Origin of the sequence: Hydrogenophaga sp. 2FB (genome assembly GCF_005503365.1) — a bacterium.
Classification (GTDB): domain Bacteria; phylum Pseudomonadota; class Gammaproteobacteria; order Burkholderiales; family Burkholderiaceae_C; genus Hydrogenophaga.
The window spans coordinates 1-40,412 of the sequence record NZ_SCML01000056.1 but is presented as its reverse complement, the minus strand read 5'-3'; the positions used below and the strand labels follow the sequence as shown (position 1 = coordinate 40,412).

General features: G+C 64.3%; 42 protein-coding genes and 1 pseudogene. 13 read left to right on the top strand and 30 right to left on the bottom strand.

The genetic code is table 11. The features are described 5' to 3' along the window. Positions 1-113, top strand: a 113-nt coding sequence (locus FFS09_RS31445) for an acyl-CoA dehydrogenase family protein (RefSeq protein ID WP_137921650.1), incomplete at its 5' end; no start/stop codon positions are given. Here FFS09_RS31445 and FFS09_RS25010 read toward each other — a convergent pair. The 22 genes from FFS09_RS25010 to FFS09_RS24905 all read right to left on the bottom strand — a co-directional run bounded on the left by FFS09_RS25010 (position 114) and on the right by FFS09_RS24905 (position 22,853). Continuing rightward, positions 114-689 (bottom strand): TetR/AcrR family transcriptional regulator, encoded by a 576-nt coding sequence (locus FFS09_RS25010; RefSeq protein WP_137921649.1) that lies wholly within the window; start codon positions 687-689, stop codon positions 114-116. It lies immediately after the preceding gene. Positions 690-797: 108 nt separating this feature from the next. Further along, complete coding sequence (locus FFS09_RS25005; protein ID WP_137921648.1) at positions 798-1,988, bottom strand: thiolase family protein; 1,191 nt, start codon at positions 1,986-1,988, stop codon at positions 798-800. 26 nt (positions 1,989-2,014) lie between these two features. Beyond that, positions 2,015-3,658: an AMP-binding protein gene (locus tag FFS09_RS25000; RefSeq protein ID WP_137921647.1), complete on the bottom strand. Its 1,644-nt coding sequence runs from the start codon at positions 3,656-3,658 to the stop codon at positions 2,015-2,017. Between the two features lie 22 nt (positions 3,659-3,680). Beyond that, positions 3,681-4,865 (bottom strand): ABC transporter substrate-binding protein, encoded by a 1,185-nt coding sequence (locus FFS09_RS24995; protein WP_137921657.1) that lies wholly within the window; start codon positions 4,863-4,865, stop codon positions 3,681-3,683. Positions 4,866-4,961: 96 nt separating this feature from the next. Continuing rightward, positions 4,962-5,945 (bottom strand): branched-chain amino acid ABC transporter permease, encoded by a 984-nt coding sequence (locus tag FFS09_RS24990; RefSeq protein ID WP_171020173.1) that lies wholly within the window; start codon positions 5,943-5,945, stop codon positions 4,962-4,964. A 10-nt stretch (positions 5,946-5,955) separates the two neighbouring features. Beyond that, positions 5,956-6,819 carry a branched-chain amino acid ABC transporter permease gene (locus FFS09_RS24985; protein WP_137921656.1) on the bottom strand — a complete coding sequence of 288 codons (864 nt, stop codon included), beginning with the start codon at positions 6,817-6,819 and terminating at the stop codon, positions 5,956-5,958. A gap of 27 nt (positions 6,820-6,846) precedes the next feature. Then, positions 6,847-7,554 carry an ABC transporter ATP-binding protein gene (locus FFS09_RS24980; RefSeq protein ID WP_137921645.1) on the bottom strand — a complete coding sequence of 236 codons (708 nt, stop codon included), beginning with the start codon at positions 7,552-7,554 and terminating at the stop codon, positions 6,847-6,849. Further along, the gene (locus tag FFS09_RS24975; RefSeq protein ID WP_137921644.1) at positions 7,551-8,324 is read right to left on the bottom strand and encodes an ABC transporter ATP-binding protein; all 774 of its coding nucleotides are present in this window, start codon (positions 8,322-8,324) and stop codon (positions 7,551-7,553) included. Before FFS09_RS24975 ends, FFS09_RS24980 begins: the two co-directional genes overlap by 4 nt. A gap of 25 nt (positions 8,325-8,349) precedes the next feature. After that, positions 8,350-8,718, bottom strand: coding sequence for a hypothetical protein (locus FFS09_RS24970; protein ID WP_137921643.1), 369 nt, complete (start codon positions 8,716-8,718; stop codon positions 8,350-8,352). Further along, the gene (meaB, locus tag FFS09_RS30720) at positions 8,718-9,902 is read right to left on the bottom strand and encodes a methylmalonyl Co-A mutase-associated GTPase MeaB (RefSeq protein ID WP_171020172.1); all 1,185 of its coding nucleotides are present in this window, start codon (positions 9,900-9,902) and stop codon (positions 8,718-8,720) included. Before meaB ends, FFS09_RS24970 begins: the two co-directional genes overlap by 1 nt. 14 nt (positions 9,903-9,916) lie before the next feature. Then, positions 9,917-11,578 carry an acyl-CoA mutase large subunit family protein gene (locus tag FFS09_RS24960; RefSeq protein WP_137921642.1) on the bottom strand — a complete coding sequence of 554 codons (1,662 nt, stop codon included), beginning with the start codon at positions 11,576-11,578 and terminating at the stop codon, positions 9,917-9,919. Further along, positions 11,575-11,997, bottom strand: coding sequence for a cobalamin B12-binding domain-containing protein (locus FFS09_RS24955; RefSeq protein ID WP_137921641.1), 423 nt, complete (start codon positions 11,995-11,997; stop codon positions 11,575-11,577). Before FFS09_RS24955 ends, FFS09_RS24960 begins: the two co-directional genes overlap by 4 nt. 230 nt (positions 11,998-12,227) lie before the next feature. Next, complete coding sequence (locus tag FFS09_RS24950) at positions 12,228-13,391, bottom strand: acyl-CoA dehydrogenase family protein (RefSeq protein WP_137921640.1); 1,164 nt, start codon at positions 13,389-13,391, stop codon at positions 12,228-12,230. Continuing rightward, entirely contained in the window at positions 13,378-14,337 is a 960-nt protein-coding gene (locus FFS09_RS24945) for a MaoC/PaaZ C-terminal domain-containing protein (protein WP_252374510.1), read from the bottom strand. Before FFS09_RS24945 ends, FFS09_RS24950 begins: the two co-directional genes overlap by 14 nt. Beyond that, entirely contained in the window at positions 14,334-15,239 is a 906-nt protein-coding gene (locus tag FFS09_RS24940) for an SDR family NAD(P)-dependent oxidoreductase (RefSeq protein ID WP_137921639.1), read from the bottom strand. The genes FFS09_RS24945 and FFS09_RS24940 overlap by 4 nt, the downstream gene beginning before the upstream one ends. Next, positions 15,236-17,074, bottom strand: a complete 1,839-nt coding sequence (locus tag FFS09_RS24935) for an AMP-dependent synthetase/ligase (protein ID WP_252374509.1) — start codon at positions 17,072-17,074, stop codon at positions 15,236-15,238. The genes FFS09_RS24940 and FFS09_RS24935 overlap by 4 nt, the downstream gene beginning before the upstream one ends. Further along, on the bottom strand, positions 17,071-17,946 hold the full coding sequence (locus tag FFS09_RS24930; RefSeq protein WP_137921638.1) for an ABC transporter ATP-binding protein: 876 nt from the start codon (positions 17,944-17,946) through the stop codon (positions 17,071-17,073). Before FFS09_RS24930 ends, FFS09_RS24935 begins: the two co-directional genes overlap by 4 nt. Further along, positions 17,943-19,163 (bottom strand): ABC transporter substrate-binding protein, encoded by a 1,221-nt coding sequence (locus FFS09_RS24925; protein ID WP_137921637.1) that lies wholly within the window; start codon positions 19,161-19,163, stop codon positions 17,943-17,945. The genes FFS09_RS24930 and FFS09_RS24925 overlap by 4 nt, the downstream gene beginning before the upstream one ends. Before the next feature lie 22 nt (positions 19,164-19,185). Beyond that, complete coding sequence (locus FFS09_RS24920; protein WP_137921636.1) at positions 19,186-20,226, bottom strand: branched-chain amino acid ABC transporter permease; 1,041 nt, start codon at positions 20,224-20,226, stop codon at positions 19,186-19,188. A 3-nt stretch (positions 20,227-20,229) separates the two neighbouring features. Next, the gene (locus FFS09_RS24915) at positions 20,230-21,120 is read right to left on the bottom strand and encodes a branched-chain amino acid ABC transporter permease (protein ID WP_137921635.1); all 891 of its coding nucleotides are present in this window, start codon (positions 21,118-21,120) and stop codon (positions 20,230-20,232) included. Next, on the bottom strand, positions 21,117-21,932 hold the full coding sequence (locus FFS09_RS24910; RefSeq protein WP_137921634.1) for an ABC transporter ATP-binding protein: 816 nt from the start codon (positions 21,930-21,932) through the stop codon (positions 21,117-21,119). Before FFS09_RS24910 ends, FFS09_RS24915 begins: the two co-directional genes overlap by 4 nt. Before the next feature lie 168 nt (positions 21,933-22,100). Beyond that, positions 22,101-22,853, bottom strand: coding sequence for an IclR family transcriptional regulator (locus FFS09_RS24905; protein ID WP_137921633.1), 753 nt, complete (start codon positions 22,851-22,853; stop codon positions 22,101-22,103). A 179-nt stretch (positions 22,854-23,032) separates the two neighbouring features. Between FFS09_RS24905 and FFS09_RS24900 the strand changes: the two genes are divergently transcribed. The 9 genes from FFS09_RS24900 to FFS09_RS24860 all read left to right on the top strand — a co-directional run bounded on the left by FFS09_RS24900 (position 23,033) and on the right by FFS09_RS24860 (position 32,736). After that, a complete protein-coding gene (locus tag FFS09_RS24900) occupies positions 23,033-23,812 on the top strand; it encodes an enoyl-CoA hydratase/isomerase family protein (protein ID WP_137921632.1) in 780 nt (259 codons plus the stop codon). Further along, on the top strand, positions 23,809-25,428 hold the full coding sequence (locus FFS09_RS24895; protein ID WP_212745152.1) for an acyl-CoA mutase large subunit family protein: 1,620 nt from the start codon (positions 23,809-23,811) through the stop codon (positions 25,426-25,428). The genes FFS09_RS24900 and FFS09_RS24895 overlap by 4 nt, the downstream gene beginning before the upstream one ends. After that, positions 25,425-25,841: a cobalamin-dependent protein gene (locus FFS09_RS24890; RefSeq protein ID WP_171020171.1), complete on the top strand. Its 417-nt coding sequence runs from the start codon at positions 25,425-25,427 to the stop codon at positions 25,839-25,841. Before FFS09_RS24895 ends, FFS09_RS24890 begins: the two co-directional genes overlap by 4 nt. Then, positions 25,838-26,965: a CaiB/BaiF CoA transferase family protein gene (locus FFS09_RS24885; RefSeq protein ID WP_137921630.1), complete on the top strand. Its 1,128-nt coding sequence runs from the start codon at positions 25,838-25,840 to the stop codon at positions 26,963-26,965. The genes FFS09_RS24890 and FFS09_RS24885 overlap by 4 nt, the downstream gene beginning before the upstream one ends. Further along, a complete protein-coding gene (locus FFS09_RS24880) occupies positions 26,962-27,870 on the top strand; it encodes an ArgK/MeaB family GTPase (protein WP_252374508.1) in 909 nt (302 codons plus the stop codon). Before FFS09_RS24885 ends, FFS09_RS24880 begins: the two co-directional genes overlap by 4 nt. 169 nt (positions 27,871-28,039) lie before the next feature. Then, entirely contained in the window at positions 28,040-29,287 is a 1,248-nt protein-coding gene (locus FFS09_RS24875; protein WP_137921629.1) for an ABC transporter substrate-binding protein, read from the top strand. Positions 29,288-29,355: 68 nt separating this feature from the next. Then, positions 29,356-30,447, top strand: a complete 1,092-nt coding sequence (locus tag FFS09_RS24870; RefSeq protein ID WP_252374507.1) for an isopenicillin N synthase family dioxygenase — start codon at positions 29,356-29,358, stop codon at positions 30,445-30,447. 88 nt (positions 30,448-30,535) lie between these two features. Then, positions 30,536-31,969, top strand: coding sequence for an aldehyde dehydrogenase family protein (locus tag FFS09_RS24865; RefSeq protein WP_137921628.1), 1,434 nt, complete (start codon positions 30,536-30,538; stop codon positions 31,967-31,969). 11 nt (positions 31,970-31,980) lie between these two features. Continuing rightward, positions 31,981-32,736, top strand: a complete 756-nt coding sequence (locus FFS09_RS24860) for an SDR family oxidoreductase (protein ID WP_137921627.1) — start codon at positions 31,981-31,983, stop codon at positions 32,734-32,736. Between the two features lie 48 nt (positions 32,737-32,784). Here FFS09_RS24860 and FFS09_RS24855 read toward each other — a convergent pair whose 3' ends face one another. Then, on the bottom strand, positions 32,785-33,342 hold the full coding sequence (locus FFS09_RS24855) for a TetR/AcrR family transcriptional regulator (protein ID WP_171020170.1): 558 nt from the start codon (positions 33,340-33,342) through the stop codon (positions 32,785-32,787). A gap of 393 nt (positions 33,343-33,735) precedes the next feature. Between FFS09_RS24855 and FFS09_RS24850 the strand changes: the two genes are divergently transcribed. Beyond that, complete coding sequence (locus tag FFS09_RS24850) at positions 33,736-34,311, top strand: DUF4148 domain-containing protein (protein ID WP_137921625.1); 576 nt, start codon at positions 33,736-33,738, stop codon at positions 34,309-34,311. Between the two features lie 276 nt (positions 34,312-34,587). Here the strand turns inward: FFS09_RS24850 and FFS09_RS24845 are convergent. The 6 genes and pseudogenes from FFS09_RS24845 to FFS09_RS24820 all read right to left on the bottom strand — a co-directional run. Beyond that, a pseudogene (locus tag FFS09_RS24845) lies at positions 34,588-34,737 on the bottom strand (oxidoreductase dimerization domain-containing protein); the annotation flags it as partial. A gap of 160 nt (positions 34,738-34,897) precedes the next feature. After that, positions 34,898-35,203 carry a hypothetical protein gene (locus FFS09_RS24840; protein ID WP_137921624.1) on the bottom strand — a complete coding sequence of 102 codons (306 nt, stop codon included), beginning with the start codon at positions 35,201-35,203 and terminating at the stop codon, positions 34,898-34,900. Positions 35,204-35,257: 54 nt separating this feature from the next. Further along, complete coding sequence (locus FFS09_RS24835; RefSeq protein ID WP_137921623.1) at positions 35,258-35,512, bottom strand: hypothetical protein; 255 nt, start codon at positions 35,510-35,512, stop codon at positions 35,258-35,260. After that, positions 35,509-35,874, bottom strand: a complete 366-nt coding sequence (locus FFS09_RS24830; RefSeq protein WP_137921622.1) for a hypothetical protein — start codon at positions 35,872-35,874, stop codon at positions 35,509-35,511. Before FFS09_RS24830 ends, FFS09_RS24835 begins: the two co-directional genes overlap by 4 nt. A gap of 349 nt (positions 35,875-36,223) precedes the next feature. Then, positions 36,224-36,793 (bottom strand): cysteine hydrolase family protein, encoded by a 570-nt coding sequence (locus FFS09_RS24825; protein WP_137921621.1) that lies wholly within the window; start codon positions 36,791-36,793, stop codon positions 36,224-36,226. Continuing rightward, on the bottom strand, positions 36,786-37,283 hold the full coding sequence (locus FFS09_RS24820) for a DUF421 domain-containing protein (RefSeq protein WP_137921620.1): 498 nt from the start codon (positions 37,281-37,283) through the stop codon (positions 36,786-36,788). Before FFS09_RS24820 ends, FFS09_RS24825 begins: the two co-directional genes overlap by 8 nt. Positions 37,284-37,525: 242 nt before the next feature. Between FFS09_RS24820 and FFS09_RS24815 the strand changes: the two genes are divergently transcribed. After that, a complete protein-coding gene (locus FFS09_RS24815; RefSeq protein WP_137921619.1) occupies positions 37,526-37,756 on the top strand; it encodes a hypothetical protein in 231 nt (76 codons plus the stop codon). A gap of 4 nt (positions 37,757-37,760) precedes the next feature. Next, entirely contained in the window at positions 37,761-38,747 is a 987-nt protein-coding gene (locus tag FFS09_RS24810) for a DNA topoisomerase IB (RefSeq protein WP_137921618.1), read from the top strand. 407 nt (positions 38,748-39,154) lie between these two features. Here the strand turns inward: FFS09_RS24810 and FFS09_RS24805 are convergent, their stop codons facing one another. Continuing rightward, positions 39,155-40,405, bottom strand: coding sequence for a CaiB/BaiF CoA transferase family protein (locus FFS09_RS24805; RefSeq protein WP_502703760.1), 1,251 nt, complete (start codon positions 40,403-40,405; stop codon positions 39,155-39,157). Positions 40,406-40,412 lie beyond the last annotated feature (7 nt).

The window sequence follows — 40,412 nt, the reverse complement described above, 5'->3', positions numbered from 1 at the left end:
AGTACCCGCTGGGCCGCCTGTGGCGCGATGCCAAGCTCTATGAAATCGGCGCGGGCACGAGCGAGATCCGCCGCATGCTCATCGGCCGCGAACTCTTCGCAGAAACCTGCTGACTAACGCTGCAGGTTCCCTCTCACGATTTGCACAAACTCGGCTGCGATGGCCGCCGGCGAATCCTGCCCGGATCGGTACCAGATCCGGGACCAGTTCAGCGCACCCAGAAGCAACAACCGGAGGGACTTGCGGCTGATGTCGGATGGCAGCGTCAGGTCTTGAATCACCTTCACAAAGATCATTTCGTATGCATCGCGCAGTTCGGTGAGCCGCTCCGTGTCACTGGGAACGTCTTCCGGCATGATCTTGGAAATCACCTGGGCATAGCTGTTGTCTTCAAGAATGGCCTGGAGGTGCGCGGCACAGGCCTTTTCCAGTCGCACCCAAGGATCGGCCTCTCCCACGATGGCTCGGTCCACCACGTCGATCACGTGTTGCACACCCACTTTGTAGACCTCCGCCAACAGGTCTTCCTTGGATGAGAAGTGGTAGTACAGCGAGCCCGATGGCATGTTCAGCGCGCCCATGATCTCGCGGGTCGACGTGCCCCGATAGCCATTGGCCGCGAAAAGTTCAGCCGCCTTGTCCAGGATCTGAGGAAGCCTGCTTACTTGTCCGCCCGTTTTCTTTGACATGTCTTGCGTAAATTCCTGGATTAGGTGGTTGCGATTCCCATCGCAACCATGACCGCTGACCCGGTCATCCTACACGCAGCCAACGCTGTCGAGCGGCCCGAACCGATCTCAATCGTTGACCCGTTCGATCAAGGTCGCCATGCCCATCCCGCTGCCCAGACACATGCTGACCACAGCATAACGGCCACCGGTCATCTCCAAGTGCTGGATGGCGGTCATGGTCATCCGGATGCCGGTGGCGCCCGGCGGGTGGCCAATCGAAATGCCACCACCATACAGGTTCGTCTTGTCACGGGGGATCTGAAGCTCCTTCTCGGCGTGCAAGTTCACGACCGCAAAGGCCTCGTTGATCTCGAAATAGTCAATGTCGGCGACACCCAGCCCGTTTCGTTTCAGCAAAGTGGCCATGGCTGGCACCGGCCCCACGCCCATCAGATGAGGGGGCACGCCTTCAACGGCGTAGTCAACCAGCCTTGCCTGTGGCCGCAGCCCATGGCGTTGAGCAGCATCCTCATCGAACACCAGGATGGCAGCGCCGCCGTCGGTCACGCCACTCGAGTTCCCGGCCGTCACGGGACCGCCCTCACGGAACGCCGATTTCAGTTCGGAGAGGCGCTGGCGCAGAACGTTCGGCCGCGGGAATTCGTCTGCCGTGAAGAGCCGACTGCCTTTGCCATCCGGGACCTCAATCGGCGCGATCTGTTGCGCGAGAAACCCGGAGGCTTCGGCGGACTTCGCGCGTTGCTGGCTCATGAACGCCCAGTCGTCCATCTCTTCACGGCGATACCCGTACAGCTGGCTCACGTTCTCCGCTGTCTCGCCCATCAACTCGCGGGTGAAGGGGCATCGGTAGACATAGTCCAGTCCGTCCACCAGGGCCGCCTCCCCCCTCACGGCACCCCACCGGGTGCCCGGAGAAACATAGGGGACGCGGCTGAAGTTTTCCCCGCCCGCAGCGACTGCCACCGAACTGTGCTTCGTCAAAATCTGCAATGCGGCGCTGACGATGGCCTGCGACCCGGTGCCGCAGGCGCGCGTGACATTGAGCGCCGCACTTTCAATCGTCATTCCCGATTGCAGCGCGACCTTGCGACTGATGAAGGCGCTGTCGTGGTCCACCGCGCCCACGTTGCCGAAGACCAGATGATCGACATCACCGGCGTCGACGCCCGCCTTGGCAAAGCAGGCTTTCACGACATGCGTGCCGATCGCGTTGAGAGGGATGCCCTTGAGCGACTTCCCATAATCACCAAAGGGGGTACGCACGCCTGCGGACAGGAAAATGTTGGAAAAAGCCATGTTGGAAATTGGATCTCGTTGATGAACTAGTTTTCGATGGTCTGTCTTGCACTCGCGCGCCGCGTCTTGAGGCGTCGGAAATCAAAAACACCTTCTGCGTCCCTGGGATCGCAGTCGCTCTTGAAAATGAGGTACTTCTGCACCTTCTGCGTGCCGCTCTTTGGAATCTGGTCAGTGAACCAGAAGTAGCCAGGGGCCTTGTAGTAGCTCAGCCGATCCGCACAAAACGCAAAGAGTTGTGCGGCGACCTCTTCACCGCCCGTTTCCGACGCGAGCACAACGCAGGCGAAAACCTCTTCTTCGCGGACCTCGTCCTTGACGGCAATGACCGTCGCCTGCCGGACCAGCGGATGGCTCTGCAGCACTTCCTCGATCTCCGCCGCCGCGATGTTCTCTCCCGATCGCCGGATGATGTTCTTGTTGCGGTCCACAAAATGCATGACGCCGTCGGGGGTCTGTCGGACCAGATCGCCGGTATGAAACCAGCCACCTCGCCAGGCGGATTCCGTTGCGACGGGGTCGTCCAGATAGCCGCTGAAACAGCGTCGATGGGGGGTCGTCTCGGAGTAGCGAACCGTGAGTTCGCCGGTGGCGCCAGTGGGCACGGTCACATCGTTGGCATCGACGATCCGGGCCTCCAGCCCCTCCGGCGGCAATCTGCCGAACGCGCGCGTGCCAACGGACCGGGGCGGCTGGTTGTCAAAGAAGCCCCCGACCATTTCGGTCATGCCCCACACCTCGATCAAGGGGAAGCCAAATCGCTCCTCGAATGTCTGATGCAAGGTGGCTTCAACGCCGGCACCGACACCAAAGCGCACCTTATGGGCGCGCTCGAGTGACGAGGTGGGTTGCCCCAGCAGCATGGGGACAATGACGCCAAGGTAGTGCACCACCGTGGCTTCACACTCCACGACCTCCTGCCACCATTGACCGGGGTGAAACCGGTCCCCCTGGACCTGGCAATTCCCGGCGAGCAGGACGCAATAGAAGGAAAAGACCGACGCGTTCACGTGGTACAGCGGGAGCGGGTTGTACAGCCGATCCCCGCCTTCCACAAAGGTCGACAGACCGCCGCGCGAGAGGTACCAGGCGCCCGACTCCAGTTCATAGCCGTGGGACAGCACGCAGCCTTTCGGCCGGCCCGTCGTGCCAGAGGTGTACAGAATGCTGGCCGGCGTTTCACCGGAAATGGGTTCCTGACGGGATGCCGTTGCCGCCATCGGTACATCCTGAAGGACATCGTCTTCCGCGCAGATCGCCACGCGATCTCCAACGGCCGCCTGCACAAAGGCGATCCGACTGGATGCGGCCACGATGAGGTCCGGCTTCGAATGGTCCACGACGTACTGAAGCTCGTTGGCGCGGTGCTCGGCGTTCAGCGGCACGCAGCAGACACCCAGCGAATTCAGCGCCAGTTTGTGAAAAAAGTGCTCGGGCCGGTTTTCCATGTCAAGCCCGACCCGGTGCCCGGTTCCATAGCCCGCGCGTCCGTACGCCGAGATCAACCGATCCACTTCCTTCTTGGCATCGGCGTAGGTGATCGCATAGCCCTCGGGCGCGTAGGCGCGCTGTGCATTCCTGGGCGCCATCAGCAGCAGATTCTTGCTGTATTTCCTGACGGCCTCTTCGAATACCTGTCCAATGGTCGACTGCGCACTGACTTGAATCATCTTCTCGCTTTCCTGCACGCGTTTACTTCCAGTACTGGCATGTCGATTCGGATTTCTTGATCAGCACCTCCTCACCCGGGAGGGTTTTCACGATCTTGAAGAAGTCCCATGCGTATTTGGATTCCTCGGGTTTCTTCACCTGCAGCAAGAACATTTCCTTGTTCAGGCGCCCATCGGGGCGGATCCGCGCGCCCTTGGTGAACATGTCATTGACGGGTGTGGATTTCATCTTCCCCAACACCTTGTCGGCATTGTCGGTTCCGGTAGCCACGACGGCCTCGAGGTAGAAACGGGTCGCCGAATAATCCGCCGCGTGCAGGAACGTCGGTTGGCGTTTGGCCACCGCGGAGAAACGCTTGGACCATGCCCGCGTCTCCTCGTTGCTGTCCCAATACCAGGCCGAGCTCGTGTACATCCCTTGCGTCACCGGAAGTCCCAGGGCGTTGATGTCGGTCTCGAACATGAGCGGCGCTGCCAGCATCATGTTCTTGGTCAAACCGAATTCCCTAGCGCCTTTGATCGAGGCAATGAGATCCGAGCCCGCATTGGCGAACGCAAGCACCTGTGCCTTCGAGGCTTGCGCCTGCAGAAGGAACGACGAAAAATCCGGGGCCGACAACGGGTGCTTGACGGATCCGACCACCGTGCCGCCGCGGGCGACCACCACATCGCTGGCCTCCTTCTGAAGGGACGCGCCGTAGGCGTAATCGGCGGCCATGAAATACCAGGTCTTTCCACCCAGTGCCACGACGGCGCCCGCCGTGGTCCGGGCGGTCGCCGCCGTGTCGTACGCGTACTGGATGGTGTACGGCGAGCACTCCTCGTTGGTCAACCGTGTGGTCCCGCCGCCCACCGCGATGAAGGGTTTCTTTTTCTCCGCCGCCACCTGGGCCATCGCCAGACTTGTGGCCGAATTCGTGCCCCCAATGAGGAGGTCGAGGCCCTCGCGGTCAAACCATTCCCGCGCCTTCGAGGACGCGATATCCGCCTTGTGCTGATGGTCCGCCGTCAGCAGCTCGACCTTCACCCCTTTCAAACTCGCAGCGGCATCCGCGATGGCCAGCTTGATCGCCTCCACGCCGCCTTTGCCGTCAACGTCGGCGTAGGCACTGGACATGTCGGTGATGAAGCCGATCCTGATGACCTGATCGGACATCTGGGCATGTGCAGCGCTCGCCACAACGGTTGCCAGTGCACAGCCGGCCATGGCTTTTGAGAAGCATTTTTTCACGTGGGGTCTCCAGTCTTTATTGAGAAAGCGTTTGAATGCGTGGGAAACGCGGTGCATCGCAAGGTCTGCGCGTCACCGTTTGAATTTCGACAGGAAGGCGATGACCTCGCCCATGATTCCCTTGCGGACGGTGAGCACACAGACCACGAAGATCAGGCCCGTGACCATGGTCACCGATTCGCCCAGGGTGTTGAACCAGTCCACCGTGGTGAGGCGCGCGAGGAAGCCGCCGAATTCGCCCACCTTGTTTTCCAGCAGCACAACCACGGCAGCGCCCACCAAAGGACCCGACAAGGTGCCGAGGCCACCCAGCAGCGTCATCAGGATGACGTGCCCCGACGCCGACCAGTGCACGTCGCTCAGCGTCGCAAAGCCCAGCACCAAGGTCTTGAGCGAACCGGCGAGTCCGGACAGCGCCGCGGAGATCACGAAGGCCGTCAGTTTGAAACGGTTCACGTCGTACCCGAGCGAGATGGCGCGCGGCTCGTTTTCCTTGATGCCTTTGAGCACCTGGCCGAAGGGGGAGTGCACGGTTCGAACAATCAGAAGGAACGCCAGCACCACCACGACCAGTGCGACGTAGTACATCGTGAGGTCGTTGCCGAGCTCGATGAGGCCAAACAGCTTGCCACGCGGCACGCCTTGCAGCCCGTCTTCGCCGCCGGTGAATTTGGCTTGCAGGGCGATGAAGAACATCATCTGCGCGAGCGCCAGCGTGATCATGGCGAAATAGATGCCCTGGCGGCGGATGGCCAGCATGCCGAAGATCCAGCCCAGGAATGCCCCGGCGAACAAGCCCGCCAGCAGGCCCAGCTCGGGCGTCAACCCCCAGACCTTCATCGCATGGCCCGCCACGTAGGCCGAGCCGCCGAGGAAGGCCGCATGTCCGAAGGACAGCAGGCCCGCGAAGCCCAGCAGCAGGTTGAAGGCCGCGGCGAAAAGGGCGAAGCACAACAGCTTCATCACGAACACCGGATAGGCGCCGAGGAACGGTGCGGCGACGAGGCAGAGCAACAGCAGTCCGTAGGCCACCCTGGGGAGCTTCTTCATGTCCATGGGTTTTGTTCTATTTTTCTTTGCCGAACAGGCCGGCGGGACGAATCAACAGCACGATGATCATGATCATGAACACCACGGTGGAAGACGCTTCGGGATAGAAGACCTTGGTCAGCCCTTCGACCAAACCCAGTCCGAGGCCGGTGAGGATGGCTCCCATGATCGAGCCCATGCCACCGATCACCACAACCGCGAACACCACGATGATGAGGTTCTGCCCCATCAGGGGTGACACCTGGATCACCGGCGCGGCGAGCACGCCCGCGAAGGCCGCCAGCGCGGCACCGAAGGCGTAGGTCAGCGTGACCATCCGCGGCACGTTGATGCCGAACGCTTCGACCAGCCGGGGGTTCTCGGTGCCCGCGCGAAGGTAGGCACCCAGACGGGTCTTCTCGATCATGTACCACGTGGCGAAGCAGACGGTGAGCGAGGCGACGACGACCCAGGCGCGGTAGTTGGGCAAGACCATGAAGCCCAGGTCCGTGGCACCCGAGAGCAACTCGGGCGCGTCGTAGGCAAGGCCCGACACCCCATACACCGAGCGCAACAGTCCTTCGATCAACAGCGTGAGACCCAGCGTGAGCAACAGGCCATACAAGTGGTCGATCTTGTAGATCCAGCGCAGGAAAAGGCGCTCGATGAGCACGCCCAGAATGCCAACGATGACCGGTGCGCCGATCAGCATCACCCAGTAGTTCACACCGGCATAGTGCATCGCCATCCAGGTGACGATCGCCCCCAGCATGAACAGTGCGCCATGCGCGAAGTTGATGACGTTGAGGAGGCCGAAGATCACGGCAAGGCCCAGACTGAGGATCGCGTAGAACGATCCATTGACCAGGCCCAGCAGCAACTGACTCGACAGGGCGGCCATGGAGATACTCGTCATCGTGTGCAATCCTCAAACACCCAGCAGCTCTTTGAGCACCGGCATCTTGGTCTCGAGTTCCGCCGCGGAGAATTTCTCGACGATGCGGCCGTGCTCCATGACATAGAAGCGGTCGGCCAGCGGCGCGGCAAAACGGAAGTTCTGTTCCACCATCACGATGGTGTAGCCCTTGGCGCGCAAGGTGGAAATCATGCGGGCCAGCGTCTGCACGATGACCGGCGCGAGGCCTTCGGAGATCTCGTCCAGCAGGAGCAACCGGGCGCCCGTGCGCAGGATGCGCGCCACGGCCAGCATCTGCTGCTCGCCCCCTGACAGGCGCGTGCCCTGGCTGTGCCGGCGCTCCGCCAGGTTGGGGAACATGGCGTAGATCTCTTCGATCGACATGCCCTTCGCAGCCCCTTTCAGTGGCGGCGGCAGCATCAGGTTTTCTTCGCACGACAAGCTGGCGAAAATGCCACGCTCCTCCGGGCAATAGCCCACACCGAGGTGCGCGATGCGGTGCGTCGGCATGCCGATGGTTTCCTTGCCATTGACTTCTATCTTGCCGCTGCGCGTGCCCACCAGCCCCATGATCGCGCGCAACGTGGTCGTGCGACCTGCGCCGTTGCGGCCGAGCAGCGTGACCACTTCGCCGGGCTGCACCTCCAGCTCGACGCCATGCAGCACATGCGACTCGCCATACCAGGCCTGCAGCCCCTTGATTTCAAGCGCGGCTGTCATCGGTGGGCCCCTTCCAGTTGACCGTCGACGGTGCCCATGTAGGCTTCCATGACCAGGGGATTCGCGGAGACTTCTTCATACGATCCCTCGGCCAGCACGGCGCCACGTTGCAGCACGGTGATGGTGTCGGCGATGGTGGAGACCACACCCATGTTGTGCTCGACCATGAGGACCGTGCGGCCCACGGACACGCGTTTGATGAGCATGGCCACGCGTTGCACGTCCTCGTGGCCCATACCCTGGGTCGGTTCGTCGAGCAACATGAGTTCGGGGTCCATGGCGAGTGTCGTGGCGATCTCGAGCGCGCGCTTGCGGCCGTAGGGCAGGTTCACGGCTTGCTCATTCGCGAACGGCTCCAGGCCCACTTCAGCCAACAGCTCGCGAGCACGCCCGTCCAGCGACTCGAGGGACTTCTCACTCTTCCAGAAGTGATAGGACGTGCCCAGCTTTCGCTGCAGACCCAGGCGCACGTTTTCCAGCACGGTGAGGTGCGGGAAGACGGCGGATATCTGGAAGGAGCGGATGATGCCGCGTCGCGCGATCTGCGCAGGCCGCTCACCGGTGACGTCCTGACCGTTGAACAGAATCGCACCACGGGTCGGCTCGAGGAACTTGGTGAGCAGATTGAAGCAGGTGGTCTTGCCCGCACCGTTGGGACCGATGAGGGCGTGGATGGAGCCGCGCACCACCGAAAGATCCACCTTGCTGACCGCGGTGAATCCTTTGAATTCTTTGGTGAGTTGACGTGTTTCGAGGATCAGGTCACTCATCGACGGGGCGCTTTCGTTCCATGGTTCATGCGTGCTCAGGCACGGGTGCATTAACGTGAAGGCGCTGCACCGCGTCGCGCGAGCGGGTCACGGTCTTCGCAAATTCGGCGCGCAGCACGAGGTCCTGTTCGGCCGCAACGACGCCGCTGCAGTACGACCACTGCGCGGCCTCGATGAGGGCGCCCAGCGCCGCGGCCTCTTTCAAACGGAGGATGGCCAATCGGCGGTGTTTGAACTTGATGCTGCGGTCCAGCAGGGCCAGCGCGATGGCCTGGCTCTGCAACCTGAGTGCGGGCGCAGCGTCCGATCCGAGGCCCGAACGCGCGAGGCGTTTGAGCGAGCGCACGCGCTGCCGTCCCCGGCCATGGAGTGGCTCCCCCGAAAGCGCGCCCATCACAGGTCGATGCCTTTCGGCGCTTCGACCGATTTGTCCAGCACGTAGACAGTGCCGTGCAGCAGTGCAATGTGCTCGCCGTCGCGCGCTCGCGTGATCTTCACCTGGTAGCTGCCGATCTTTCGCGAACGCGATACCTCGTACGCATGCGCCACCAGCCACTCGCCTTCTTCCACTGCGGTGGAAATGCTCATCTGCCCGTCCACCAGGGTGGCGATCTTGCCGTGCGAGTTGCAGGCCAGGCCCAGCGCCATGTCGCCCAGTGCGAAAAGCGCGCCGCCGTGGCACCGGTTGTTGAAGTTCATGTGCTTGCGCAGCGCCCGCATGCGCAGCGTGGTGCTGCCCATCGACGCCGACACGAGTTCGATGCCCAGCAGCTGCGCCATGTTGTCGCCCGCGATGCATTGGGAGACCAGGTTGTAGGCTGTCTTGGCGCCACCCGCTGCGTGGCGCCGACCGCGTTCACTGCGCGCGTCGAGCCAATCCACCAGCGCGTCCGTGCCCTCCTCGTTGGGCGCGGACACACGCTTGACCTCCGGCGTCACCGCCTCTGAGCGCCTGAGCGTCAGCATGGCCAGCAACTCGGATTCGGTCTTGCGCGCGTCGGGCAGATCGGACTTGGTGACGACGAACACGTCGGCAATTTCCAACATGCCGGCCTTGATCGCCTGCACGTCGTCCCCGAGCCCGGGGGGGCACACCACGACACGGGTGTCGGCAAAGCGCGTGATCTCCACCTCCGACTGACCCGCTCCCACGGTCTCGACAATCACGACGTCGAAGCCCGCCGCATCGAACAGGTCGATGACATCACCCGCCGCCACCGACAGGCCACCGAGGTGACCGCGAGAGGCCAGCGAGCGGATGAAGACACCTTCGTCACTCTGGCGCTCGCCCATGCGGATGCGGTCCCCGAGGACGGCGCCACCGGTGAACGGGCTCGACGGATCGATGGCGACGACGGCGACCGTTCTGCCCTTCTTCCTCAACCCCTTGATCAGCACCGACACCAAGGTGGACTTCCCGCCACCGGGTGGCCCCGTGACGCCGATGACATGCGCGCGGCCTTGGGTCGCCGCGATGGCGCGGCGCACCTCGTAGGCCATCTCGCCGCCGTTTTCCAGCGCGCTGATGGCCTGCGCGATCGATCGCCGATCGCCACCCAGCGCCTTTTGAATGGACATGTTGCTCACGGCGTTCACACCACCGTCAGCGGTTGACCGAAACCCAGTTCCTTGCGCAGGGTACCGCAGATCTCGCCGTGGGTGGCACCGACCTCCGCAGCCGCCACCACGTGTTCGAAGACGTTGGACTTGGGCGTGTTGGCCGATTTCGCCAGAGCGCTGATCGCCTTGTCGACATCCGAGCTGGAACGGGATTTCTTGAAGTCGGCCAGGCGACCCAGGTACGACTGCATGCGTGCCGCGTCGGGGTATTCCAGCGACGGATACGTGGCCGGGTCCTCCTCGACCTGGTAGGCGTTGACGCCCACGATGGTCTGCTCGCCCGCATCGACCTTCTTCTGGAAGGCCAGCGCGGACTCGCCGATCATGCGCTGGACGATGCCCTTTTCCACGGCCTGGTACATGCCGCCGGCCTCGTCGATCATCGAGATGATCGCGTTGATCTTGGCTTCCATGTCGTTGGTGAGCGACTCCACATAGTAGGAGCCCCCGAGCGGGTCGATCACGTCTGTCAGGTGGGCCTCTTCCCGCAGGATGTTCTGCGTGGCCACCGCGATGCGGGCGGCTTCGGCGGTGGGCGTGGAGAACACCTCGTCGTAACCGTCCGTGTGCAGCGACTGCAGGCCACCGAAGATGCCGGCCATTGCCTGGGTCGTGACGCGCGCGACGTTGTTGAGCGGCTGCTGACGGGTCAGATCCACCCCGGAGGTTTGCCCGTGGAACTTGAAGCGCCAGGAGCGCGGGTCCTTGGCGCCGAAGCGCTCACGGCACAGCTTGGCCCAGATGCGCCGACCGGCGCGGAACTTGGCCACTTCTTCGAAGAAGCTCACCGAGACGTCGAAGAAGAAGGTGAAGCGCGGGAGGAACTGGTCGGGGTCCATGCCGGCGGCGATGCAGTCTTCCGCGTACTGGATGCCCGAGCAGAGCGTGAAGGCCATGGCTTCGGCCGGGGTCGCGCCGGCTTGCTGCATGTGCTGCCCGACGATGGACAGGGGGTTCCAGCCCGGCACGTGCTTGTTCACGAACGAGATGTGGTCCACGATGACCCGACGCGCACCCTGCAACGCGAGGCGGAAGAACATGTGGTTGGCGACGAAGTGCGAGATGCAGTCGCTCTGGTTCGAGGTGCCGGTGATCTTGGTCCATGGCACGCCGCGCCGCTTGGCCACCGCCAGCTCGAAAGCCAGCAGCGTGAAGGGCGAGGGATCGTTCATGGCGGTGGAGAGATCGCCGATGGGCACGCCGTCGAGGGCGACCCGCATGTCTTCCACGTGGTTGATCACGGTGCCGCAGGTACCCAGCAATTCCGACGGCACATCGTCGGCGTCGTAGCCTCGGAATACCGAGTTGCAGGGAATGAGCGACAGCGCGGATGCGCCAAGATCGAGCATCTCCTTGACGCGCAGGTTGTAGTCCTCGGGCACTCCCAGCCCGACGAGCTGGCGCTGGGACCAGCTGCGGCCGCGGTACATGGTCGAGTAGATGCCGCGCGTGTACGGGTACTGGCCGGGATAGCCCAGCGACTCCTCATAGGGCGCGCCGTTGTGGTCCTGCGGCGTGTACAGCGGCTTGATGCCGATGCCGGAGCGGTTGTAGGTGGTGGCGTCACCCACCACGCCCTGGGCGAACTCGGCTTCCCACTGTGCGTGGCCGTTCAAGGTGGGCTGCTTGCTCATGTCGACGCTCCCTGCATGGCGCGGCGCTTCTCGGACAGTGCGCGCACCGACACCACGACATCGTCCAGCGACGTGCCGGGATGAAACACCTGTGCAACGCCGCTGTTCAGCAGCATCGTTTCGTCCTTGGCGGGCACGATGCCGCCGACGATGACCTGCACATCGGACAGCCCTGCCTCGCGCAGCGCGGACAGGAGCTTGGGCACGATGAGGTGGTCGGTGGCGAGCGACGAGATGCCGATGACGTCGGCGTCTTCTTCCATCGTCAGCTTGACGACGGTCGGTATCTCTTGCCACGGCGGGGTGTAGATCACCTCCATGCCCGCGTCCCGGAGACAGGCTGCAATCACCCTGCTACCCCGGTCATGCCCATCAAAACCAATCTTTGTCACGATCACCCTAGGGGGACGTTCGGCCATTTCGTGTTTCCTTCGCTAGCCCCACAAACTGTCGCGCGAGAACGCGTGGGGAGTCGCGTCCGTCGGGTTGAACAAGGCGTCGCCGGTTGAGCGCGCGGAGAGACCTGCCGCAGCACCTTGCCGCCTCGTGCATCAATATAAAAAGCAATCGATCGTTTGGTATTGTGGCGTGTGCGGAGGCCCGAGGCACATAGGGAAACTACCAATATTTGATGCCGACTGCCATGCGTTTAGCGCGTCTTGAACAGCTCTCGCGCGACGATCTCTTTCATGATCTCGGTGGTGCCGCCGTAAATGCGCTGCACGCGCGCATCGGTCCAGGCGCGGGCAATGGGGTACTCGCGCATGTACCCATAGCCACCGAACAGCTGCACACAGTTGTCCAGCACGGAGAACTGCATCTCGGTGGTCCAGAACTTGGCCACCGAAGCCGTGGCCGTGTCGAGTTGACCGGCCAGATGCCGCTTGAGGCAATCGTTGAGGAAGCTGCGCGCCACCAGTGTGTTGGCGTGCGCCTCCACAAGGCGGTGCCTGACGGTTTGCTTGTCGGACAGGCTGGTGCCAAAAGCCTGTCGCTCGGCGACGTACGCCCGCGTCCACGAGACCGCTGCTTCCATTGCCGCCACGGCCGTGATGGCCACCAGCAGCCGCTCCTGGGGCAGCTCGTTCATCATGTAGCGGAAGCCCGAACCCTCTTCCCCCAGCAGGTTCTCCACGGGCACGCGGACATCGGTGAAGAACAGCTCCGACGTGTCCTGGGCGTGCATGCCGAGCTTCTCAAGCCGTCGCCCGCGGCTGAATCCCGGACGATCGCCCTCGACAATGATGAGGCTCGCGCCTTTGGAGCCCATCGCCGGGTTGGTTTTGGCGGCGAGCAGCACCAGGTCCGCGATCTGCCCGTTGGAGATGAAAATCTTCTGGCCGTTGATGCACCAGTCATCCCCATCTCGCTCTGCTCTTGTGCGGATCGCGGCCAGGTCACTGCCCGCGCCGGGTTCGGTCATCCCGATGGCGCCGATCACCTCGCCACGGGCCATGCGCGGAAGCCAGCGCTGCTTCTGGGCCTCGGTCCCGTAGTGAAGCAGGTAGGGCGCGACGATGTCGGAATGGAGATAGAACAACGGGCCGGTGGCGCCCGCTCGGGCCATCTCTTCGACGACGATGGCGCTGTAGCTGAAGTCCACCCCGGCGCCGCCGTACTGCTCGGGCACGGTCAGGCACAGCAGGCCCAGCTCGCCGGCCCGACGCCACAGCGAACGCGGGACCTGGCCATCGAGTTCCCACTGGGCATGGTGGGGCGTGATTTCTTCACTGATGAATCGCCGCACGGTGTCGCGAAACAGATCGTGGTCTGCGCTGTCCAGCGGCGCGGTCGAGGCGTCAAGCTCGGTCATGGTGGATGTCTCCTGGATTCGATTCATGGGGAAGGATGCGCGCCACGCCGCGATCCAGCACCACCACGTCGCGCTCGATGGCGGTGCCACGGAACTGCACCGTTCCAGCTTCCTGCCAGAACTCGCAACGAAGCGTTTCGCCGGGATACAGCGGCGCCGAAAAGCGGGCGCGCATCTCGGTCAACCGATGGGCCTCGAAGTCGCAGAACTCGCTCACCAGCAACATGCCCAGCAATCCGAACGTGCACATGCCGTGCATGATGGGCCGCTCGAAGCCGGCTTGCCGCGCGACGGCCGGGTCGGCGTGCAAGGGATTGAGGTCGGCGCTGAGTCGGTAGAGCAAGGGTTGGTGCGTGGCCGTTGCTCGGATGAGCGCGCGGTCGGCCGGTCGGTCGGGAAGCGGCGGCAATGGCGCGAGGGCGTCGGCCCCCAGGCGCAGCAATGGACCGCTAGCGGGACTGAACCCACCGTCGCCACGCGCGATCACCGTCATCCAGGAGCGCACCCAGCACGCACCCGTGTCGGCATCACACAGCTCACGTTCGACGACGAAGGCGGCCCCCCTGTCCGGGCCTCTGTCCTCAACCCTCAGCACCCGGTTGCGTCCGATCACCTCTCCCGCGGGCGGCAATGGCCGCAACCATTGCATGGACTGTTCGCCATGCACCAGGCGCTGCCAATCCAGACCGGTGTCGGGCTCGCGCATCCAGAAACCGGGGTCGCACAGCATGGCGCACATCGTGGGCAGCGCCTGCAGGCGGTCCTCGTACACGAACCGAAGGTGTTGTTCATCCCAGGCGTCCGCCCCCTGTGCCGCACCGACACCCAGCGCATACACGATGGTGTCGCGTGCTTCGTAGCGCTGACGCAGGGTGGGCAGCGCGCGGTGCAGCAGTGCCTCGGGATTCAGGCGCGTGGCGCCCGACGTCGACGGGCGCGCGGTCACGCCTGCAGGGGGCCGAAGACGCCCAGCAGTGCGTCCGTGGCGCTGCCATAGCCACGCTCGCCGCAGACGTCGGAAATCTTCGCCCACTGATCGGCGACGAATTCGGGCGACACCTCCTCGGCCGAGGCATGCACGCCTGGACCCTCGACGATTCTCACGGTCGAGAAGTAACCGCCGCCGGCGGAGAGTATCTGTCCCGTCAACCCACAAGCCTCGGAGGCCAGGAATGCGACACCGGCCGCCACGCGCTCGGGTGTGGCCTCGTTGAGAAGACGTCCCAGCGGAACGCCCTCGGTCATCCGGGTGAGCGCGACGGGCGCCACCGTGTTGACACGGACACCGAACTTCTCGCCTTCGAGCTTGAGCGAATTCATCAGGCCCACGAGCCCGAGCTTGGCGGCGCCGTAGTTGCTCTGGCCGAAATTGCCATACAGGCCGGCCGCGGAGGTCGTCATGACAATGCGGCCGTACTGCTGCTGCTGCATCACCGGCATGACCGCGCGCGAGCACCACGCGGATCCGAGAAGGTGGACCCGCACCACCGCCTCGAAGTCGGCCGGATCCATCTTGTGCAAGGTCTTGTCGCGCAGAATGCCCGCATTGTTGATGAGCACATCCACGCGCCCGAATGCCTGCATGGCGGCATCGATCAGGCTTTGCGCGCCGGCGGGCGTGGCGATGTCGTCGTAGCTGGCAATCGCTCGGCCTCCGGCTGCCTCGATCTCGCGCACGACCTTCTGAGCGGCCGTGGCATCCCCACTCACCCCGCCCACGCTGCCCCCCAGATCGTTGACCACAATGGTGGCGCCGCGTTCTGCCAGCAACAGGGCGTGCGCGCGACCCAAGCCGCCTCCAGCGCCGGTGATCACGGCAACACGGCCATCAAAGCGGATCGACTTCATGCAGGTTCCTTTTCCAGACGGCGGCTCCCGTACAGAGCCTCTATTTCGTTGATGAATTTTTCGCTGATGCTCTTGCGCTTAATCTTCATCGTTGCCGTGACCTCGCCATCGTCGTGGTCCAGCTCCTTGGTCAACAGATGAAACTTGCGCACGTGCTGCACCTGCGGCATCTGCGCGTTGACGCGATCCACTTCGGCTTGCACCAGCTCGCGCACGCGCGCGTGGTCGACCAGGGTGCGGAAGTGGGTGTAGGACAAGCCATGTTCCTCGGCCCACTTGCTGACCGTTTCATAATCGATCTGGATCAGCGCCGACACGAAGGCGCGGCGATCGGCGATGACGATCGCCTCCTTGATGTAGACGCTGAACTTGAGCGCGTTCTCGATCTCGCTGGGCGTGATGTTCTTGCCCCCCGCGGTGATCATGATGTCTTTCTTGCGGTCGACAATCCGGACTTCATCGCCCACGGCCACGGCCACGTCACCGGTGTGCAGCCAGCCTTCGGCATCGATGGCCTCTCGCGTCGCTTCCTCGTTGCGGTAGTAGCCCTTGAAGACCGAAGCGCCGCGCACCAGCAGCTCACCATCGTCGGCAATCCGCAGTTCAACGCCCGGCGTCGGCCCACCCACAGTGCCCAGCGGTGACGCGGCGCTGCGCTGCAGCGTCACCAGGCCGGCGGTTTCCGTCATGCCGTAGCCTTCCCGAATGGGCACGCCAAGGGCACGAAAGAAGCGCAGCATGTCCGGGGCGATCGGCGCGGCGCCCGACACGGCCAGCCGACACTCCCGCAAACCGATGAAGTTGCTCAGCGGGCGCAACATGATCCAGTACCAGAACACATGGCCCGCACGCTGACGCCACAACCATTGAGTTCTCGGTATCACCGCGAGCGGCATGGTCGACTTGAGCGCGCTCTGATACAGGCGCCGGCGCAACCAGCCGGCCTCTCGGATCTTGATTTCGATCGCGGCGTGCAGCTTCTCCCAGATCCGGGGCACTCCGAGAAACAGCGTCGGCGCAATCTCCCGGAGATCGCTCTGCACGGTGCGCAAGCTCTCGGCGAAGTTCACCACGGCACCGCAACGCAAGGGCAGGCAGACGGTGTAAATCTGTTCGGCCACATGGCACAGCGGCAAATACGACACAGTGGAATCCGACGGCGTGCAGCGGTAGATCGCGTCGGTGCTGGCGGCCATCGCGGCGATGTTGCCGTAGCTGATCATGGCGGCCTTGGGCCGGCCCGTGGATCCGCTGGTGAATATCATCAACGCGAGATCGTCCATGGTCTGGCGCGCCAGACATTCGTCGACAAGGCGGGGCAGCGCTTGCTCGCTGGTGGCGCCCAACGCAACGACCTCCTCGAACGAAATCAGGTTGTCGATCTTGTAGTGCCGCACCCCGCGCGGGTCGATCACCACGATGTGCGTGAGCTTGGGTAGCCTGGCGCGCACCTCGAGAACCTTGTCGAGTTGTTCCTGGTCTTCGCAAACGACCACACGCGCGTCGGAGGCCTCCAGCAGGTACTCGACTTCCGCGGCCGGTGACGTGGGATAGATCCCCACCGTGACGGCGCCCACCATGCCGCAACCCAGCTGGGTGAAAACCCACTCTTTCCGGTTCTCGCAGATGATGGCGCAGTGCCCTTTTGGCGGCAGTCCGAGCTGGGCCAGGCCCAGGCCGAAGTGGCGTGCCTGTTGTTCGTACTGGGCCCATGTGACCGGCTCCCAGATGCCGTAGTCCTTCTGCCGCAATGCGACGGAGGACGCGCGCACCCGCGCCCAATGGCGAAGTTGCTGCGGCAGCGTCAGCGTGCCGATGTCGATCTGATCGCTCACGACAGCCACCTCTTGCGCCGCTTGTAGTGCTTCACGTTGCGGAAGCTCGCCAACTCCCCCTCGCCTTCGCTGTAGCCCAGGTAGAAGCGCTGGACGTCGGCGTCTTGCGCCAGTTTCGCGGTCGTCCCGTCGATCACGATCTTTCCACCTTCCATGATGTAGCCATAGTGGGCGATGTCCAGCGCGGCCATGGCGTTCTGCTCCACCAGCAGCATGGCCACGCCCTGTTCGCGGTTGATGCGCGCGACGATCTTGAAGATGTCCTGTACCACCAGCGGGGCCAGGCCGAGCGAAGGCTCGTCCAGGAGCATCAGCTTGGGCAAACCGATCAGCGCCCGCCCGATGGCCAGCATCTGTTGTTCGCCACCGGACAGATAGCCCGAGCGCTGGGTGCGCCGATCCTTCAGGCGCGGGAAGTACTCGTAGATCATGGCCAGGTCGGGCTTCTCGCTGCGGCCGTTGAGCGCATTGCCCGCCACGATCAGGTTTTCTTCGACCGTGAGATCCTCGAAGACATGCCGGCCTTCGCGCACATGCGCGATGCCGTGTCGGGCGAGCAGATGCGGCGCCGTTGCGTCGATGCGCTCGCCGAGGTAGCGGATCGTTCCCGCGCGCAACTGCCCCACCTCCAGCGGAAGCAGGTTGGAGATGGCTTTCAGCGTCGTGGTCTTCCCCGCGCCATTGCTCCCCAACAGTGCCACGATCTGCCCGCTGGGGACCGAGAGCGACAAGCCGCGAAGCACCTGCACGGTGTGCTGGTACACCACCTCGATGTTCTCGATCACCAGAATGGAGTCGCCGCTGGCGGCGGCCTTCGGCACACGTTTCGCGACTTGAGCGGGAGCGGAACCGCCCCCGAAGGACGCGATCATGATGTCTTGATCCAGTCGCTGGCGGGCTGCAGCAGCTTCGTCTTGCTGTCGTAGGCGTAGATGCGACCGGAGGCGATCTGGTGGTTCTTCAGCGACACCGGCAAACCCGTCACGCCACCCGTGTCCCAGTTGTCGATGCTCTCCAGGGCGGCTTTCATGTTCGCCCCGTTCAAGGGCTTTCCGGCCTTGAGGCAACGCTCCACAATCTCCGCGATGGCCATGCCCGCGAGCCAGGTGTGGACGTTGAAGATCGAGATGTAGTTCATGTCGGGACGCACCTTGGCCACGTGCTCCTTCATCGACTGCATCATCGGCGCGTCCTTGGTGTCGTAGCTGTAGCGGTAGGGCATCACGCCCACCCAGCCCTCGGCCGCGGCGCCCATCGTGTCGACGGTGGTCTTGTCCATGCTCCAGATCGTTCCCATCGGGGTGGCCTTCATGCCCGCCTCGCGCATCTGCTTGATGAACTCCGGGATCGGCGCCGACACGTAGCCGTGGAAGATCACGAAGTCGGGCTTGGCCCGGCGCAGCTTGGCCACTTCGCTCGACACGTCCACCGCGCCCGGCTTGGTCACGACCTCCATCACCACCGGAATCTGCAATGCCTGCGCCTTGGCCTTGATGCCGGGAATCGGATCGCGGCCGAACTCGGTGTCGCTGTAGACAATGGCCACCGCCGGCTTGGTCGCGCCACGGGCGTTGCGGCTGATGTGCTCGAGCAGAATCTCACCCATCGCGACGTAGGTGGGCGCGACCATGAAGTGATACGGGTGGCTCTTCGCGTCGGCCAGTTCCGACGCGAAGCTGACCCCACTGGTCAGGGTGGTGCCCAGCTGGCCGACTTCCTTGGCGGCCACCTTGGCCCAGGCGGTGGAGCCGCCAAAGAACGCGGGCGGCTGGTGCTCGCCCATGAGCTTCTTGAAGATGGCCATCTCCTGGTCCATCTTGTAGCCCGAGTCCTCGCCCACATAGCGCAGGCGCCGGCCGGCCACGCCGCCTCGGGCATTGCGCCAGTCGCAGTAGTCGCCCAGGCCCTGGTTCAGACCGACGCCGGCGAACGCAAACACGCCGGTGATCGGCATGGCGGCGCCGATCACGATGTCGCCCGTTTGCGCTACCGATGCGCGAAACGGAAAGCCCGCGAGCGCGGCGGCGCCAAGACCGGCGTTGATGACACGGCGGCGCAAGGGATTGACGGGATGGTTGTCGTTGTTCATGGTGTGTCTCCTGTTGTCAGAGTCAAGCCCGGAAGGGCCAGAGGTGGAAGAATCGCCGCACACGCCGCCAGACCTCAAGCAGTCCATGCGGCTCAAATACAAGGAAACCGATGATGAGCAGGCCGAAGACGACCTGCTGGACCGAGTTCAGAATCTCGGTGGCGCTGGGCGACCAGCGTGTGGCAACGCTCATCGCGGCCCGCAGCAGTTCGGGCACCAGGGTCATGAACACCGCTCCGAGGATCGTGCCGAGCAAGCTCCCGAGGCCGCCCACAATGATCACGGCGAGATAGAAGATGGACAGCGTGAGCGTGAAATACTCCGGCGTCATCGCGCGGTAGAAATAACCCAGCAACGCCCCCGCCACGCCCGCGTAGAACGAGCCAACGGCGAATGCCGCGAGCTTGTAGCGCAGCAGGTTGATGCCCAGCACCTCGGCGGAGATGTCCTTGTCGCGGATCGCGATGAAGGCGCGGCCCACGCGTGTGCGGAAGAGATTGCGCGCGGCCACCAGCAGCAACGCCGCCACCGGAACGATGAGGAAATACATCCGCTGGTCGTTCAGCAACTCGAAGCCGAACAGGCTGGCACTGGGCACGTTCACACCGCGCACACCGCCGGTGACGCTGTCCCATTCGCGGAACACATAGACCAGGATGAACTGTGTGGCCAGGGTCGCCACGGCCAGGTACAGGCCCTTGATGCGCAAGCTGGGCAGGCCCACCAGCAAGCCGAGCAACGCCGCCATGCCGCCAGCCAGTGGCAATGTCAGGAAGAACGGCATGCCGCGCTGTGCGAAGTAAGCCGCCGTGTAGCAGCCCACACCCATGAATGCGGCGTGACCGATCGATATCAGTCCGGTGTAGCCCGTCATGATGTTGAGCCCGGTGGCGGCGATCACGTGGATGCCCAGCATGCACGCCAGGCTCACGAAGTACCCGTTGACGCCAAACGGAAACAACAGCAACGCCGTTGCCAGCACACACAGCCAACCCCGCTGAACGGGCGTGGGCCAGATCGATTCGTCGTGCGCGTAGCTTTCGCGGAAGTCACCAATTCTCATACTCTACAACCTCTCGATTTGCCGCGTGCCGAAGAGGCCGTAGGGCCGAATCAGAAGGATCATCAGCACCGTCACATACGGCACGATGTCGCGCACCTTGCCGCCCAGGTAGCCCGCGGTGAGGCTCTCCAGCAGCCCCACGATGAGTCCCGCGACGATGGCGCCGGCGATGCTGTCCAGGCCGCCGAGGATGATGACGGCGAGCACGCCCAGAGCGGTCCCGCCGATCGCTGGCGAAAGGCTGGTGATGGATGCCACGATGATTCCCGCCACGGCGCCGACGACACCGGCAAACATCCAGGTCAGGCGCTGCGTGGCGCGCACGTCGATGCCCAGCACGTAGGCGGTGACGGGGTCGCTGGCCGCCGCACGCATGGAAATGCCCGTCTTCGAATACCGGAAGTACAGCGTGAAGGCCAGGATGATGAGCGCCGCCAGCACGAAGCTCCACAGGATCTGGCCCGGGATCATGACCTCACCGATGTGCAGGGGCGTGCGCGAGAGCAGCGTGGGCATCTCGTAGTTCTTGCCACCGCCCCAGACGACATCCACCCCGCCGGCGAGCGCGCTCGCGAGTCCGATGGTGGCCATCAACACCGAGATCACCGGTTGGCCCGACAGAGGCCGCAAGATCGTCCTCTCGATCAGCGCGGCGCAGGCGGCCACGGCGGCCAGCGACAGCAGCAACGCGGCGACCGTCGGCATGCCCCACATCACGTTGGCGGTATAGAAGAAGTAGGCGCCGAGCATCATGAACTCGCCCATCGCGAAGTTGATGACGCCCGTTCCCTTGTAGATCAGGACGAAGCCCAGCGCGATCATCGCCTGCAGGCCGCCCGCGAGGAGGCCCAGTGCGCTGAATTCGGCCAGCGCGATCCAGTCGAAATCGTTCATGCCGCCACCTTCTGCGCAGCCGTTTCACCGAGGTAGGCGCGCACCACCTCCGGGTTCGTTCGCACCTGTGCCGGCGTTCCCTGGCCGATGACCTGCCCGAAGTTCAGCACCACGACATGGTTCGAAATGTCCATCACCAGACCCATGTCGTGCTCGATCAGCAGCACGGTGATGCCCCACTGCTCCTGGACATCGAGAATGAAACGGGCCATGTCTTCCGTCTCCTCGCGGTTCATTCCCGCCACCGGCTCGTCCAGCATCAGCACCTTGGGCCGCATCGCCAGTGCGCGCGCCAGCTCCACGCGTTTCTGCAGGCCATACGACAGGCCAGCAACCGGCAAGTGCCGGATGTGATCGATCTCGAGGAAGTCGATCACGTCGCGCTCGATCTGACGCCGCAAGGCCATCTCTTCCCGCTGTGCCGAGCCGAAATACCACATCGCGGACAACGGGTTCGAGTGCAGGCGTGTGTGACCACCGAGCTTGATGTTGTCCAGCACCGTCATGCCACGAAACAACGCCACGTTCTGGAAAGTGCGTGCCAGGCCGAGCTCGGCGCGCCGGTGCGCGCTATGGCGTGTGACGTCCGTTCCCTCGAACGTCACGCAACCGTGCTGGGGTTTGTAGAAGCCGGAGATCGTGTTGAACAGGCTGGTCTTGCCCGCGCCGTTCGGACCGATGACGGCCGTGATCTCGCCTCGCCGCGCCGTCAGCGAAACGCCTGCCAGTGCCCGTATGCCGCCGAAACCCAGTTGCAGGTCGGCCACTTCAAGCAGCGGATTCTCCAGGAGGGGTGCATCGATGGACCTCATTCAACAGCAGTCGACGTCGTGTCAAAGCTGGCAGGCATCAACATGCCGCAACGCGTGTTGCAGGTTCTTCTCATTCTCACAGCGCAAGCCTCATGAAAAACGAACGATCGTTTGATATAAATTGAACGGTAACATACGACCGGACGCGCTGCAAGTTTTTTCAGAGCACTAGGCACGCGCCTGTTGGCGCGCCAGGAAGCTGCAGGTCGCCACCAGCAGATTGGCGCACTCGACCACGTTGCCCTCGATGCGGTGTCTTGGGCCGGCCACGGCCACGGCCAGCGTTTCGTTGTTGAGCGTGAGGAAGGCCGCCACCGCCCACACGTCGCTCACGTTCTCGCCGCGCGTCACGAAGTAGCCCATCTTTCGGCTCTCCAGCACATCCTGGACCAGTGCGTCGTGCCCGGTTTTCGTGGCGGGGGTGATGGGGGCCAGTTCCCGGCCTTCCAGCCAGGCCCGCAATTCCGGTTCCTTCAGGCTGCCCAACAAGGCCTTGCCAATGGAACTCGAATGCAGTGGCTTGAACTCCCCGGGCTTGGCTGAGTAGCGAATGGCGTGATGCCCCTCGATGACCTGGAGGTAGATGACGGAATCTCCCTGCCGCTTGCCGAGGATCACGGTTTCGCGGGTGGCGTCGCGCAAGCGTTCCAGCACCGGCGTGACATGTTCGATCAAGGGGTCCTTCGCAAACACGTCACGCATCACGTCATACATGCGCTTGGTGGGATAGAGGGCACGCGGTCGACTGAGCGTGTAGAGGTAGCCGCGCGCCATCAGCGTCGCGACGATGGCATGGCAGGTGCTCTTGGGAATGCCCACCACCTCTGACAGGTCGGTCAGCGACAGGGGCCGCTGGCTGGCCTGGAACGCTTCGAAGATGTCGATCATTCTCTCGATCGCCGTCACATTCACACCGGACATCGCGCTTCCTTCCATGCACGTCAACCCGCCGAAGTTCGGCCGGTTGAACAAATCGGGTTCATCCGCCCTGCTTTTCTTTCGCCACGGGATTATGTTCGAAATACCGAACGTTCGTTCTTGTCATTGGGCATGCGGGTTCTTAGCATCAGCACGCAACAACCCGATGGAGACAAGACACCGTGCAAACAAGCAAGGACATCACAGTGGAGGAGCAGGCCGGTGGCGTCGTGCGGATCACGATCGACCGGCCGCAGAAGCACAATGCGCTCGCCCGGGGCGTGCTCGCCGATCTGGGGCACGCCGTGGCAGCGGCTGGCGTGCGGCCGGACACACGCTTCATCGTTCTGACCGGCGCCGGTGAGCGGTTCTTCGCCGCGGGGGGCGATCTGGTCGAGCTGTCTTCGGTGCGCGACGCGTCCGCGACGATCGACATGGCCGAGCAATCGCGTGTGGCGCTCGACGCGGTGCGCACCTGCCCGGTGCCCGTGCTGGCGTACCTGAACGGCGACGCGATTGGCGGCGGCGCCGAACTGGCCCTGGCGTGCGACATGCGCATACAGGCCAGCCACGCGCGCATCGGCTTCATCCAGGCACGCCTGGCCATTTCGTCGGCATGGGGTGGTGGTCCGGATCTGTGCCAGCTGGTGGGCGGCGCGCGGGCCATGCGGATGATGGGCCGTGGCGAGCTGATCGACGCGCCACAGGCGCTGCAGTGGGGCCTGGCCGATGCGCTGTCCACCGATGGCCCCGCAGGCAAGGATGTGCAGGCGTTCCTGGAGCCCTTGCTCGCATGCGCACCCCAGGTGCTGCGCGGCATCAAGGCGCAGACCACGGCCTGGCGCCAGGGGGCTTCCTACGAGGCACGCCGCGCCGTCGAACGGCAGCAGGTGCTCAACACCTGGCTGCACGACGACCACTGGCGCGCGTCGGACAAGTTTCTGGCGAGGAGCGCGACATGAGCGGCATGAACCCGGGCGTGCCCGATATGGAACCCCAGCTGCGTCCCGTCAGCCCGAGCGGCATCGACGTGCCCGTGAGCGTGGGCCCCGAGGCCGTGCAGGCCGACCACGTCGGTGAGGCGGGCGCCTATCCCTTTACCCGCGGCATCTTCCCGGACGGCTACCAGGGCCGGCTCTGGACCATCCGCCAGTACTCGGGCTTCGGCACCGCCGAGGAAAGCAACGAACGCTACAAGTTCCTGCTGGAAAAAGGCCAGACCGGCCTGTCGGTCGCGCTGGATCTGCCGACCCAGTGCGGCCTTGACCCCGTGCACCCGATGGCGCGGCCGGAGATCGGCAAGGTCGGCGTGTCGCTGTCCAACCTGAGCGAAGCCGAAATCCTCTTCAAGGACCTGGACCTGTCGAAAATCTCGACCTCGTTCACGATCAACGGCACAGCCGCGATCGTCTACGCGATGTACCTCGCGGTGGCCGACAAGCAGAACGTGCCACGCGCCAAGCTCACCGGCACGATCCAGAACGACATCCTCAAGGAGTACGTCGCGCGCGGCACCTGGATCTTCCCGGTGCGCCCGTCGATGCGCCTGATCGCGGACTCGATCCTCTACTCCAACGACGTGTCACCGCGCTTCAACCCGATCAGCATCGCGGGCGCCCACGTGCGCGACGCCGGTGCGACGGCGGCCGAAGAGATGGCCTACACGCTGGCCAACGGCCTGGCCTACGTGGACGAGCTGCGCGCGCGCGGCGGCGATGTGGAGAAGTTCGCCAAGCGCCTGTCGTTCTTCTTCTACGTGCACATGGACTTCTTCGACGAGATCGCGAAGTTCCGCGCCGGTCGCCGGCTATGGGCGCGTCTGATGAAGGAGCGCTATGGCGTGCAGGATGCGAAGGCGCAGCACTTCCGCTTCGGCGTGGTGTGTGGCGGCTCCTCGCTGGTGGCGCCGCAGCCCTACAACAACGTCGTGCGCGTGGCGGTGGAAACGATGGCGGCGGTGCTGGGTGGCGCGCAGTCCATCTTCACCTGCGCGTTCGACGAAGCCTTCCAGATTCCCACCGAGTTCTCGGCCGAGTTGGCCGTGCGCACGCAACAGATCATCGCCTTCGAGAGTGGCATCGGGCGCACGGTCGACCCCCTCGGCGGCAGCTACTTCCTGGAGCAGCACACCGACCGGATGGAGCAGCATATCACCCAGGTGATGGGCGAGATCGATGCGTATGGCGGCGTGGTCCGCGCCATTGAAGACGGGTGGATCCAGTTGCGGCTCGCCGAGCGCGGGCTGGAGCGAAAGCTCGACACGGACTCGGGGCGCAACGTGATCGTTGGCCAGAACCACTTCAAGAAAGTGGACGAAGAGATCAAGGTCGGCGACGTGTTCACGCTCGATCCGACCGTGGCCCAGCGCGCGCTCGACAAGTACCAGCGGGTGCTCGACACGCGCGACCCGTCGGCGGTCGATCGGTCGCTGGCCAGGCTGTCCGCCGCGGCCGCCAAGGACCGCGAAAACATCATGCCCTACCTCGTGGAGTGCTGCCATGCCTACGCCACCGTCGGCGAAATGGTGGCACGCCTGAAAGAGCAATGGGGCGAATTCAAGGAACCGGTGAACCTATGAGCGCCCAGCACACCTCCGCCGCGTTGGCGGCCAAACGGATACTGATCGGCAAGCCCGGTCTTGACGGCCACGACATCGGCGCGAAGATCATCGCGCTGACGCTGCGCAACGCCGGCGCGGAAGTGATCTACACCGGTCTGCGCCGCAGCCCGCTGCAGATCGCCCAGGTCGCGGTGGACGAAGGTGTCGATGCGGTCGGTCTGAGCATTCTGTCGGGCAGCCACAAGGAACTCGTCGCCGATGTCATCGGACAGCTGCACGCGCTCAAGGCGCACGGCATCAAGGTCTTTGTCGGCGGCACCATCCCGGCCGAAGACCAGGCCTACCTGCGCGGGCTGGGCGTGGCGGCGGTGTTCACCGCCGACATGCACCTGGACGCCGTCGTCGATTCGTTGGCGAAGAGTCTGGCATGAGCGCGCCACTCGCCGGTATCCGGATCGTCGAGGTGGGCCACATGCTGGCCGGCCCGTATTGCGGCCTGATGCTGGCCGACATGGGCGCCGAGGTCATCAAGATCGAAACGCCCGATGGCGACATCGGCCGCACCGTCAGCCCGCACTTCGTGGGTCCGCACAACGCCTACTTCGCGAGCCTGAACCGCAACAAGAAAAGTGTCGTGCTCGACCTGGCGAGCGACGACGGACTCGCGGCGCTGGGCCGCATCGTCGAGACCTCGCACGCGCTGGTGACGAACCTGCGGCCCTCGGCGATCCGCAAGCTCGGCCTCACCTACGACACGCTGCGCAACTGGAACGAGCGCCTGGTGTGCGTGGCCCTGACGGGCTACGGCCTGGAGGGTCCCTATGCGGACAACCCGGCCTACGACTACGTCATCCAGGCCATGACCGGTGTGATGGCGCTGACGGGGGACCCGCAGGCGCCGCCCACCAAGGCCGGCTATTCCGCGGTCGACAACTCGGCGGGACTGGTCGCGGCGGTGGGCTTGCTGGCCAAGATCGTGCAAGGCCAGGGCGGCCAGGTCGACGTGGCGATGTACGACGTGATGCTCTCGCAGCTCAACTACCTCGCGGGCGCCGCGCTCAATGCCGGCGAGACCATCGAACGCCTGGCGGATTCGTCGCACCCCTACGTGGTGCCGGCGCAGATCTTCCCGACCACCGATGGCTGGCTCACGCTGTTCATCACGCACGACAAGTTCTGGAAGACCTTTTGCGACGAGATCGGTCACCCCGAGTGGGCGGTGGACCGCAAGTTCGCCACCATGGCCGGGCGCCGGACACACCGGGCCGAAGTCATCGCCGCCATTTCGACCGTGTTGCGCCAGGCCTCGGCGGCCGACTGGGTGCGCCGACTGGGCCCGCTGGGCATCGTGGTGGCCGAAGTCGGCACGTTGAACGCGGCGCTGCGCAGCGACATCGCCGCCGCGCGCGCGCTGATCGTGCCCCTGGGCGACGGCAGCCTGCCGCTGCAGGCCGTGGCCTGTCCGATCCGTTTCAACGGGTTCACGCCGGTCTACGGCCTGCCACCGCTGCTGGACGAACACGGTGACGCGGTGCTGGGAAGGGTCACGACGTGAGCACGACGCTGCCGCTGGATCGCTGGGCGCTGAGCCGCGCGCTGACGCGCATGGCCAACGCCAGCACGGCGGAGCTGGCGCGGTCCGCGCCATGCGCAGGGCCGGCGCACGCGGCCCACCGGATCGGCGTCACCGGGGCACCGGGCGCGGGCAAGAGCACCTTGGTCGGGCACCTGGCGCTGGAGCGCCTGGCCCACGGCCGGCTGGGCGTGTTGGCGGTCGATCCGAGCAGCCCGAAGAGTGGTGGCGCGATCCTGGGGGACCGCGTTCGCATGGACGATCTGGCCGGGTCGACGGAGCTCTACATCCGCTCCCTGGGCTCGCGCCGGACCTCCGACGGACTGGCCGACAACCTGCCCGAGATGCTGGACATCATGGACGCGTTCCGCTTTGACGAAGTGGTGCTCGAAACGGTGGGCGTCGGCCAGGCGGAGCACGCGGTGCGCGCACAGGTGGACACGTTGGTCCTGGTGCTGCTGCCCGAGAGCGGTGACACGGTGCAGGCCATGAAGGCGGGGATCATGGAGATGGCCGACATCTTCGTGGTCAACAAGTCGGACCTGCCCGGGGCGCAACGCATGGCCACGGACATTCAGCGCATCGCCGCGGTGACCCAGCGCCCCGAGGGCGCGTGGCGCGCACCGATTCTGCTGACCTCGGCCTCGCAGCCGGCTTCGATTCGCGCGCTGTCCGACGCGATCGACCAGCACCGGACCTGGCGCAACGCCGACCCGCGGCGGCGGCAGCACCTGCGCGCGCAACGCGCCCGCTACCGGCTCAGACGCCTGCTGGAGATGCGCGTCGCGGAAGCGATCGCGCTCCAGGCCGACGACTTTTTTGACACCCCCCGCGAGCAACAGCTGGCGGCGGTGTTGAACACAGTGCGCGTGGCGCTCGAACCCTGAACCCCCAGGAGCCGCCATGTTTCAACCGCTTCCATCGTCGGCACAGGGCGCTGCGCGCCCGGGCAGCCATGCGCCGGCGATCGATACCCGTGCCTCGGGTCCGGGACCGCCGCGCCAAGCGGCTGGTCGATGGAAAAGGATCGTTTGAATCAAAAACCAGGAGACAACCATGCGCAATTCTTCCCACAGCACCTTCTTCAGAAACATTCCGCGCCGGCACGTCTGCACCGCCGTCGCGGGCGCGGTGATGGCCATCGCGGCCAGCGTGCCCGCAGGGGCGCAGGTCAACGACGATGTCGTGAAGATCGGCGTGCTCGCGGACATGTCCGGCATCTACTCGGACATGGGTGGCAGCGGCATCGTCGAGGCCGTGAAGTTCGCCATCGCCGACATGGGCGGCACGATCAACGGCAAGAAGATCGAGATCGTGACGGCCAACCATTCGGCCAAGCCCGACATCGCGGCGACCACGGCGCGCGAATGGTTCGACACGCAGGGCGTGGACATGATCATCAGCGGCCCCAGTTCGGGCACCAGCCTGGCGATTGCCAAGGTGGCTGCGGAGAAGAAAAAGATCGTCATGGTGACCGGCGGCGTCGCGGCCCAGCTGACCAACGAAGAGTGCTCGCCGTACACGGTCCACTACCTGTACGACACGGTGGCCCTGGCGCGCGGCACCGGCACCGCGATGACCAAGCAGGGTGGCAAGAACTGGTACTTCATGACGGTGGACTACGCCTTCGGCGACTCCCTGGAAAAGGAGACCACGCAGGTCGTCAACGCCAACGGCGGCAAGGTGCTCGGCAGCGTGCGCCACCCGCTGTCGGCGTCCGACTTTTCGTCGTTCCTGTTGCAGGCGAAATCTTCCGGCGCGGATGTGCTGGGGCTGGCCAACGGCGGCGGCGACACGATCAATTCGATCAAGGCCGCCAGCGAGTTCGGCATCTCCAAGTCCATGAAGATCGCGGGCCTCATGCTGTTCATCACCGACGTGCATTCGCTCGGCCTCAAGCTCACCAGCGGCATCAACCTGACCGAAGCGTGGTACTGGGATTCGGACGACAAGTCGCGCAAATGGGCCGACCGCTTCCAGGACAAGATGAAGAAGAAGCCCACCAGCATGCAGGCGGCCAGTTATTCCGCGGCGTTTCACTACCTGAGCGCGGTCAAGCAACTCGGCTCGGACCAGGCGGACAACGTGATGGCGCAGATGCGCAAGGCCAAGATCAACGACATGTACACCCAGAACGGCGTCATCCGCGAGGACGGGCGCATGGTCCACGACCTGCGCCTCATGGAGATCAAGAGCGCCGCCACCTCCAAAGGCCCCTGGGACTACTACAAGCAGGTTCAGATGATTCCGGGCGACCAGGCCTTCGCGTCCAAGGCGGAGTCCAAGTGCAAGCTCTGGAAATGATGGAGAGGCCCTTCGGGTCTCCGAAGGGCTCATGTTTTTTGGCAACCACCCACCAGGAGAGATGAATCATGATGACATCAGCGAGCGAGAAAACCCACAGCAAAGTGACGGCGTCGGCGGGCGTTCGGGCGTCGATTGCGGACGGCAAGGATTTGCCGCTGCTCGACGTGGGCCCCTATCTGGCGGGCGCGCCCGGCGCGCTCGAACAACTGGCCGCGGACGTGAAGTGGATCCAGGAAAACCTGGGCTTCTTCGCGATCGTCAACCACGGCATCCCGCAGTCCCTGATCGACGAGGCGTTCCGTCAGACCGAGAAGCTGTTCGAGATTCCGATGGAGGAAAAGCTCAAGCACCGGGTCGGCGTCCACCACCAGGGCTACCTCCCACCCAAGTCCTCCATCCTGAAATCGACCGCGATCATGGAGAAGATCGCGGTCAATACCAAGAAGGACACCAACGCGGCCTGGCTGTTCATGCGCAACCGCAATGCCGACGACCCGAAGGTGCTGGCCAAGGTGCGGCACCGCGGGCTGAACCAATGGCCCGACAGCCTGCCCGAATTCAAGAAGGCGTTGTACGCGTACCAGACCGCCATGGAGCAGCTCTCGCTCAAGCTGCTGCCGATCTATGCGCGTGCGCTGGGCCTTCCCGCCGATTACTTCGAGAGCATGTTCAAGGCGCCGGAGTACTACCAGCGCTGCGCCTACTACCACCCCGAAGAGAAAATGGAAGAAGGCCAGTACGCGCTCGCGCCGCACTCCGACGGCAGCTTCCTGACGCTGCTGCCGATGACGCCGGTGCCGGGGCTGCAGGTGATGACGCCCTCGAAGGAGTGGCTCAAGGTCAGCTACGTCAAGGGCGCGTTGATCGTGAACACCGGGCAGGTGCTCAACCGCCTGTCCAACGACCGCTTCATTGCCACGCCACACCGTGTCGTCAATCCGCCGATGAAGCGCTACGCGCTGACCTTCTTCTTCTACCCGGACGACGACGCCAACGTAGGCCCGATCCCGGCGTGCATCGGCCCGGGCGAAAAGGCGAAGTACGACTCGCGCTCCTTCTACGACTTCTTCGTGCCCTACCTGGACGACCTCTACCACTACAACGACGCCAACTTCATGAAGGAAGTCGAGCCCGAAGGCGTGACCTCGAAGGCTTGAGGGATCGTCATCGGCGAAGGCATGACGCCCGCGCGGGCCAGGCCCGCGACGGACGCCATGCCATGGGCCCAACTTGAAGGAGCAATGCGTGAGCAAATTGTTGATCGACGGCGAATGGGTCGATGCACTCGAGGGCGACACCATCGACGTCATCGATCCCTGCAGCGGGCAGGTGTTTGAAAAGATCGCCAGGGGCCGCGCCGCGGATGTCGACCTCGCGGTGGCCGCGGCGCGCCGTGCGCTGGATGGCCCCTGGGGCCGCATGACGGCCACGGAGCGCGGCCGCATCATGCTGCGCCTGGGGCAGCTCATCCTCGACCATGGCGAGGAACTGGCGCAGCTGGAGGCCCGCGACACCGGCAAGCCCATGTCCGTGGCGCGCGCGGACGCCAAGGCGGTGGCGCGTTACTTCGAGTTCTATGGCGGCGCGGCCGACAAGATCCTCGGCCAGACCATTCCCTACCTGAATGGCTACAACGTGAGCGTTGTGCGCATTCCCCATGGCGTCACGGCCCACATCATTCCGTGGAACTACCCCGCGCAGATGATGGGCCGCACGCTCGCGCCCGCGCTGGCCATGGGCAATGCGGCCGTGGTGAAGCCCTCCGAGGACGCATGCCTGAGCGCCTTGAAGCTCGCCGAGCTGGCCATGCTCGCGGGGCTGCCACCGGGTGCGCTGAACATCGTGACTGGCTACGGCACCGAGGCCGGCGCGGCCTTGACGGCGCATCCTGGCATCAACTTCGCGACGTTCACCGGCTCGCCCGAGGTGGGCGTGCAGGTGCAGCAGTCCACCGCGCGCCACCACGTTCCCTGCGTACTCGAGCTCGGCGGCAAGTCGCCCCAGATCGTGTTCGACGACGCGGACCTGGCCAAGGCCGCGCCCATCATCGTCAAGGCCATCGTGCAGAACGCCGGCCAGACCTGCTCCGCCGGCAGCCGCCTGCTCGTGCAGAAAGGCATCTACGACCGCTTCGTCGCGACGATCAGCGCCAGCTTCGAGGCGCTGAAAGTCGGCACCCCGGCCATGGACCTCGACTGCGGTCCGATGATCAACGCCAGGCACCACCAACGGGTGAGCGCCTTCATCGCCGACGCCGTCGCCATGGGCGTGCCCAAGCTGGCCGAAGGCAGCCTGGCGCCCGGGATTCCCGGCGAAGGCTACTTCGTCAAGCCGGTCCTCTTTGGCCCCGTGCCGCGCGACCACCGCCTGGCGTGCCAGGAGGTGTTCGGCCCGGTGCTGTCGGTCATGCCGTTCACCGACGAAGACGACGCGGTGCAACTGGCCAACGCCACGGACTACGGCCTCGTGGCCGGCGTCTGGACCGAGAACGGCAGCCGCCAGGCGCGCATGGCGCAGCGCATTGCCAGCGGACAGGTCTTTGTCAATTGCTACGGCGCGGGTGGGGGCGTCGAGCTGCCGTTCGGCGGCGTCAAGAAAAGCGGCTATGGCCGCGAGAAAGGGCTGCTCGCCCTGGAAGAGATGAGCACCACCAAAACCATCGTTCAGCACTACGAATAAGGAAGACAACCATGTCCAGATTGAGCAACAAGATCGCGATCGTCACCGGCGCAGGCAGCGGCTTCGGCGCGGCGATCGCGCGGGCCTACATCCAGGAGAACGCGAAGGTGGTCCTGGCCGACGTCAACCTCGAAGCCGCCAAAAGCGTGGCTGCGGCCTTGGGCGACAACGCGAGCGCCGTCGCTTGCGACGTGACCCGCTTCGACCAGGTGCAGGCCATGGTCCGCCATTGCGTGGAACGCTTCGGCGCGCCCAGCATCGTCGTCAACAACGCCGGCACCACGCACCGCAACCAGTCGATGCTGGAGGTGGACGAAGACACGTTCGACCGCGTGTTCGCGGTCAACGTGAAGTCGATCTACCACATGACGCGTGCGGTGGTCCCGCTGATGAAGGAGCAGAAGCAGGGTGGCGTGATCATCAACGTGGGCTCTGTCGGCGGCATCCGTCCGCGCCCAGGCCTCACCTGGTACAACAGCTCGAAGGGCGCGGTGAAGGTCATGACCAAGTCGATGGCCGTCGAGCTCGCGCCGGACGACATCCGTGTCAACCTCATTTCGCCGGTCATGGCGCCCACAGGCCTTCTCACGGAGTTCATGGGTGTGGCGGACACCGCCGAGAACCGGGCCCGCTTCGTCTCGACGATTCCCCTGGGAAGGATGTGCGACCCGGTCGACGTGGCGAACACCGCGACGTTCCTGGCCAGCGATGAAGCGCGCTTCCTGACCGGCGTCGAGATGCCGGTGGACGGCGGGCGCTCGATCTGACGGCGGTCTGCGCCGTACCGTCAAGCCCGCGGCCTTGCGCCGGTCACCCTAGGTGGATGATCGGCCATCCTGGGTGTCTCTTACCAGCCCCACAAATTTGCGCGCCAGCACGCGCGGGGAATCGCGGCCCTCGGTGTTGAACCACAGCGCCGCCCAGTTGAGCGCGCCAATGAGCATCAAACGAAGGGCTCGCTTGTCGGTGCCGGCGGCGAGCGGCAGCTGCGCCACGGCCTGGCGAAAGACCTGTTCGTAGCTTTCGCGCAATTCCCGCAAGCGATCCGCCGCTTGTGGAATGTCGTCGGGCAGGACGCGGATCAGGACCTGGGCGTAGTCGCTGTCGCGCAGAACGGCCTCCAGGTGGGCCCGACACAGCGCCTCCAGGCGGGCCCACGGGTCCGTTTCCTTGGCAACGGATTCGGTGGCCGCGCTCTGCAACTCCAGCACACCAGCGCTATAGACCGCGATCAGCAACTCCTCCTTCGAGGGAAAGTGGTAGTAGAGCGAGCCCGGCAACATCTTGACTTCAACAGCAATGTCTCGCATGGAGGTCGCGGCATAGCCGTGGCGCGCGAACAGGCGCGCCGCCGCATTCAACAGTTCAGGCAATCGGTTGTCGGCTCGGGGTGATCGGGTCCGTGCGGATGTCGGCATAAAGAGCGACCGTTCGTATGTAAAGAGTGAGGCTGGGCGGAAATGCCGTCAACGAGGCGGATTTTGAGGTGATTTTCGGCCAGATTCGGATTTGACCTGTCTGGAGCGCCCCCGCGGCTGGGCCACCGGATCGGATCGCCTCCTTGCCTAGGGTGTTCCCGGATAAAAATCGCCTAATTATTTCTATTTCAGCAACGTTATGATGATTTTTTTCGTATTTATCTTATGAATCAGAAACTTTAAAGTTCACCCCATCGATGCACGCAAACCTTCCGCAGAGGCATCGAAGCCGGCCAGACCGCACGACGGACCGACCGGAATGTTTCAACCTTCCAAAAGGAAATTGTCATGAATACCCGCCTGTCTCTGTCAGTTGTCGCACTCGCTCTCTCCTCCCTCGTTGCCGGCCACGCCATGGCCGCTGACGCTTCCGTGGGCAAGACCCGCGCCGAAGTGAAGGCCGAACTGGCCCAAGCCATCCGCAGTGGCGATCTGATCGCCGACGGCGCGACCGGCCAGCGCTACAACGAACTCTCGCCCCAGCTCTACGCTCAGCCTCAAGCCGTGGTCGCATCCAAGAGCCGTGCCGACGTGAAGGCCGAACTGGCCCAAGCCATCCGCAGTGGCGATCTGATCGCCGACGGCGCAACGGGCCAGCGTTACAACCAGCTGACCCCTGCCCTGTACGCCGCCGAAGCTGTTGTGGCTGACGCCGCTCCTGCCGTGGGCAAGACCCGCGCACAAGTGAAGGCCGAGCTGGCCGAAGCCATTCGCAACGGTGACCTGGTCGCCGACGGCGCGACCGGCCAGCGCTACAACGAGCTGTACGCCACCAGCTACTCGCAGCAGGTGCTTGCCAAGAGCCCGGCGCGTGACGACGTGCGCGCCGAGCGCGTGGAATCGCGCAGCAGCAACGGTGGCTGACCGCCGAGCGGATGGTGCGCGTCAAAACTGACGCGCGCTCAGTCCACCTGGGGGCTGCTGACGAAAGTCAGCAGCCTCTTCTTTTTTGGCGTTGGGCATGAGCGCCATGTGTTTGGCGACCCAGGCCAATGCACGGCTTTGCCATCGTTCAGCTTATGGCAACTGGCATTCGCATCGATCCGCTACGACGTGTGAGGGTGACCAAGTCAGGTCGTTATTTGCGTCCATCTTGGACTAATTCATGCTGCATGTGCCCAGTCGCGGGCCCATTGCGGATTACTTGTTGACCGGTTCGCGCATGGTCACGAACTCCTCCGCCGCGGTCGGGTGGATGCCGATGGTGCTGTCGAACACCGCCTTGGTCGCGCCGGCTTTGAGGGCGACCGCAAAACCCTGGGCGATCTCGCCCGCGTCGGCACCGACCACCAGAAACGTGCAGGCATCTGCTTCGGTGCGGCTGGTGGCCATTGAAATCTCCTGAATGCGTGGGGTTTGTAGAGCGAAGAGTGGGGCGGCGTTGGCCATGGCGCCAAGCCCATCGCTGTCAAGAAGCGATGGGCAGGCGCCACGGCCGCAGTGGCAGTCTTCAAGGAACCTGGCGGCCGGTGTTGCCACCAGGTTGGTTGCGTCCGCCCGTGTTGGCGTCGTCTTGCTGGATGGAGGGATTGACGGTGCTGCGGCCTTGCTGGTCCGAGCCGCCGGGGTTGCTTTGCTCGCTTTGATCACGGGAGCCGCTCTGATCGCCTTGTTGACCTTGGCGCTGGTTCTGGCCTTGTTGGCCTTGCTGGTTCTGACCCTTCTGACCCTTCTGGCCCTGTTGGTCTTGCTGGTTCTGGCCCTGTTGGCCCTGCTGGTTTTGTTGGGACGGATCGCGTGGGGTATTCGATGCCATGAGGTTCTCCTGGGTGGGTTGAAAACGTTGCCTCGACCCGGTGGGTCTGGCGCTTCACATTGGCAAGCTGTGTGCCTGAGACGGTTTTGAACACGCGCTGACGGCGTGCCGGTTCCATCGAATGCGGCCTTCGCTGGAACCACTGTGTGCGGCCACGCGCGCACTGCCGTCGGCCACGAACAAGGGGTTCGGTGTATCAGCCAACGCCGGCCGGGACAGGAAGATCAGCAGCGCGGCGAACGCCACCAGCAACAGGATGACCAGCACCCACGTCACGAGCGAACGGGATCGCGCCTCTTGTTTCTTCATGCCTGCACCTGCGGCTCGGGGGCTTTGCGGTTGGTGCGCGGGTTGTGGCCCATCACCGTAACGCCGGTGTCGTGCGTGGTCTGGTCGGGGCGGGGCATGCCGACGCTGGCGCGCGCGGATCGGGCGCGGATGAGCTGCGCGAGTGAGCGCGTGGCGAACGTGCGTCCCGCATCGTGCGAGGCGAGTGCATCGAGGCTTTCGCGGTACAGCGCGGCCGGGGTGAGACCGAGCTGGTGGTCCTGCTCGGGCATGCCGGGCTCGGTTGGCGGCTGCAGGTAGAGGCGGGCGCCCTGGCCCACGACGTGCACGGCACCACCCACGCCCACCCATTGCAGCCAGGCACGGCTGTCGTGGCGCGTCATCGCGTGGCCCCCGGTGCCGGCACTTCGCCGGCTTCCATGTGAGGGTTGCTGTCGGTCATGGGTTTGTCTCTGCTGTTGTGATGGGGCGCTGGTGACCAGGGCAAGTGGCATGCCCTGCGGGCGCGCAGTTCCCATTTCGTCCGTTGAGGAGAGAAAGAAATATTTGCAGCAACTGCTGCCGTCGCTCCTGCGCGCCATGCCGCACAGGCGAAGGTGGTCTGGATGCGGCACGGAACACCGCAACACGGCATGCGGCATGCGCCTTGCCCACCCCGTGCGGCAATTCCGGCGGGCGCGTGCTATGCGGTGTGATCGAGGCGGGGTAGCCGGGTGCGGTCGTGCGGCGCATCTAGCGATACCAGCGCGCCTGTCCCCAGGGCCGGGTGTCGCTCTTGAGGATGTCGCGCATGTAGGCCAGCGCCGCTTCTTTTTTCTCTGGCGACTCGGCGGCCGTGCAGTCTTCGGGCGCGTGCACCGACAAGCGCCGGAGAAATGCGTCCGCGGCGCTCAACTGGATGCAGATGTCCGTGGCCAGGCCCGCCATGATCAGGGAGCGGGCACCGATCTTGTCCAGGATGATGTCCAGCGGAGTGCCGAAGAACGCGGAATGCATGGGCTTGAGCACCGTCAGGTCACCGCGTTGGGGACGCAGCAGCCGCGCGATCGACGCGCTGGCACTGTTGCCCTTGCTCAGCCGGACCACCATCGACTGGAAGTCGGAGCGCCAGCGGCCAAAGTTGTCGTTGGCGTAAATCACCGGAATGCCGGCCGCGCGTGCCGCGCGTGCCAGCCGGGCGGCTGCCTTGGCCGCGGCCAACGCGGGTGCGGCCAGGTCTTGCGCCTCCGGAAAATCCAGTGGATTGATGAAGTCGATCAGCAGCAGCGCGCGCCGGCTTCGCGGCAGATCGATGTCATCCACGGTCGCCGCTCCGGTGCGTGACCGGGTCTGAAGACACCTTCAGCACGCTGATCCCGCCATCGGCCTCCAGAAAGGCGTATTTCATGTCCTCCAGCTTGCAGTCGGCCTCGCGCAGCGCCCGCTCCACGTCCATCATCGGCACGTGGTTTCTTTTGATAATGGCCGCATACATCCGGCCGTCCCGCCCGATGAGCACCGGCGCACCTTCGACCAGCCGCTGCAACCGCCCGCTGCGTGCGCTCATCACGGCGACCACAACGTTGAGCGCGATCAAGGTGACCGCCGCGAGCAAGCCACCGGTGACGGAATCTTCCTGGCCACTGAGCCCGGCAGACACCGATTCGCTCAACAGCATGACGACCAGCAAATCGAACGGCGTGAACTGGCCGACCGTGCGCTTGCCGGAGACGCGCACCAGCACCAGCAACACCAGATAGATGATGGCCGCCCTGGCGGGGGTCTCCCACCAGGGGCTGGACAGCGCGAACATTCGACACCTCGCCTTGCATGGTTGAACGTGCTGTTCGAGCAATCGGCGCGCCTGCCATTCCCATGCCGAGAGCGCCAAGTGTCCTTCCATGCCATGTCTTTTGCGGCAAATTTTTCTGGCGTGTCCATCTGCGGCACATCCTTCAGTGTGGCGATCGCCGCCCGTGTGTGCCATGACGAACAGTCGGATCCACCACCAGTCGGCAACATGGCGACCAGGATCACCTGGACGGAGAGGTCACGATGGATGTGCTCGATGCGCTGCAATGGCCCGCCATGCTGGTCACGCTGCTGGCCTCCTGGTTGATCGCCTCACGCCATACCGGCCGGCGCAACGCCGGCTTCTGGCTGTTTCTGGCCAGCAATGTTCTGTGGATGGTCTGGGGCTGGCATGTGGATGCGCACGCGCTCATTGCCTTGCAGGTGGGCCTGGCGATCCTGAACATGCGCGGCGCCAGGAAAACCGGAAACTGACGCGATGCCGGCGCGACTGCATTACGTACAGGACGATGCACCCGGATGGAGGCGGGTGCGGCGAGGGCGCGGTTTCGCCTATGTGACGCCGAAGGGCCTGGCGATACGCGATGCCGCGCAGGTCGAGCGGATACGGCGGCTGGCGATTCCGCCCGCGTACACCGAGGTCTGGATCTGCCCCAGTCCACGGGGCCATTTGCAGGCCACGGGCCGCGATGCGCGCGGCCGCAAGCAGTACCGCTATCACCCCAACTGGCAGGCCCAACAGGAACAGCACAAGTTCGACCGCATGCGCGCGTTCGGCCGCAGCCTGCCGCGCATCCGCCGCGCGGTGTCACGCGATCTGCGGCGCCGCGAGCTGACGCAGGACACGGTGGTCGCGGCGATTGTCCGGCTGCTGGACCGCACCGCGCTGCGCGTGGGCAACGCCGAGTACGCCGCCCAGAATGGCTCGTTCGGTCTCACCACGCTGCGCGACCGCCATGTACGCTTGCGCGCGAACGAACTGGTGATCGGCTTCAAGGGAAAAAGCGGGGTGGAGCAAAAGGCCAGGCTGACCGACAAGGCCACGGCCCGCATCGTGCAGCGTTGCCAGGACCTGCCTGGGCAGCAACTCTTCCAGTATCTCGACGACGAAGGACGACGGCACCAGGTGCGCTCCCATCACGTCAACGACTACCTGCGCCGTGTGAGCGGCCATGACTTTACGGCCAAGGACTTCCGCACGTGGCACGCGAGCGTGCTCGCACTCGAACTCACGGCGGGACTGGATGCGTCGACCGATGCGGTGCCTTCCCGTCGGACGGTTGTGGACGTGGTGCGCGAGGTGGCCAGGGAGATCGGCAACACGCAGGCGGTGTGCCGTCGGTTCTATATTCATCCGGCGGTGCTGGAGACGATGCTGCATGGGCCAACGCCAGAACACGCCACTCCTTCGTCCGGCACCACCGAAAGTGCGCTGTTGCGCCTTCTGGCGCGCAAGAAGGCCTAGGCGCCTGACTGACGCCGCTGACAGTCCTTCTTTTCTAGCCACCTCGTTCGAAGGCCGAAACTAAGTCAGTTGACAGTTTTTGGAGATATCGAGGTTAGGGGGAAAAGCCTGACAGTTTTTATTTATACGATCACAACTGTTCTGACCAAATAAAGTCGAAAACTCACAAATAAAGTCGAAAACTGGTCGACGACCTTCGCTCACACCCTGGTGATCGTCCGCGATGCAGCGGCTGCTGTCGGTGCGTGCTGGCGGGCGTACTCACGCTGACTGTCCCGAAGCGGCTGTTAGGTATTGCCGGCCGGCGATGGCCCGAATGGCGCCTTTTGAACCCTAGAAATGAGATCTGTTGGGGAACAGGTCAAGCGTCTTACTTTGCCTCTGAAAGCTGCGCCGCAAAGGGCGGGTCAGCCCTTGGGGAGTGGAAGGGTGAGCACGCCACGCTGTTGGAGTTGCTGCAGCTGATCGTCTTCCATCGCGAGCAGCCGCTGTAGCACCTCGCGGGTGCCTTCGCCCAGCGTGGGCGGTGCGTGGCGAATCGGAAGCCGTTGTCCGTCCAGGCGGTACGGCGGTGCAAACACCGGCATGGTGCCGGCCACCGGGTGCGGCATGTCGCGTACCAGGCCACCACGGCGTGTGCGTTCGCTGGTCAAGGCCTCGTGCAAGCCGGCCACTTTACCGCAGGGAATTCCCGCTGCCGTCATCCGCTCCAGTAGCACGTCGCGCTCAAGTTCGCGGATCCGCATCGTGAGCAATGGCACCAGTTCGAGGCGGTTGCGGGCGCGCTCGACGTTGGTCGCGAAGCGTAGGTCTTCGACAATATCTGGACGCTCGATCACTTGACGGCAGAACTTTTCGAACTGCGCGTTGTTGCCCACGGCAATGATCAACGGCCCATCTGCAGCCTCGAACAGCCCATAGGGAACGATCGAAGGGTGGGCGTTGCCGTAGCGCGCCGGGTCATGGCCCAGCTGCATCGCGTCCAGCCCGTAGTAGCCCGTGACCATGAGGCCGCAGTCGTACAGAGCCATCTCAATGAGCCGCCCTTTGCCCGTGCGTTCTCGGCGGAACAGGGCCGCCAGCACGGCCTGCGCCGCGTACATGCCGGTCATTAGATCTACCACGGCCACGCCGAATTTCAGGGGTGCCTGATCCGCTTCGCCATTAAGCGCCATGAGGCCGGCCTCGCCCTGGATCACCAGGTCGTAGCCAGGACGTGTCGCCTCGGGACCGCTGGTGTCGTATCCAGCTACCGCGCAATAGACCAGACCGGGCCTCAACGTCTTGAGCTGTTCGTAACCCACGCCCAACTTCTCGGCTCCACCGGTCTTGAAGTTGTGCAGCACCACATCAAACTGCGGCAGCAGGTCGTAGACGATCTGCAACCCTTCCTTGCTCTGGAGGTCCAGCGTGATGGAGCGCTTGTTGCGGTTCATGCTGTTGTAGTACGTGGTCTCGGTCTTTCCGATGCGCATGCCCCAGTCGCGCGTGTCGTCGCCGCGGCCCGGGTGTTCTACTTTGATGACCTCGGCGCCGAAATCGGCCAGCACCTGACCGCACATCGGCCCCGCGAACACGCGCGAGAGATCGAGTACGCGCACGCCGTCGAGCGGAAAGTCGATGTCCTGGGACTGTTCAGCAGAAGTGGCCATGCTCATGTTTTCT

Excerpts from the sequence above, each read along its gene's own strand:
- FFS09_RS24985 (WP_137921656.1), bottom strand. The coding sequence starts at position 6,819 with ATGGCCGCCCTGTCGAGTCAGTTGCTGCTGGGCCTGGTCAATGGATCG.
- FFS09_RS24905 (WP_137921633.1), bottom strand. The coding sequence starts at position 22,853 with ATGTCCGGTGTGAATGTGACGGCGATCGAGAGAATGATCGACATCTTC.
- FFS09_RS24860 (WP_137921627.1), top strand. The coding sequence starts at position 31,981 with ATGTCCAGATTGAGCAACAAGATCGCGATCGTCACCGGCGCAGGCAGC.
- FFS09_RS24990 (WP_171020173.1), bottom strand. The coding sequence starts at position 5,945 with ATGGACATGAAGAAGCTCCCCAGGGTGGCCTACGGACTGCTGTTGCTC.
- FFS09_RS24930 (WP_137921638.1), bottom strand. The coding sequence starts at position 17,946 with ATGATCGCGTCCTTCGGGGGCGGTTCCGCTCCCGCTCAAGTCGCGAAA.
- FFS09_RS24895 (WP_212745152.1), top strand. The coding sequence starts at position 23,809 with ATGAGCGGCATGAACCCGGGCGTGCCCGATATGGAACCCCAGCTGCGT.
- FFS09_RS24995 (WP_137921657.1), bottom strand. The coding sequence starts at position 4,865 with ATGGCCGGCTGTGCACTGGCAACCGTTGTGGCGAGCGCTGCACATGCC.
- FFS09_RS24870 (WP_252374507.1), top strand. The coding sequence starts at position 29,356 with ATGATGACATCAGCGAGCGAGAAAACCCACAGCAAAGTGACGGCGTCG.
- FFS09_RS24955 (WP_137921641.1), bottom strand. The coding sequence starts at position 11,997 with ATGGCCGAACGTCCCCCTAGGGTGATCGTGACAAAGATTGGTTTTGAT.
- FFS09_RS25010 (WP_137921649.1), bottom strand. The coding sequence starts at position 689 with ATGTCAAAGAAAACGGGCGGACAAGTAAGCAGGCTTCCTCAGATCCTG.
- FFS09_RS24850 (WP_137921625.1), top strand. The coding sequence starts at position 33,736 with ATGAATACCCGCCTGTCTCTGTCAGTTGTCGCACTCGCTCTCTCCTCC.
- FFS09_RS24925 (WP_137921637.1), bottom strand. The coding sequence starts at position 19,163 with ATGAACAACGACAACCATCCCGTCAATCCCTTGCGCCGCCGTGTCATC.
- FFS09_RS24975 (WP_137921644.1), bottom strand. The coding sequence starts at position 8,324 with ATGAGTGACCTGATCCTCGAAACACGTCAACTCACCAAAGAATTCAAA.
- FFS09_RS24830 (WP_137921622.1), bottom strand. The coding sequence starts at position 35,874 with ATGACGCGCCACGACAGCCGTGCCTGGCTGCAATGGGTGGGCGTGGGT.
- FFS09_RS24970 (WP_137921643.1), bottom strand. The coding sequence starts at position 8,718 with ATGGGCGCGCTTTCGGGGGAGCCACTCCATGGCCGGGGACGGCAGCGC.
- FFS09_RS24920 (WP_137921636.1), bottom strand. The coding sequence starts at position 20,226 with ATGAGAATTGGTGACTTCCGCGAAAGCTACGCGCACGACGAATCGATC.
- FFS09_RS24875 (WP_137921629.1), top strand. The coding sequence starts at position 28,040 with ATGCGCAATTCTTCCCACAGCACCTTCTTCAGAAACATTCCGCGCCGG.
- FFS09_RS24840 (WP_137921624.1), bottom strand. The coding sequence starts at position 35,203 with ATGGCATCGAATACCCCACGCGATCCGTCCCAACAAAACCAGCAGGGC.
- FFS09_RS24805 (WP_502703760.1), bottom strand. The coding sequence starts at position 40,405 with ATGAGCATGGCCACTTCTGCTGAACAGTCCCAGGACATCGACTTTCCG.
- FFS09_RS24810 (WP_137921618.1), top strand. The coding sequence starts at position 37,761 with ATGCCGGCGCGACTGCATTACGTACAGGACGATGCACCCGGATGGAGG.
- FFS09_RS25000 (WP_137921647.1), bottom strand. The coding sequence starts at position 3,658 with ATGATTCAAGTCAGTGCGCAGTCGACCATTGGACAGGTATTCGAAGAG.
- FFS09_RS24960 (WP_137921642.1), bottom strand. The coding sequence starts at position 11,578 with ATGAGCAAGCAGCCCACCTTGAACGGCCACGCACAGTGGGAAGCCGAG.
- FFS09_RS24910 (WP_137921634.1), bottom strand. The coding sequence starts at position 21,932 with ATGAGGTCCATCGATGCACCCCTCCTGGAGAATCCGCTGCTTGAAGTG.
- FFS09_RS24950 (WP_137921640.1), bottom strand. The coding sequence starts at position 13,391 with ATGACCGAGCTTGACGCCTCGACCGCGCCGCTGGACAGCGCAGACCAC.
- FFS09_RS24885 (WP_137921630.1), top strand. The coding sequence starts at position 25,838 with ATGAGCGCGCCACTCGCCGGTATCCGGATCGTCGAGGTGGGCCACATG.
- FFS09_RS24815 (WP_137921619.1), top strand. The coding sequence starts at position 37,526 with ATGGATGTGCTCGATGCGCTGCAATGGCCCGCCATGCTGGTCACGCTG.
- FFS09_RS24835 (WP_137921623.1), bottom strand. The coding sequence starts at position 35,512 with ATGAAGAAACAAGAGGCGCGATCCCGTTCGCTCGTGACGTGGGTGCTG.
- FFS09_RS24915 (WP_137921635.1), bottom strand. The coding sequence starts at position 21,120 with ATGAACGATTTCGACTGGATCGCGCTGGCCGAATTCAGCGCACTGGGC.
- FFS09_RS24890 (WP_171020171.1), top strand. The coding sequence starts at position 25,425 with ATGAGCGCCCAGCACACCTCCGCCGCGTTGGCGGCCAAACGGATACTG.
- FFS09_RS24980 (WP_137921645.1), bottom strand. The coding sequence starts at position 7,554 with ATGACAGCCGCGCTTGAAATCAAGGGGCTGCAGGCCTGGTATGGCGAG.
- FFS09_RS24820 (WP_137921620.1), bottom strand. The coding sequence starts at position 37,283 with ATGTTCGCGCTGTCCAGCCCCTGGTGGGAGACCCCCGCCAGGGCGGCC.
- FFS09_RS25005 (WP_137921648.1), bottom strand. The coding sequence starts at position 1,988 with ATGGCTTTTTCCAACATTTTCCTGTCCGCAGGCGTGCGTACCCCCTTT.
- FFS09_RS24940 (WP_137921639.1), bottom strand. The coding sequence starts at position 15,239 with ATGAAGTCGATCCGCTTTGATGGCCGTGTTGCCGTGATCACCGGCGCT.
- meaB (WP_171020172.1), bottom strand. The coding sequence starts at position 9,902 with ATGTCCATTCAAAAGGCGCTGGGTGGCGATCGGCGATCGATCGCGCAG.